Annotated in this window: 53 protein-coding genes (2 of these 53 cut by a window edge); 34 read left to right on the top strand and 19 right to left on the bottom strand. The window is 72.8% G+C overall.

Annotated features, from left to right (window positions below; genetic code table 11):
* The 3 genes from O7595_RS25450 to O7595_RS25460 form a co-directional block, all read left to right on the top strand.
* Positions 1-353, top strand: the 3' portion of a protein-coding gene (locus tag O7595_RS25450; protein ID WP_269730931.1) for a cell division protein SepF. It extends 295 nt beyond the left edge of the window; the window shows 353 of its 648 coding nt (coding positions 296-648); its start codon lies off the left edge, out of view; it ends in the stop codon at positions 351-353.
* Between the two features lie 77 nt (positions 354-430).
* Positions 431-727: a YggT family protein gene (locus O7595_RS25455; RefSeq protein ID WP_269730932.1), complete on the top strand. Its 297-nt coding sequence runs from the start codon at positions 431-433 to the stop codon at positions 725-727.
* 49 nt (positions 728-776) lie between these two features.
* Positions 777-1,859, top strand: a complete 1,083-nt coding sequence (locus O7595_RS25460; RefSeq protein WP_138055847.1) for a DivIVA domain-containing protein — start codon at positions 777-779, stop codon at positions 1,857-1,859.
* 341 nt (positions 1,860-2,200) lie between these two features.
* Here the strand turns inward: O7595_RS25460 and ileS are convergent, their stop codons facing one another.
* A complete protein-coding gene (gene ileS, locus O7595_RS25465) occupies positions 2,201-5,356 on the bottom strand; it encodes an isoleucine--tRNA ligase (RefSeq protein WP_269730933.1) in 3,156 nt (1,051 codons plus the stop codon).
* 574 nt (positions 5,357-5,930) lie between these two features.
* Here ileS and O7595_RS25470 point away from each other — a divergent pair.
* The 5 genes from O7595_RS25470 to O7595_RS25490 all read left to right on the top strand — a co-directional run bounded on the left by O7595_RS25470 (position 5,931) and on the right by O7595_RS25490 (position 10,679).
* Positions 5,931-7,151, top strand: coding sequence for a TraR/DksA family transcriptional regulator (locus O7595_RS25470; protein WP_269730934.1), 1,221 nt, complete (start codon positions 5,931-5,933; stop codon positions 7,149-7,151).
* 99 nt (positions 7,152-7,250) lie between these two features.
* Positions 7,251-7,811 (top strand): signal peptidase II, encoded by a 561-nt coding sequence (lspA, locus tag O7595_RS25475; RefSeq protein ID WP_269730935.1) that lies wholly within the window; start codon positions 7,251-7,253, stop codon positions 7,809-7,811.
* 167 nt (positions 7,812-7,978) lie between these two features.
* Positions 7,979-8,920: an RluA family pseudouridine synthase gene (locus tag O7595_RS25480; protein WP_269730936.1), complete on the top strand. Its 942-nt coding sequence runs from the start codon at positions 7,979-7,981 to the stop codon at positions 8,918-8,920.
* Positions 8,917-9,426 (top strand): GNAT family N-acetyltransferase, encoded by a 510-nt coding sequence (locus O7595_RS25485; protein WP_269730937.1) that lies wholly within the window; start codon positions 8,917-8,919, stop codon positions 9,424-9,426. Before O7595_RS25480 ends, O7595_RS25485 begins: the two co-directional genes overlap by 4 nt.
* 506 nt (positions 9,427-9,932) lie before the next feature.
* Complete coding sequence (locus O7595_RS25490) at positions 9,933-10,679, top strand: SDR family NAD(P)-dependent oxidoreductase (RefSeq protein ID WP_269730938.1); 747 nt, start codon at positions 9,933-9,935, stop codon at positions 10,677-10,679.
* A gap of 298 nt (positions 10,680-10,977) precedes the next feature.
* On the opposite strand, the gene O7595_RS25495 is transcribed toward O7595_RS25490, so the two are convergent.
* Positions 10,978-12,069, bottom strand: a complete 1,092-nt coding sequence (locus tag O7595_RS25495; RefSeq protein ID WP_269730939.1) for a mechanosensitive ion channel family protein — start codon at positions 12,067-12,069, stop codon at positions 10,978-10,980.
* Positions 12,070-12,092: 23 nt separating this feature from the next.
* Here O7595_RS25495 and O7595_RS25500 point away from each other — a divergent pair, with 23 nt between their 5' ends.
* A complete protein-coding gene (locus O7595_RS25500; RefSeq protein WP_269730940.1) occupies positions 12,093-12,689 on the top strand; it encodes a dienelactone hydrolase family protein in 597 nt (198 codons plus the stop codon).
* Between the two features lie 311 nt (positions 12,690-13,000).
* Here O7595_RS25500 and O7595_RS25505 read toward each other — a convergent pair whose 3' ends face one another.
* The 5 genes from O7595_RS25505 to O7595_RS25525 form a co-directional block, all read right to left on the bottom strand.
* Positions 13,001-14,587 (bottom strand): serine/threonine-protein kinase, encoded by a 1,587-nt coding sequence (locus O7595_RS25505; RefSeq protein ID WP_269730941.1) that lies wholly within the window; start codon positions 14,585-14,587, stop codon positions 13,001-13,003.
* Positions 14,588-14,625: 38 nt separating this feature from the next.
* Complete coding sequence (locus O7595_RS25510) at positions 14,626-16,281, bottom strand: alkaline phosphatase D family protein (protein ID WP_269730942.1); 1,656 nt, start codon at positions 16,279-16,281, stop codon at positions 14,626-14,628.
* A gap of 268 nt (positions 16,282-16,549) precedes the next feature.
* Entirely contained in the window at positions 16,550-17,362 is an 813-nt protein-coding gene (locus O7595_RS25515) for a DsbA family protein (protein WP_269730943.1), read from the bottom strand.
* A 57-nt stretch (positions 17,363-17,419) separates the two neighbouring features.
* On the bottom strand, positions 17,420-18,103 hold the full coding sequence (locus O7595_RS25520) for a hypothetical protein (RefSeq protein WP_269730944.1): 684 nt from the start codon (positions 18,101-18,103) through the stop codon (positions 17,420-17,422).
* A 310-nt stretch (positions 18,104-18,413) separates the two neighbouring features.
* Positions 18,414-19,739 (bottom strand): DUF2252 domain-containing protein, encoded by a 1,326-nt coding sequence (locus O7595_RS25525; protein WP_269730945.1) that lies wholly within the window; start codon positions 19,737-19,739, stop codon positions 18,414-18,416.
* A gap of 191 nt (positions 19,740-19,930) precedes the next feature.
* Here O7595_RS25525 and dnaE point away from each other — a divergent pair, with 191 nt between their 5' ends.
* On the top strand, positions 19,931-23,470 hold the full coding sequence (gene dnaE, locus O7595_RS25530) for a DNA polymerase III subunit alpha (RefSeq protein ID WP_269730946.1): 3,540 nt from the start codon (positions 19,931-19,933) through the stop codon (positions 23,468-23,470).
* A gap of 182 nt (positions 23,471-23,652) precedes the next feature.
* Here the strand turns inward: dnaE and O7595_RS25535 are convergent, their stop codons facing one another.
* Positions 23,653-23,808 carry a hypothetical protein gene (locus O7595_RS25535; RefSeq protein WP_269730947.1) on the bottom strand — a complete coding sequence of 52 codons (156 nt, stop codon included), beginning with the start codon at positions 23,806-23,808 and terminating at the stop codon, positions 23,653-23,655.
* A gap of 223 nt (positions 23,809-24,031) precedes the next feature.
* Here O7595_RS25535 and O7595_RS25540 point away from each other — a divergent pair, with 223 nt between their 5' ends.
* From O7595_RS25540 to O7595_RS25555, 4 genes are read left to right on the top strand one after another with little or no spacing between them, the layout of a single operon-like run.
* Positions 24,032-25,306: an NYN domain-containing protein gene (locus O7595_RS25540; RefSeq protein WP_269730948.1), complete on the top strand. Its 1,275-nt coding sequence runs from the start codon at positions 24,032-24,034 to the stop codon at positions 25,304-25,306.
* A gap of 37 nt (positions 25,307-25,343) precedes the next feature.
* Positions 25,344-26,318: an ABC transporter ATP-binding protein gene (locus tag O7595_RS25545; RefSeq protein ID WP_269732623.1), complete on the top strand. Its 975-nt coding sequence runs from the start codon at positions 25,344-25,346 to the stop codon at positions 26,316-26,318.
* A gap of 55 nt (positions 26,319-26,373) precedes the next feature.
* Positions 26,374-27,207, top strand: a complete 834-nt coding sequence (locus O7595_RS25550; protein ID WP_269730949.1) for an ABC transporter permease — start codon at positions 26,374-26,376, stop codon at positions 27,205-27,207.
* 48 nt (positions 27,208-27,255) lie between these two features.
* The gene (locus tag O7595_RS25555) at positions 27,256-27,879 is read left to right on the top strand and encodes an ABC transporter permease (RefSeq protein WP_269730950.1); all 624 of its coding nucleotides are present in this window, start codon (positions 27,256-27,258) and stop codon (positions 27,877-27,879) included.
* 757 nt (positions 27,880-28,636) lie between these two features.
* Here O7595_RS25555 and ybaK read toward each other — a convergent pair.
* The 4 genes from ybaK to O7595_RS25575 all read right to left on the bottom strand — a co-directional run bounded on the left by ybaK (position 28,637) and on the right by O7595_RS25575 (position 32,771).
* The gene (ybaK, locus tag O7595_RS25560; protein ID WP_269730951.1) at positions 28,637-29,134 is read right to left on the bottom strand and encodes a Cys-tRNA(Pro) deacylase; all 498 of its coding nucleotides are present in this window, start codon (positions 29,132-29,134) and stop codon (positions 28,637-28,639) included.
* Between the two features lie 34 nt (positions 29,135-29,168).
* Positions 29,169-29,909 (bottom strand): LON peptidase substrate-binding domain-containing protein, encoded by a 741-nt coding sequence (locus O7595_RS25565; RefSeq protein ID WP_269730952.1) that lies wholly within the window; start codon positions 29,907-29,909, stop codon positions 29,169-29,171.
* A gap of 5 nt (positions 29,910-29,914) precedes the next feature.
* Positions 29,915-30,991 (bottom strand): hypothetical protein, encoded by a 1,077-nt coding sequence (locus tag O7595_RS25570; protein WP_269730953.1) that lies wholly within the window; start codon positions 30,989-30,991, stop codon positions 29,915-29,917.
* 172 nt (positions 30,992-31,163) lie between these two features.
* Entirely contained in the window at positions 31,164-32,771 is a 1,608-nt protein-coding gene (locus O7595_RS25575; RefSeq protein ID WP_269730954.1) for an oxidoreductase, read from the bottom strand.
* 248 nt (positions 32,772-33,019) lie between these two features.
* Between O7595_RS25575 and hisD the strand changes: the two genes are divergently transcribed.
* From hisD to O7595_RS25620, 9 genes are all read left to right on the top strand, one after another.
* On the top strand, positions 33,020-34,354 hold the full coding sequence (hisD, locus tag O7595_RS25580; protein WP_269730955.1) for a histidinol dehydrogenase: 1,335 nt from the start codon (positions 33,020-33,022) through the stop codon (positions 34,352-34,354).
* On the top strand, positions 34,351-35,520 hold the full coding sequence (locus O7595_RS25585) for a histidinol-phosphate transaminase (protein WP_269730956.1): 1,170 nt from the start codon (positions 34,351-34,353) through the stop codon (positions 35,518-35,520). Before hisD ends, O7595_RS25585 begins: the two co-directional genes overlap by 4 nt.
* Positions 35,517-36,110 carry an imidazoleglycerol-phosphate dehydratase HisB gene (hisB, locus tag O7595_RS25590; RefSeq protein ID WP_269730957.1) on the top strand — a complete coding sequence of 198 codons (594 nt, stop codon included), beginning with the start codon at positions 35,517-35,519 and terminating at the stop codon, positions 36,108-36,110. The genes O7595_RS25585 and hisB overlap by 4 nt, the downstream gene beginning before the upstream one ends.
* A 2-nt stretch (positions 36,111-36,112) precedes the next feature.
* On the top strand, positions 36,113-36,277 hold the full coding sequence (locus O7595_RS25595; protein ID WP_269730958.1) for a hypothetical protein: 165 nt from the start codon (positions 36,113-36,115) through the stop codon (positions 36,275-36,277).
* Positions 36,274-36,915 carry an imidazole glycerol phosphate synthase subunit HisH gene (gene hisH / locus O7595_RS25600; RefSeq protein ID WP_269730959.1) on the top strand — a complete coding sequence of 214 codons (642 nt, stop codon included), beginning with the start codon at positions 36,274-36,276 and terminating at the stop codon, positions 36,913-36,915. The genes O7595_RS25595 and hisH overlap by 4 nt, the downstream gene beginning before the upstream one ends.
* 2 nt (positions 36,916-36,917) lie before the next feature.
* Positions 36,918-37,646, top strand: a complete 729-nt coding sequence (priA, locus tag O7595_RS25605) for a bifunctional 1-(5-phosphoribosyl)-5-((5-phosphoribosylamino)methylideneamino)imidazole-4-carboxamide isomerase/phosphoribosylanthranilate isomerase PriA (RefSeq protein ID WP_269730960.1) — start codon at positions 36,918-36,920, stop codon at positions 37,644-37,646.
* Entirely contained in the window at positions 37,643-38,041 is a 399-nt protein-coding gene (locus O7595_RS25610) for a Rid family hydrolase (RefSeq protein ID WP_269730961.1), read from the top strand. The genes priA and O7595_RS25610 overlap by 4 nt, the downstream gene beginning before the upstream one ends.
* Positions 38,038-38,808 (top strand): imidazole glycerol phosphate synthase subunit HisF, encoded by a 771-nt coding sequence (gene hisF / locus O7595_RS25615; protein WP_269730962.1) that lies wholly within the window; start codon positions 38,038-38,040, stop codon positions 38,806-38,808. The genes O7595_RS25610 and hisF overlap by 4 nt, the downstream gene beginning before the upstream one ends.
* A gap of 94 nt (positions 38,809-38,902) precedes the next feature.
* Complete coding sequence (locus tag O7595_RS25620; protein ID WP_269730963.1) at positions 38,903-40,111, top strand: serine hydrolase domain-containing protein; 1,209 nt, start codon at positions 38,903-38,905, stop codon at positions 40,109-40,111.
* A gap of 152 nt (positions 40,112-40,263) precedes the next feature.
* Here O7595_RS25620 and O7595_RS25625 read toward each other — a convergent pair whose 3' ends face one another.
* A complete protein-coding gene (locus O7595_RS25625; RefSeq protein WP_269730964.1) occupies positions 40,264-40,896 on the bottom strand; it encodes a TIGR03085 family metal-binding protein in 633 nt (210 codons plus the stop codon).
* An 84-nt stretch (positions 40,897-40,980) separates the two neighbouring features.
* Here O7595_RS25625 and hisI point away from each other — a divergent pair, with 84 nt between their 5' ends.
* The 11 genes from hisI to lgt all read left to right on the top strand — a co-directional run bounded on the left by hisI (position 40,981) and on the right by lgt (position 50,031).
* Positions 40,981-41,340, top strand: coding sequence for a phosphoribosyl-AMP cyclohydrolase (gene hisI / locus O7595_RS25630; protein WP_269730965.1), 360 nt, complete (start codon positions 40,981-40,983; stop codon positions 41,338-41,340).
* Positions 41,341-41,351: 11 nt separating this feature from the next.
* The gene (locus O7595_RS25635; protein ID WP_269730966.1) at positions 41,352-42,872 is read left to right on the top strand and encodes an anthranilate synthase component I; all 1,521 of its coding nucleotides are present in this window, start codon (positions 41,352-41,354) and stop codon (positions 42,870-42,872) included.
* Positions 42,872-43,537 (top strand): TIGR02234 family membrane protein, encoded by a 666-nt coding sequence (locus tag O7595_RS25640; protein ID WP_443071725.1) that lies wholly within the window; start codon positions 42,872-42,874, stop codon positions 43,535-43,537. Before O7595_RS25635 ends, O7595_RS25640 begins: the two co-directional genes overlap by 1 nt.
* 116 nt (positions 43,538-43,653) lie before the next feature.
* Positions 43,654-43,914, top strand: coding sequence for an HGxxPAAW family protein (locus O7595_RS25645; RefSeq protein ID WP_138055879.1), 261 nt, complete (start codon positions 43,654-43,656; stop codon positions 43,912-43,914).
* Positions 43,915-43,991: 77 nt separating this feature from the next.
* A complete protein-coding gene (locus tag O7595_RS25650) occupies positions 43,992-44,534 on the top strand; it encodes a DUF2752 domain-containing protein (protein ID WP_269730968.1) in 543 nt (180 codons plus the stop codon).
* A 126-nt stretch (positions 44,535-44,660) separates the two neighbouring features.
* On the top strand, positions 44,661-45,470 hold the full coding sequence (gene trpC, locus O7595_RS25655; RefSeq protein WP_269730969.1) for an indole-3-glycerol phosphate synthase TrpC: 810 nt from the start codon (positions 44,661-44,663) through the stop codon (positions 45,468-45,470).
* 8 nt (positions 45,471-45,478) lie between these two features.
* Positions 45,479-45,697, top strand: a complete 219-nt coding sequence (gene trpM, locus O7595_RS25660; RefSeq protein ID WP_269730970.1) for a tryptophan biosynthesis modulator TrpM — start codon at positions 45,479-45,481, stop codon at positions 45,695-45,697.
* Between the two features lie 69 nt (positions 45,698-45,766).
* Positions 45,767-47,071, top strand: coding sequence for a tryptophan synthase subunit beta (gene trpB, locus O7595_RS25665; RefSeq protein ID WP_269730971.1), 1,305 nt, complete (start codon positions 45,767-45,769; stop codon positions 47,069-47,071).
* Positions 47,068-47,880: a tryptophan synthase subunit alpha gene (trpA, locus tag O7595_RS25670; protein ID WP_269730972.1), complete on the top strand. Its 813-nt coding sequence runs from the start codon at positions 47,068-47,070 to the stop codon at positions 47,878-47,880. The genes trpB and trpA overlap by 4 nt, the downstream gene beginning before the upstream one ends.
* Positions 47,881-47,995: 115 nt before the next feature.
* Positions 47,996-48,823, top strand: coding sequence for a DsbA family protein (locus tag O7595_RS25675; RefSeq protein ID WP_269730974.1), 828 nt, complete (start codon positions 47,996-47,998; stop codon positions 48,821-48,823).
* Between the two features lie 269 nt (positions 48,824-49,092).
* Positions 49,093-50,031, top strand: coding sequence for a prolipoprotein diacylglyceryl transferase (gene lgt, locus O7595_RS25680; protein ID WP_269730975.1), 939 nt, complete (start codon positions 49,093-49,095; stop codon positions 50,029-50,031).
* Positions 50,032-50,397: 366 nt separating this feature from the next.
* Here lgt and O7595_RS25685 read toward each other — a convergent pair whose 3' ends face one another.
* The 6 genes from O7595_RS25685 to O7595_RS25710 all read right to left on the bottom strand — a co-directional run.
* Positions 50,398-51,195 carry an HpcH/HpaI aldolase/citrate lyase family protein gene (locus O7595_RS25685; RefSeq protein WP_269730976.1) on the bottom strand — a complete coding sequence of 266 codons (798 nt, stop codon included), beginning with the start codon at positions 51,193-51,195 and terminating at the stop codon, positions 50,398-50,400.
* The gene (locus tag O7595_RS25690) at positions 51,192-52,442 is read right to left on the bottom strand and encodes a CaiB/BaiF CoA transferase family protein (RefSeq protein WP_269730977.1); all 1,251 of its coding nucleotides are present in this window, start codon (positions 52,440-52,442) and stop codon (positions 51,192-51,194) included. The genes O7595_RS25685 and O7595_RS25690 overlap by 4 nt, the downstream gene beginning before the upstream one ends.
* A 116-nt stretch (positions 52,443-52,558) precedes the next feature.
* Positions 52,559-53,467: a ribokinase gene (rbsK, locus tag O7595_RS25695; RefSeq protein ID WP_269730978.1), complete on the bottom strand. Its 909-nt coding sequence runs from the start codon at positions 53,465-53,467 to the stop codon at positions 52,559-52,561.
* Entirely contained in the window at positions 53,464-54,888 is a 1,425-nt protein-coding gene (locus O7595_RS25700) for an ADP-ribosylglycohydrolase family protein (RefSeq protein WP_269730979.1), read from the bottom strand. The genes rbsK and O7595_RS25700 overlap by 4 nt, the downstream gene beginning before the upstream one ends.
* Positions 54,885-56,051, bottom strand: coding sequence for an ADP-ribosylglycohydrolase family protein (locus O7595_RS25705; protein WP_269730980.1), 1,167 nt, complete (start codon positions 56,049-56,051; stop codon positions 54,885-54,887). The genes O7595_RS25700 and O7595_RS25705 overlap by 4 nt, the downstream gene beginning before the upstream one ends.
* Before the next feature lie 73 nt (positions 56,052-56,124).
* Positions 56,125-57,359 carry the 3' portion of an ADP-ribosylglycohydrolase family protein gene (locus O7595_RS25710; protein WP_443071861.1) on the bottom strand. 82 nt of this gene lie beyond the right edge of the window, so the window shows 1,235 of its 1,317 coding nt (coding positions 83-1,317); the start codon falls outside the window, past its right edge — the gene reads right to left on this strand; the stop codon is at positions 56,125-56,127.

The following is a 57,359-nucleotide window of genomic DNA, read 5'->3' on the forward strand; positions in this document are numbered from 1 at the left end:
CCATCACACCTGAACGTCCCAGTCTGGAGAAGAACGCACCGGTGATCATGCCCAAGGTCGTGTCCGAGCGGGAGCCGTACCGCATCACGACGCTGCACCCGAGGACGTACAACGAGGCCCGTACCATCGGGGAACACTTCCGCGAGGGCACCCCGGTGATCATGAATCTGACCGAGATGGACGACACCGATGCGAAGCGACTTGTCGACTTTGCCGCGGGACTCGTCTTCGGCCTCCATGGCAGCATTGAGCGGGTGACTCAGAAGGTCTTCCTCCTCTCGCCTGCTAACGTCGATGTCACGGCGGAGGACAAGGCCCGCATCGCAGAGGGCGGGTTCTTCAACCAGAGCTAGAACGAGCCAGAACACGACCGAGGGAACAACCCGGCCGCAAGGCCGGCAACGAGAGCCAGGGGAGAGGGAAGCACGGGATGGGCGTCGCACTGCAGGTGATCTACATCGCTCTGATGTGCTTCCTCATCGTGCTGATTTTCCGGCTGGTCATGGACTACGTCTTCCAGTTCGCCCGCTCGTGGCAACCCGGGAGGGCGATGGTGGTCGTCCTGGAGGCCACCTACACTGTCACCGATCCACCGCTCAAGCTTCTGCGGCGGTTCATTCCGCCGCTGCGTCTCGGGGGCGTGGCACTCGATCTGTCCTTCTTCGTTCTGATGATCATCGTTTACATCCTGATCTCCGTCGTGAGCAGTGTGGGGAGAGGGATGTGAACGACACGGTCTTGCCGACTGCCGACGACTACGTAGAGGTGAAGTAGAGATGCCGCTGACCCCCGAGGACGTGCGGAACAAGCAGTTCACGACCGTCCGCCTCCGAGAAGGCTATGACGAGGACGAGGTCGATGCCTTTCTCGATGAGGTCGAAGCCGAGCTGACGCGCCTCCTCCGAGAGAACGAGGACCTGCGCGCAAAGCTGGCGGCGGCGACCCGTGCGGCCGCGCAGAACCAGCAGCAGCAGGGCATGCGCAAGCCGCCGGAGCCGCAGGACGGCCGCGGTCCCGGCGCTCCCGTGCCCGCCGCCATATCCGGACCCCCCGTCCAGCAGCAGCCCCCGCAGATGGGTCCCCCCCAGCTGCCCGGTGGAGCTCCTCAGCTGCCGGCCGGTCCCGGTGGTCACGGCCCCCAGGGGCACCCGCAGGGTGGTCCGATGGGTCCCGGCCCGATGCAGGGCGGTCCCATGGGTGGTCCGATGGGCGGCCCCATGGGTGGTCACGGCGGCCCCCAGCTCCCGGGTCAGGGCCCTGGAGGCGACAGTGCCGCGCGCGTGCTGTCGCTGGCCCAGCAGACCGCCGACCAGGCGATCGCGGAGGCCCGTTCCGAGGCCAACAAGATCGTCGGCGAGGCCCGGTCCCGTGCCGAGGGCCTGGAGCGGGACGCCCGCGCCAAGGCCGACGCGCTGGAGCGGGACGCGCAGGAGAAGCACCGCGTCGCGATGGGCTCGCTCGAGTCCGCCCGCGCCACGCTCGAGCGCAAGGTCGAGGACCTGCGCGGCTTCGAGCGCGAGTACCGCACGCGTCTGAAGTCGTACCTGGAGAGCCAGCTGCGCCAGCTGGAGACCCAGTCCGACGACTCGCTGGCCCCGCCGCGGACCCCGGCGGCCGCGTCGCTGCCCCCGTCCCCCTCGATGGCTCCGGCCGGCGCCGGCGCCCCCTCCTTCGGCGGGAACCAGGCGATGGGCGGCAACCAGGGCATGGGCGGCGCCCCGTCGTACGGCGGTCAGCAGCAGATGTCTCCGGCGATGACCCAGCCGATGGCGCCGGTGCGGCCGCAGGGCGGTCCGCAGCCGATGCAGCAGGCGCCGTCGCCGATGCGCGGATTCCTCATCGACGAGGACGACAACTGACGGCGGGCCACGGCGCGGAGCGCGCTCGGCCGTCGGCAGGCTGAAACGGGCCGGGCCCGGGACCAACGTCCCGGGCCCGGCCCGTTCTTGTGCTCGGGCCCGCGGTGGCGGATGCCGCGCTTCGGGGGCGCGGCCGGGCACGTGAGCGCGATGTCCCCCGTGCGGGGCGTGATCCCCGCGGCCACGCGGAGGCCCGCCCTCCCGGATGGCGGGGTCCGTGCCACGCGGTCGACGGTCCGTGTCGAAGGCCCTGCCCTGCCGACGTGTGCGGCGCGGACGACCCACGCGAAAGGGTCCGGCCCCCGAAGGGGCCGGACCCACGATGCGAGGCGCGGTACGGGTTACGCCTTGCGGAGGCGGAACGTCAGCGACAGACCCTCGTCCGTGAACGGGGAGCCGTACGCGTCGTCGCCCTCGCCCGTCGCGAAGTCCGTCGCGAGGACCTCGTCCGCGATCAGACCCGAGTGGTCCGTGAGCGCCGAGGCGACCTCGGCGTCCGAGGAGGACCAGCGGAGCGCGATGCGGTCGGCGACGTCCAGGCCGCTGTTCTTGCGCGCCTCCTGGATCAGCCGGATCGCGTCGCGGGCGAGGCCCGCCCGCCGCAGCTCCGGAGTGATCTCCAGATCGAGCGCGACCGTCGCGCCCTGGTCGGAGGCGACCGACCAGCCCTCGCGCGGGGTCTCCGTGATGATGACCTCCTCCGGGGAGAGGGTCACCTCCTCGCCGCCGACCTCGATCACGGCCGAGCCGGACCGCAGCGCCAGGGACAGCGCCGCCGCGTCCGCCGTGGCCACGGCCTTCGCGACGTCCTGCACGCCCTTGCCGAAACGCTTGCCCAGCGCCCGGAAGTTCGCCTTCGCCGTCGTGTCGACCAGCGATCCGCCGCCCGCTGGACCAGCGGAGGAATCAGTCAGCGACGCCAGGGAGGAGACGTTGAGCTCCTCGGTGATCTGCGCGTGCAGTTCGGGCGACAGGGAGTCGAAGCCCGGGGCCGCGACGAGTGCCCGCGACAGCGGCTGGCGGGTCTTCACGCCCGACTCCGCGCGCGTGGCACGGCCCAGCTCGACCAGCCGGCGCACCAGCGCCATCTGCTGGGACAGCTCCGGGTCGACGGTGGAGAGGTCCGCCTCCGGCCAGGCCGTGAGGTGCACGGACTCCGGGGCGTCCGGCGTCACCGGAACCACGAGGTCCTGCCACACCCGCTCCGTGATGAACGGGGTCAGCGGGGCCATCAGCCGCGTGACGGTCTCGATCACGTCGTGCAGCGTGCGCAGCGCGGCCGCGTCGCCCTGCCAGAACCGGCGGCGCGAGCGGCGTACGTACCAGTTCGACAGGTCGTCCACGAAGGACGAGATCAGCTTGCCGGCGCGCTGGGTGTCGTACGCCTCCAGCGCCTGCGTCACCTGGTCGACCAGCGCGTGCAGCTCGGAGAGCAGCCAGCGGTCGAGCACGGTGCGCTCCGCAGGCGCCGGGTCGGCCTCGCCGGGCGCCCAGTTCGAGGTGCGGGCGTACAGCGCCTGGAAGGCCACCGTGTTCCAGTACGTGAGGAGCGTCTTGCGGACGACCTCCTGGATGGTGCCGTGGCCGACCCGGCGGGCCGCCCACGGCGAGCCGCCGGCGGCCATGAACCAGCGCACGGCGTCGGCGCCGTGCTGGTCCATGAGCGGGATCGGCTGCAGGATGTTGCCCAGGTGCTTGGACATCTTGCGGCCGTCCTCGGCGAGGATGTGGCCAAGGCAGACCACGTTCTCGTACGACGACTTGTCGAAGACCAGGGTGCCGACCGCCATCAGCGTGTAGAACCAGCCGCGCGTCTGGTCGATGGCCTCGGAGATGAACTGCGCCGGATAGCGCTTCTCGAAGATCTCCTTGTTCCGGTACGGATAGCCCCACTGCGCGAACGGCATCGACCCGGAGTCGTACCACGCGTCGATGACCTCGGGCACCCGCGTCGCCGTCGAGGAGCACTGCGGACAGGCGAAGGTGACGGCGTCGATGAACGGGCGGTGCGGGTCCAGGCCCGACTGGTCCTCCCCGGTGAGCTCGCCCAGCTCGGCGAGCGAGCCGACGACGGTGAGGTGGTCCTCCGCGCAGCGCCAGATCGGCAGCGGGGTGCCCCAGTAGCGGTTCCGTGACAGCGCCCAGTCGATGTTGTTGTTGAGCCAGTCGCCGTACCGGCCGGTCTTGACCGACTCCGGGTACCAGTTGGTGTTCTCGTTCTCCTCGAGGAGCCGGTCCTTGACCGCCGTCGTGCGGATGTACCACGACGGCTGCGCGTAGTAGAGCAGCGCCGTGTGGCAGCGCCAGCAGTGCGGGTAGCTGTGCTCGTACGGGACGTGCCGGAAGAGCAGACCGCGGGCGTCCAGGTCCCGGGTGAGCGCCTCGTCGGCCTTCTTGAAGAACACGCCGCCGACCAGGGGCACGTCCTCCTCGAAGGTGCCGTCGGGGCGGACCGGGTTCACCACGGGGAGCCCGTAGGCGCGGCAGACCCTGAGGTCGTCCTCACCGAATGCGGGGGACTGGTGGACCAGACCGGTGCCGTCCTCGGTCGTGACGTACTCGGCGTTGACCACGTAGTGCGCCGGGGCCGGGAACTCGACGAGCTCGAACGGCCGGCGGTAGCCCCAGCGCTCCATCTCGGCGCCCGTGAACGTCTGACCGGTGGCCTCCCAGCCTTCGCCGAGGGCCTTCTCCAGCAGCGGTTCGGCGACGACGAGCTTCTCCTCGCCGTTCGTGGCCACCACATAGGTGACCCCGGGGTGGGCGGCCACCGCGGTGTTGGACACCAACGTCCACGGGGTGGTCGTCCAGACCAGCAGCGACGCCTCGCCCGCGAGCGGGCCGGAGGTCAGCGGGAAGCGGACGAAGACGGACGGGTCGACGACGGTCTCGTAGCCCTGCGCCAGCTCGTGGTCGGACAGGCCGGTGCCGCAGCGCGGGCACCAGGGGGCGACGCGGTGGTCCTGTACGAGCAGGCCCTTGCCGAAGATCTCCTTCAGGGACCACCACACGGACTCGATGTACTCGGGATCCATGGTCCGGTACGCCTCGTCGAGGTCGACCCAGTAGCCCATGCGGGTCGTCAGCTCGGCGAAGGCGTCCGTGTGGCGGGTCACGGACTCGCGGCACTTCGCGTTGAACTCCGCGATGCCGTACGCCTCGATGTCCTTCTTGCCGTTGAAGCCGAGTTCCTTCTCGACGGCGAGCTCGACCGGCAGACCGTGGCAGTCCCAGCCGGCCTTGCGGGCCACGTGGTAGCCCTGCATGGTCCGGAAGCGCGGGAAGACGTCCTTGAAGACGCGGGCCTCGATGTGGTGGGCGCCGGGCATGCCGTTGGCCGTGGGCGGGCCCTCGTAGAAGACCCACTCGGGGCGGCCCTCGGACTGCTCGAGGCTCTTCGCGAAGACCTTGTTGTCGCGCCAGAAGTCGAGCACGGCGTGCTCGAGCGCGGGCAGGTCGACCTGGGCGGGCACCTGGCGGTACTGCGGCGGCGTCATGTACGGCTCCTCCAACGGAGTGTGTCTCTTCCGTCGGAGGGACGAGAGCCGATGCGCTGCGCTCCCGCGGTACCACCCTCCTTGGCCCTCCGGCGCGCGGCCGGACGGCCCCCTCATTGGGGTCGCGATGCCGGTTCTACTGGCCCTGGGCTGCCCGTGGGCGTTCTTCCGGCGGCTCCGGGGTGATCCTTCGCACCGCGCTCGCCCCCGGGCTCTCACCGTCCCCGGGTCGCTCATGGCTGCGTACGACGCTACTCGTCCCCATCCACGCCTTTCGCTTCGCCCAGTGTACGGGCCCGGGCGGGTGGGGGCCGACCGGATTTCCCGGCCGGCGGCGGGCCGGAGGCCGGGCCGCGCATGACCCGAATGGCCACACGGGGCCCGGTGGGTCCCGGCGGTACCCGCCCGGCGGATTAGGGGGCGGGGAGCTGGGCACAACGGATGCAGGCTCGCGTTGGGGAAGGCGCGGGGCGGGCCGGACAGGCGGCGTGCCCCGTTGCCGCGGCGCTGGGGTCGATTTATCGTCCCAGCACGATTCGCGAGCAAGATCACAATATGTGAAGGGGCCGCGGCCATGGTGGCGAAGAAGACCGCCGTGAAGAAGACGGCGTCAGCCAGGTCCACCGCCGCTGCGGGGGCGGCGGCCAAGGAGACGAACGGCAAGAAGAGCGCCGTCGCGAAGAAGACCACCAGGAGGGTGACGAAGACGGTCCCTTCCGGCGCGAACGCGCACGAAGGGTCCGGGGCCAAGTCCGCGGAACCCGCCAGGAAGGCCGCGCGGAAGACCACGGCGGCGGCGGCCAAGCGTTCCGCCGCCGGCCCGTCCGCGGGCGCCGCGAAGTCCGCGGCGGCGAGGAGCCCGAAGGGCCACGCCCGGGAGCACCCGGCCGAGGAGGCGGGGGAGCGGCGGGCGGGAGCGGCCGCGGAGCAGGCGGAGGAGGCCGCGGAGGCACCGGCGAAGGAAGCGGGCCGGAAGGCGGCGAGGAAGGCGACCGCGCGGGCCGCCGCGCGGTCCGGCGCCGGTTCGGGGACCACGGGTACCGCGAGGGCCTCGGGCACGGGCTCGAAGGCGGCGGAAGCCGGTTCGAAGACCACCCGAGGCAGGAAGACCGCCGCGGGCACGAAGAAGGGCACGGCCGCGCGGAAGACCGCGACAGGCAGGGAGACGGCGGGGCGCTCGGCGGCGCCCTCGGCGGCCGCGGCCGCGAAGGCGCCGGGCAGGAAGGCGGCTGCGAGGGCAGGCGCCAGGAAGGCCGCCACGGCGGCCGGGGAAGCGGTCGAGGCCGCGGAGCAGACGGGAGCCAGGACGGTGGCAGCCAAGAAGAGCGCGGGCGGGTCCGGTACGGCCACGAAGGACACCGCGCCGCCGGTGCCGCAGGCCCGTGTCGCCGCGGCACCGGGAGACCTCGCGGTACGGCCGGGGGAGGACCCGTGGACGCCGGAGGAGGTCGCCGAGGCGCGCGCCGAGCTGGAGAGCGAGCTGGCCCGGCTGCAGGCCGAGATCAGCCACTCCGAGGAGGCGCTGACCGGGCTGATGCGGGACTCCGGGGACGGCGCCGGGGACGACCAGGCCGACACCGGCACCAAGAACATCACCCGGGAGCACGAGATGGCGCTGGCCGCCAACGCCCGCGAGATGGTCGAGCAGACCGATCGGGCCCTGCACCGGCTGGACGCGGGCACGTACGGCCTCTGCGAGATCTGCGGGAAGCCGATCGGCAAGGCGCGGATGCAGGCGTTCCCCCGGGCCACGCTGTGCGTGGAGGACAAGCAGAAGCAGGAGCGGCGGGGCTGAGCCCACCCCCGGCTCCGGGCTGCGCACGGTGTCCGGAGCCGGGCCCCACGTGTGTGCCGTACCCTCGTGACCAGTCAGCACCTAGGTTGAGGGACTCACGTGGCAGAGGCGGAGCGCATCATCGGTACGCCGGACGTAGACGACGAGGCCGCGGCGCCCGCCGAGCGGCCCAGGGGCGGGCGCCGGATCTTCGCCCTGTTCGCGGTGGCCGCCGTGGCCTACGCGCTGGACCTCGCCACCAAGATGGTGGTCGTCGCCGAGCTGGAGCACCACCAGCCGATCCAGGTGATCGGCGACTGGCTGCGGTTCGAGGCGGTCCGCAACCCCGGAGCGGCGTTCGGCTTCGGCGAGGCGTTCACGATCATCTTCACGATCATCGCGGCGGTGGTGATCGTGGTGATCGCTCGGCTGGCTCGCAAGCTCTACAGCCTGCCGTGGGCCATCGCGCTCGGCATGCTGCTGGGCGGGGCGCTCGGCAATCTCACGGACCGGATCTTCCGTTCGCCGGGGGTCTTCGAGGGCGCGGTCGTCGACTTCATCGCGCCGAAGCACTTCGCCGTGTTCAACCTGGCCGACTCCGCGATCGTGTGCGGCGGCATCCTGATCGTGATCCTGTCCTTCAAGGGCCTGGACCCGGACGGCACCGTCCACAAGGACTGAGGCCGGCCGGACTCCGGCCGCGGCGGGCACGGGGAGCGAGCCGGCGGCGGAGCCCGCTCGGGGCGGCCCCGAGTCCGGTTGTCCACAGAGGGCCCCGCCGGTCGGGCCGGGGCCCGGTCGTCCACAGGCGGGATCGGTCACAGGGACCGACAAGGCATACTCGACGGGTGAGCACGATTCCCGAAACCCGCACCCTGCCCGTTCCCGACGGCCTCGAGGGCGAGCGCGTCGACGCCGCCATATCGCGCATGTTCGGCTTCTCCCGGACGAAGGCGGCCGAGCTCGCCGCCGCGGGCAAGGTCCAGGTCGACGGCTCGGTCGTGGGCAAGTCCGAGCGGGTGCGCGGCGGGGCCTGGCTCGAGGTCGAGATGCCTCAGGCGCCCGTCCCGGTGCAGGTCGTCGCCGAGCCGGTCGAGGGCATGGAGATCGTGCACGACGACGAGGACATCGTCGTGATCGTGAAACCGGTCGGTGTGGCGGCCCACCCGAGTCCCGGCTGGACGGGACCGACGGTGATCGGCGGGCTGGCCGCGGCCGGGTACCGGATCTCGACCTCGGGCGCCGCGGAGCGGCAGGGGATCGTGCACCGGCTGGACGTCGGCACGTCCGGGCTGATGGTGGTCGCCAAGTCGGAGCGCGCTTACACCCTGCTGAAGCAGCAGTTCCGGGAGCGCACGGTCGACAAGCGGTACCACGCGCTGGTGCAGGGCCACCCCGACCCGCTGAGCGGCACGATCGACGCGCCCATCGGCCGCCACCCCCAGCACGACTACAAGTGGGCCGTGACCGCGGAGGGCAAGCCCTCCGTCACGCACTACGACCTGATCGAGGCGTTCCGCGCCGCGTCACTGCTGGACATCAAGCTGGAGACCGGCCGCACGCACCAGATCCGGGTGCACATGTCCGCCCACCGGCACCCGTGCGTCGGCGATCTCACCTACGGCGCGGACCCGACGATGGCGCGACGGCTGGGGCTGACCCGGCAGTGGCTGCACGCGGTGCGCCTGGGCTTCGAGCACCCCGCGGACGGCCAGTGGGTCGAGTTCGGCAGCGACTATCCCCAGGACCTGCAGGCGGCGCTGGACCGGATCGCGGCGGAGAGCGCATGAGCGGGGACGCGGAGCGCCTGCCGGAGGGCGTCGTCCCGGGCGGTTGTGCCGTGCGGGAGGCGACGGATCCTTCGGACCGCGAAGCCTGCTTCGCGGTGCGCAAGGAGGTCTTCGTCGTCGAGCAACGGGTCCCGCAGGAGATCGAGTACGACGCCTACGACGCCGACGGAGCGGACACCATCCATGTCCTCGCCGTCGGCCCGGAGGGCCCGCTGGGCACGGGCCGTCTGCTGTACGGCCCGGCGGCGGCCGGCAAGACCGGAGGCGACTCGTCGGTCGGATCGCTGGGGCGGCTCGCGGTGACCGGGGCCGCGCGCGGCCGGGGCGTGGGGGCGGCGCTCGTCCGCGCGATCGAGTCCGCGGCCCGAGAGCGCGGCCTCACCGCGATCGACCTGCACGCGCAGACCCACGCGCTCGCGTTCTACGAGCGCCTGGGCTACGAGGCCTACGGCCCCGAGTTCCCGGACGCGGGCATCCCCCACCGGGCCATGCGCCGAGCGCTCTGACGGCCGAGTCCCTCCCTGCCCGTACCGCCCGCCGCGCTCGTATGCCCCCGGACACCGAAGTGACCGTTGTCCGGGCGGTGAAGGGGGACCCGCACGGGGCCGGTGACGGGCGTTCGGCAGACGCACCGGGCGGGCGTATGGGGATGAATCGGGAGAAACGTGCGGCCGCTGGGTGCGGTGATCGTCGGAGAACCGGCCGTCGAGAGGTGCTCGTGGACCAACTGGCCCTGCTGTGCGTGCTGTTACCGGGGCCGACCGTGCCGCTCGGGGAGCGGTACGGACCGCCCGCGCCGGTCCTGAGGACCCGCTGTCGGCCCCCCGGCACGAGGTGCCGGCCGCACGCGGGGAGCCGGGGCCGACCCCGAGTTCGTCGACCGCGTCCTGCCGCACCTGTACGTCCGCGGTCTGCGCTGAGCGCCTCCGCTCGGGCGCGGCACGCCCCGAACCGACCGCGCGGGGCGGTTTCGGACCGGCGCCGGGCTGCCGGCCGGTCGTAGGATCGGCTCATGGCGCGCACCGTGGTGATCAGTGGCGGGGGTACGGGAATCGGGCTCGCGACGGCGGAGGTGTTCGCCGCGGACGGCGAGCAGGTACTGCTGCTGGGACGCCGCGAGGAGGTGCTCGTGCGGGCGGCCGAGCGGATTCCCGGCGCGCGCTACTGCGCCGCTGATCTCAGTGAGCCCGAAGGGGCCCGCCGCGCCGCGGTGTTCGCCGCCCGGGAGTACGGCACGGTGGACGTGCTCGTCCACAGCGCGGGCGGCAACGGCGGGCTGGAGGACCGGCCGGGGTACGAGGACCCGCTGGAGGCGGTCGCCCACGACTGGACCCTCAACTTCCGCCTCAACACCCTCACCGCCGCGCTCCTCACCGAGGCCATCGCGGACCATCTCGCAACGCCCGGCGGCCGCGTGCTCTTCCTCAGCTCCATCGCGGCCTACCGGGGGTCCGGTTCGGGTGCGTACGCGGCGTCCAAGGCAGCCCTGCACCCCTACGCGCACGACCTGGCACGCAGGCTCGGGCCGCGCGGCATCACGGTCAACCTGGTGGCGCCCGGCTACGTGGAGGAGACCGGCTTCTTCGGCGACGGGATCGGCGAGGACCGCCGCAGGCAGCTCATCGCAGAGACGTCCACGGGTCGCCCGGGCCACCCCGGTGACGTGGCCCGGACCCTCCACTGGCTCGCGTCCCACGCGGCGTCCCACATCACGTCCCAGGTCGTCCAGGTCAACGGCGGTGCGGAGCGGGGCCACTAGGGCGTGTTCGCCCCGTCGCGCCGCCCCGCACGGCGACTCGCGGCGCCGCCGAACAGGCCGAACAGGCCCCCCGCGAGGTCGATCCGCCGCCTTGCGATCCAACTCTCGGCCCGGGGGGCCGGGGGAGACCCCGTGCACCGGACGCCGCTCCTCGACGGGCATCCCCGTGCCCGACGCGGCACCAGCGACAGTCAGGGGCCGTCCGGCCATCGGCGTCCAGCGGCCACTGCCGGACGGCCGCCCGCATTCCCGTGCGCCGCCCACCCCGGAAGGCCCGACGCGGCACCGCCACGCCCCGCTACCCGCGGCCGGTCCGCTGAGCGGGGGTGTCGGGCTGGGTGTGCGTGGGGGGCGGGGAGACCGCCTGGGACGTGGCGATGCGCGGGAGGGCGTACGGGTGGTGGTCGCAGAGCCAGGCGATCAACTGCTCGCGCACCCTGCACCGCACCGTCCAGATGTCGTCCGCGTCCTTCGCGGTGACGACGGCGCGGACCACCATCGTGTTCGGCGTGGTGTCCGTGACCGCGAGCGACCAGTCGCGGCCGTCCCAGGCCGGGCACTCGTGCAGGATGTCGTGGAGCTTCTCGCGCATCTCGTGCACCGGTGCCGTGTGGTCGAGGTGGAAGAAGACCGTCCCGGTCATCTGCACACCGCCGCGCGACCAGTTCTCGAACGGCTTGCTGGTGAAGTACGACACCGGCATCGTGATCCGCCGCTCGTCCCAGGTCCGCACCGCGAGGAAGGTGAGGGTCACCTCCTCCACCGTGCCCCACTCGCCGTCCACCACGACGGTGTCCCCGATGCGCACCATGTCGCCGAATGCGATCTGGAAGCCGGCGAAGAGATTGCCCAGCGTGGACTGGGCCGCGACCCCGGCGACGATACCGAGGACACCGGCGGAGGCCAGCAGCGAGGCCCCCAGCTTGTCCATGCCGGGGAAGGTCAGCAGCATCGACGCGAAGGCCACGACGGCGACCAGGGCGGTGACGATCCGCTGGACCAGCGTGACCTGGGTGCGGACCCGGCGTACCCGCGCGAGGTCCCGGGAGGTGGCGGCGAAGCGGGAGTACGAGGCCTCCACCACCGCCGCGGCGATCCGCACCACCAGCCACGCCGAGGCGGCGATGAGGACGAGAGTCAGGACATGGCCGATGAGGGCCTCGTTCCGTTCGACGACCGCGATGGCGGTCTCCGTGTAGGTCCCTCGCAACAGCGCGGTCAGCACCACCACCTGCAACGGCACCCGGCAGCGGCGCAGCAGCCCCCACAGCGGGGTCTCGCTGTGGCGGGCGTCCGCGCGGCGGAGCAGCAGATCGGCTAGCCATCCCAGCAGCAGCGTGAGCAGGACCGAGCCGACGAGGACGATCAACGGACGCAGCACGTTCTCCATGCCCTCGAACGTAACCTGACCGGATGGACATCATGCTTTTCCATTCGACGTACGGCCTGCGCCCCGCCGTGCTCACCGCCGCCGAGCGACTGCGGGCGGCAGGCCACCAGGTGTGGACCCCGGATCTGTTCGAGGGCCGGGTGTACGGGTCCGTGGAGGAGGGCAGGGCGTACAAGGACGAGGTCGGGGTGGACGAGCTGCTGAAGCGGGCGATTGTGGCCGCCGCGCCGTACTCGGAGCGCGGGCTCGTGTACGCGGGGTTCTCCCTGGGGGCGGCCATCGCCCAGAACCTCGCCCTCGGCGACGAGAAGGCCCGCGGCCTCCTGCTGCTGCACGGCACGTCCGACATCGCCGAGAACGCGCGCGTGGAGGACCTGCCCGTACAACTGCACGTCGCCGACCCGGACCCGTTCGAGCCGTACGACTGGCTCACCGCCTGGTACCTGGGCATGGGCAGGACGGGGGCGGACGTCGAGGTGCACCGTTACGCCGGCGCCGGGCACCTGTACACGGACCCCGACCTTCCCGACTGGGACGAGGAGGCGGCCGACCGGACGTGGCGCGTGGCGCTCGGCTTCCTGGAGACGCTGGGGGAGGCCGAGGCCCGCGTGACCGTGTGACCGCGTGACCAGGGGGTGCGTGCCCGAGGGGTCCGGGCAGCGCCTCCGGGAGGTCCGGCGTCCGGAGGGGCCGGCGCTCCGGAGGTGTCAGGCGTCGCGAGCCGGGCGGCTGTTGCCCATCTCACACGGCAAGGCACCTGGCTGAGCCGGTGCCGTGACCGGAAAGGTTCACCGGCTCGCGACGCCCGGCACGGCGCCTCGCGGCGTTGTCGGAGTCGCCCGAGTACGTCCAGTACGAGGGCGATCCTCCGCCTTGCGATCCACCGCACCGGACGCCGCGAGCTTCCCGGCCAACCCTTCCGGTCACAGCACTAGCCGAGGTCGCAGCGCCCCGAGGGGTTGCCCGCCGGGGGACGGCACTGGAGCGCCGAGTCGGCCGCGCGGGAACTGAGATAGCGGCCGAGGCAGCTGTTGGCCGTGGTGCGGTCACGTTCGGCGCAGAACCTGAGCGCGGCCCGGCCGTCGTCGAACGGCCCCTCGGCGTAGATCACCCAGTACCCGGGCCGCAGCGACGCGTAGTCGTCGCTGCGCAGGTACCGGGCCTCGGGGACCGTCTCGCGGATCCGGGCGAGCCGGACATCGCGTGCGGCGGTGCCGGATCCGACGGGCTCGGAGAAGAGCTGTGCGATCCAGCGGCCCGAGGACGGCGGGGGCACGGCTGGGTCGGACGGAGTGCTCGCAGTCGCCGACGCGGTGACGGTGACCGTCGGCGCCGGCGGCGCGCTCGGACCCGGCGCCGGACTCGAGGCGGGTGCGGCGGAGGCGTGGACCGAGGGGCCCGATGCCGCACCCGGGCCCTTCGCGTCGTCCGTGGCCCGTCCGCCGGGATCCCGCAGTGCCAGGACGACGGCGCCGGCGGCCGTGATCGCGAGGGCCACGCCGATGACGGCGGCGACGAGGGGCGCACGGTTCGCCCGCCTGCCCTCCGCGGGCCGCGAGGGTGGCTGGGAGGTCGTCGGCCGTGGGCCGTCCACCCGGGTCGGCACCGGCGGAACCGGTCCCGGCACTGGCACCGGACCGGGCGGCGGTGTCGCCGTCGTCATCGTGGGCTGGGCCCAGTACGGCGCCGTCCCCGTCTCGACCTGTGCCAGCATCGCGTCCAGCCGTGCGGCGTCGGGCCGGGCCGCCGGGTCCCGTACCAGAAGGGCCTGGAGCACGGGTGCGAGCGGTCCGGAACGCACCGGCGGGGGCACCGGCTCGTCGAGCACGGCCGCCAGCGTGGCCAGCGTCGTCGGCCGGCGCAGCGGACTGACGCCCTCCACGCCCACGTACAGCACCAGGCCGAGCGACCAGAGGTCGGATGCCGGGTCGTCGTCCCGGCCGCGCACCCGTTCGGGCGCCATGTACTCGGGCGAGCCGATCAGTTCGCCCGTGGCGGTCAGCGCGGTCGAGCCCTGCAGCGCCGCGATCCCGAAGTCGGTGAGCACGGCGGTGTCGCCGCTGCCGGCGTGCCCGGTGGCACCGGCCGGGCGCATCAGGACGTTGGCGGGCTTGACGTCCCGGTGCTGGATGCCGGCCGCGTGTGCGGCGCGCAGTGCGGAGAGCACCTGCCGTCCGATGCGCGCCGCCTCCGGTGGGGTCAGCGGCCCCTGGGCGAGGCGAGCCTGGAGCGAGATCCCGGGAACCAGCTCCATCACGATCCACGGATGCGGTTCGGCGTCCACGATGTGATGGATCGTCACCACGTGGGGATGGCTGAGCCGGGCGAGAGCACGGGCCTCGCGCAGCACCCGCTCGCGCACGGCCTCGGAAGCGGAGGCGTCGGATCTGACCGCCTTGAGGGCGACTTCACGGTGGAGCACGGTGTCGCGAGCCCGCCACACCGTGCCCATGCCTCCGCTGCCGAGCCTCTCGATCAGCTCGAACCGCCCGTCGACCAGTTCCCCCGGCGCATTCATGGCGCCAGGTTAGAGGAACCGTCACGGGGCTCGGGGCCTCAGCGCACCGGCTGGTTGACGCGCTCGACCTTCTGCGTTCCGCTCAGCGTCCGGTAGGAGCGTGCCCAGGCCGCGGTCGCGTCGGGCCGGGCCTTGTCGGAGACGGTGTAGTAGTCCATCTGCGACCGTTCGGGGGTCAGGTCGAGGACGCCGTAGCCGTGGTGGTCCATGTCGAGCCACTTCACATGGCGGTTCGCGACCTTGACGGCGGTGGCCGCGACCAGGGATACCGTGCCGGGGGCGACGTGCAGGATGTCGTCCAGGTTGTCGGAGCTCACCGACGTCACCACGAACTCCGTCGCGGCCGAACGCGACAGCGGGTAGGTCGCGGCCTTCACGGGCACGTCGTTGGCCCATGCCATGTGGATGTCGCCGGTGAGGAAGACGGTGTTCTCGATGCCCCGGTCCGTCAGATGTTTCAGCAGTTCCCTCCGGTCGTCCGTGTAGCCGTCCCACTGGTCGACGTTGGCGGCGAGGCCCTCCTTGGGCAGGCCGAGCAGTTCGGCGATCGGCCCCAGCAGATGGGCGGGTACGGAGCCGAAGGCCACCGGGGAGATCATCACCGAGGTGCCCACGAGCTTCCACGTCGCGTCCGACGACGCGAGGCCGGACTTGAGCCAGTCCAGCTGGGCGCGGCCGGTGATGGTGCGCTCCGGGTCGTCGACCTTTCCGCTGCCCACGGACGCCTGCTCGGAGCGGAACGAGCGGAGGTCCAGCAGGTGCAGGTCGGCCAGCTTGCCGAAGCGCAGCCGGCGGTAGACGGTGCCCTCGGTGGAGGTGCGCACGGGCATCCACTCGAAGTAGGCCCGCTTGGCGGCCGCCGCGCGGGCCGCGTAGTCGCCCTCGGTGCCGGGCGTGTGGTTCTCCGCGCCGCCCGCCCAGGCGTCGTTGGCGATCTCGTGGTCGTCCCAGATCGCGACGAGCGGATGGGCGGCGTGCACCGCCTGGAGGTCGGCGTCCGTCTTGTACTTGCCGTGCCGGACGCGGTAGTCGGCGAGCGTCGTGATCTCGTGCCCGGGCTCGTGCCGGCGCACCACGTACTCGTCGGCCGGGTAGCCGCCGGTGCCGTACTCGTAGATGTAGTCGCCGAGGTGAAGGACCGCGTCCAGGTCGGCGCGGGCCGCGAGATGACGGTACGCCGCGAAGTATCCGGACTCCCAGTTGGCACAGGAGACCACGCCGAAGCGCACCCCGGGCGCGGCGGCGTCGGCGGCGGGCGCGGTCCTGGTGCGGCCGGTGGCGGAGACGGTGCCCGCGGAGGCGAAGCGGAAGAAGTAGGCGGTGGCCGGGGACAGCCCCCTGACGTCGACCTTGACGGTGTGGTCGGTGGCCGCGGTGGCGGTGGTCAGGCCCCGGGCGACGACCTTGGTGAAGCCCCTGTCCTCGGCCATCTCCCAACTCACCTCGGTGTCGGGGCCCTTGCCGGAACCGGGCAGCGCGTCGGGGGCCGGGGTGACCCGGGTCCACAGCAGCACGCCATCGGGGAGCGGGTCGCCCGAGGCGACCCCGTGGAGGAAGGCCGTGCCCTGTTCTGCGGCGGCGGCGGGTGATGCGGCCGCGAGCGCGGGAGCGGCGGCGGCAGTGGCGACAGCGGTGGCGGCAGCGGCTTTGACGACCGAGCGGCGGCTGGGGGTTGAGGTGAGTCTTCTGGTCACGGCCGGTCAGACTACTGACCGGTAAGGCGAACTGGCAGGCGAATTCAGGAAAGTTCGCCTGAGTGTTCTCGATCGTCCGCCCGCCGCTGCCTGACGGTGGGTCAGGCGACGGCGGGCGGCGGGCTCCTCGCGGGAAGCGGTGTGCCGGGCCGGAGCCCGCGGTGCAGCGGCGTGCTCGGGCCGCCGAGGATGCCCGAACGCCGAGCGGGCCGTGTGCCTGGGGAGTTCCCGGCACACGGCCCGCGTCGGGGGCCGGCTCTGTGAGGCGTCAGCCCTTGAGCGCCTTGTCGACGGCGGCGTTGAACTGCTCGACCGTCATCGGGGCGTTGTCGCTGCCCTCCGCGACGACCTTCTTGCCGTCCATCCTCAGCGTCGGTGTACCCGTCACGCCGCTGTCGTCGAAGGTCTTCGACATCTTCAGCGCCCAGGCGTCGAACGTGCCGTTCTCGACGTTCTTCTTGAACCCGGCGTTGTTCTTGAGCGCGTCCACCGAGTCGGCGACCTCCAGCAGATACGCGTCCTTGGCGAACTTGTCCTCGCTCTCCTCCGGGTGGAACTTCGCGGAGTAGAGGGCCGCCTTGTACTCCATGAAGGCCTCGGGGCTCACGTCGAGTGCCGCGCCGAGGGCGGAGAGGGCGTTCTTGGAACCCTCGCCGTTGTCGCTGTTGTCGATGAACGTCGCGCCGATGTACTTCAGCCTGTACTTGCCCGCGTCGACGTCCTTCTTCACGGTCTCGCCCACCGCCTGCTCGAACGTCGCGCAGACCGGGCAGCGCGAGTCCTCGTAGACCTCGAGGGTCTTCTTCGCGGCCGGCTTGCCGATGACGACGGTGGTGCCGTTCTCGCCCTCGGTGTTCTTGGGCTTGACGACCTTCGCGTCCTTCGCCGCCTCCCAGGCCGAGGGCTTGTTGGCCTGCATGACGGCGTAGCCGATGCCGCCCGCGGCCGCCAGGACCGCGACGGTCGAGACCGCGACGACGACCTGCCGCCTGATCCTGTCCTTCTTGGCCTGGCGCTCGCGCTCCAGACGCAGACGCTCGCGGGCGGCGGCCTTGTTGGCGCGGCTGTTGCGTGCACTCATGATCGTTTTCTCCGTGGGCATGGTGTGAAAAAGGGTCGGTCGGGGACGTGCCGGGGCTCAGGCGTGAGCGGGAGCGGGCAGCGGTGGTCCCCTCCGTCGCACGGAGTGCACGAAGTGGCGGGTACGGGCGAGGGCCGGGAGGGCCGCCGTCCGCACCGGGGGCCGGTCGGCGGCGGCGCGGCGGTGGACGGCGGCGACGGCGGTCAGCAGCGGCCGGAACGCGGCCAGGGCCGCCGTGCGCAGCAGACCCGCGAGTGCCGACTCGCCGTGGCGCAGCCAGGCCGCGGCGAGCAGCCCGACGGAGACGTGGGCCGCGAGCAGCAGCCAGGGCACATACGGATCGGGGGAGTCGACCAGCGCGGCGAGCCGGCCGTCGGCCGCTGCCACACCGGGCAGATGCGCCCCGGCGGTGCCACCGCAGAGCACGTCCACGCCGACCGCGCGGAGCGATCCGGCGACGGGCCCGCCCGCGGCGCCGTAACAGACGTGCTGGCCGGCGGTGAAGACCGTGTCCGCGGCCAGTTCCAGGGGGACCAGTGCGGCCGCGATCGGCCCGTACCCCCGCTCCCGGCCCGCCAGGGCGTACGTGACCAGGAACACTCCGCAGGCGACCGCCGCGACGGTCGTCAGCGGCAGCGGCGCCCGGGAGAGCAGCACATGGGAGGCCACGGACAGCGTCACGACGAGTGCCGTGAAAACCGCCGCCCGCAGCCCTCTGAGCCGGGTCTCGCCTGTGTGCACGGGGCTCCTGACTGGTGGACGTCCGCACTGCCGGTCCCGGGACCGCCCGCGGGGAGGAATCCGGCATCGTCTGGAGTGTGCCATGCCGTTCGGTAAGGGGCCGCTAAGAGTCCGGCCCCCTTGCCCCGCGGGGCCAGGGACGGCCCGTCCCGTGGTCGCTTCGTGCCTGCCGGGCCGCCGCCTTGTGGTGGCCCTCCGTGCGTGCCCGGCCGTCGTGCCGCCGTCCGCCCGCGCGGTCCGGGACGGGCCCCCGTGCCCGCCGCTCCGCCGGGCCCGGCCGTCCCGGCCCGGGGCACGCTCCGGCCCGGCGCTACAGCCCCGGGATCCGGCCGTTGCGGAACAGGTCCAGGAAGATCTGGTGGTCGGCGCGGGCCCGGGCGCCGTAGTCGTGGGCGAAGTCCACCAGCAGGTCCCCGAAGCCGTCCTCGTCCGCCGCGATCGCCGCGTCGATGGCCCGCTCCGTCGAGAACGGCACCAGCGAGTGGCCGCTCTCGTCGTCCGCGGCCGCGTGCATGGTCGCCGTGGCCCGGCCGAGGTCGGCGACCACCGCCGCGATCTCCTCCGGGTCGTCGATGTCGGACCAGTCCAGGTCGACCGCGTACGGGGAGACCTCGGCGACCAGCTGACCCGAGTTGTCGAGCTCCGTCCAGCCCAGCCAGGGGTCCGCGTGGGCCTGCAGGGCCCGCTGCGAGATCACCGTGCGGTGCCCCTCGTGCCGGAAGTAGCTCCGCACCCGCTCGTCCGTGACGTGCCGGGACACCGCCGGGGTCTGCGCCTGCTTCATGTAGATCACGACGTCGTTCTCGAGGGCGTCGCTGTTGCCCTCCAGCAGGATGTTGTACGAGGGCAGACCGGCGGAGCCGATACCGATGCCGCGCCGCCCGACCACGTCCTTCACCCGGTACGAGTCGGGCCGGGCGAGGCTGGACTCGGGCAGGGTCTCCAGATAGCCGTCGAAAGCCGCCAGCACCTTGTAGCGGGTGGCCGCGTCCAGCTCGATCGCGCCGCCGCCGCCGGTGAAACGGCGCTCGAAGTCGCGGATCTCGGTCATCGAGTCCAGCAGCCCGAAACGGGTCAGCGAGCGGGCGCTGCGCAGTGCCTCCAGCAGCGCGCCGTCCGCCGTGTCCAGGGTGAAGGGCGGCACCTCGTCGTTCTTCGCGCCGGTCGCCAGGGCGTGGACGCGCTCGCGGTAGGCGGCGGCGAAGATCCGCACCAGCTCGGTGATCTGCTCGTCGCCGAGGGCCTTCGTGTAGCCGATCAGTGCCAGCGAGGCGGAGAGCCGCTTGAGGTCCCAGGTGAAGGGGCCCACGTACGCCTCGTCGAAGTCGTTGACGTTGAAGACCAGCCGGCCGTTGGAGTCCATGTACGTGCCGAAGTTCTCGGCGTGCAGGTCGCCGTGGATCCACACCCGGCTGGTCCGCTCGTCCAGGTACGGACCGGCGTGCTGCTCGCGCTCCAGGTCGGCGTAGAACAGGCTCGCCGAGCCCCGGTAGAAGGCGAAGGCCGAGGCCGCCATCTTGCGGAACTTCACCCGGAACGCGGCCGGGTCGGCGGCCAGGAGCTCGCCGAAGGCGGTGCCGAACACGGAGAGGATCTCCTCACCGCGCTCGCCGGCCGGGGGCTGGTGGACCGACATCGCTGGGTGCCTCCTGGTGCATGTCGTGGGGGACGGGTGTTCCGCCCCGCTCAACGCACGACCGTAGTGCGGAGTGCCCGGCGCGCCCATCTGCGACTCCCCGCCGGGTCGTGGTGCCCGGCCCCCTTTTGTCGGTGCGGAGGCATAGACTTCCACGCTGTCCACCCAGACCGTCCTGGAGGCCTCCCGCCGTGACCAAGCCGCCCTTCACGCACCTTCACGTCCACACCCAGTACTCGCTGCTGGACGGTGCCGCGCGGCTCAAGGACATGTTCAATGCCTGCAACGAGATGGGCATGACGCACATCGCCATGAGCGATCACGGCAACCTCCACGGCGCGTACGACTTCTTCCACTCCGCGCAGAAGGCCGGAGTCACCCCGATCATCGGGATCGAGGCCTATGTCGCGCCGGAGTCGCGGCGGAACAAGCGGAAGATCCTGTGGGGTCAGCCGCACCAGAAGCGGGACGACGTCTCCGGTTCCGGCGGTTACACCCACAAGACGATCTGGGCGGCGAACGCGACGGGTCTGCACAACCTCTTCCGCCTCTCCTCGGACGCGTACGCCGAGGGCTGGCTCCAGAAGTGGCCCCGGATGGACAAGGAGACGATCTCCAAGTGGTCCGAGGGCCTGATCGCCTCCACCGGCTGCCCCTCGGGCGAGCTCCAGACCCGGCTGCGTCTCGGCCAGTTCGACGAGGCCCTGAAGTCGGCGTCCGAGTACCAGGACATCTTCGGCAAGGACCGGTACTTCCTGGAGCTGATGGACCACGGCATCGAGATCGAGCGCCGCGTCCGCGACGGGCTGCTGGAGATCGGCAGGAAGCTCGGCATCCCGCCGCTGGTCACGAACGACTCGCACTACACGTACTCCCACGAGGCCGGCGCCCATGACGCGCTGCTGTGCATCCAGACCGGCAAGAACCTCTCCGACCCCGACCGCTTCAAGTTCGACGGCACCGGCTACTACCTGAAGTCGACCGACGAGATGTACGCGATCGACTCCTCGGACGCCTGGCAGGAGGGCTGCCGCAACACGCTGCTGGTCGCCGAGCAGGTCGACACGACCGGGATGTTCGAGAAGCGCGACCTGATGCCGAAGTTCGACATCCCCGAGGGGCACACGGAGGTCTCCTGGTTCCGCGAGGAGACGATGCGCGGCATGCAGCGCAGGTTCCCCGACGGCATCCCGGACGACCGCATGAAGCAGGTCGAGTACGAGATGGACACGATCATCTCGATGGGCTTCCCGGGCTACTTCCTCGTGGTCGCCGACTTCATCATGTGGGCGAAGAAGCAGGGCATCGCGGTCGGCCCGGGCCGGGGCTCCGCGGCCGGCTCGATCGTCGCGTACGCCATGGGCATCACCGACCTGGACCCCATCCCGCACGGACTGATCTTCGAGCGCTTCCTCAATCCCGAGCGCGTCTCGATGCCCGATGTCGACATCGACTTCGACGAGCGCAGGCGCGTCGAGGTGATCAGGTACGTGACGGAGAAGTACGGCGCGGACAAGGTCGCCATGATCGGCACGTACGGCACCATCAAGGCCAAGAACGCCATCAAGGACTCCGCCCGTGTGCTGGGCTACCCGTACGCGATGGGCGACCGGCTCACCAAGGCCATGCCCGCCGACGTCCTCGGCAAGGGCATCCCGCTCTCCGGCATCCTCGACCCGCAGCACCCGCGCTACAGCGAGGCCGGCGAGATCCGCGGGATGTACGAGAACGAGCCGGACGTCAAGAAGGTCATCGACACCGCCCGCGGTGTGGAGGGCCTGGTCCGGCAGATGGGTGTGCACGCCGCCGGCGTGATCATGTCCAGCGAGACCATCACCGACCATGTCCCCGTGTGGGTGAGGCACACCGACGGGGTGACCATCACCCAGTGGGACTACCCGAGCTGTGAGTCGCTCGGCCTGCTGAAGATGGACTTCCTGGGCCTGCGCAACCTCACGATCATGGACGACGCCGTCAAGATGGTGAAGGCCAACAAGGGGATCGACATCGACCTCCTGAGCCTGCCGCTGGACGACCCCACGACGTTCGAGCTGCTGCAGCGCGGCGACACCCTCGGCGTCTTCCAGTTCGACGGCGGCCCCATGCGCTCGTTGCTGCGGCTGATGAAGCCCGACAACTTCGAGGACATCTCCGCCGTGTCGGCCCTCTACCGGCCGGGCCCGATGGGCATGAACTCGCACACCAACTACGCCCTCCGCAAGAACGGCCAGCAGGAGATCACCCCGATCCACCCGGAGCTGGAGGAGCCGCTCAAGGAGGTCCTGGACGTCACCTACGGCCTGATCGTCTACCAGGAGCAGGTGCAGAAGGCCGCCCAGATCATCGCCGGCTACTCCCTCGGCGAGGCCGACATCCTCCGCCGGGTGATGGGCAAGAAGAAGCCCGAGGAGCTGGCCAAGAACTTCACGATCTTCCAGGCGGGCGCGCGGAAGAACGACTACAGCGACGAGGCCATCCAGGCCCTGTGGGACGTGCTGGTCCCCTTCGCCGGATACGCCTTCAACAAGGCGCACTCCGCCGCCTACGGCCTCGTCTCCTACTGGACGGCCTACCTCAAGGCCAACCACCCGGCCGAGTACATGGCGGCGCTGCTCACCTCGGTCAAGGACGACAAGGACAAGTCCGCCGTCTATCTGAACGAGTGCCGCCGTATGGGCATCAAGGTCCTGCCGCCCAATGTGAACGAGTCGGAGCCGAACTTCGCGGCCCAGGGAGACGACGTGATCCTGTTCGGCCTCACGGCCGTCCGGAACGTCGGGCAGAACGTCGTGGACTCGATCATCAAATGCCGCAAGGCCAAGGGGAAGTACGCGACGTTCCCGGACTTCCTGGACAAGGTCGAGGCGGTCGTCTGCAACAAGCGGACCGTCGAGTCGCTCATCAAGGCCGGCGCCTTCGACGAGATGGGCCACACCCGCAAGGGCCTGGTCGCCCAGCACGAACCGATGATCGACAACGTGGTCGCGGTCAAGCGCAAGGAGGCCGAGGGGCAGTTCGACCTCTTCGGCGGTATGGGCGACGAGTCGAGCGGTGAGCCGGGCTTCGGTCTCGACGTCGAGTTCTCCGACGTGGAGTGGGAGAAGTCGTACCTGCTCGCCCAGGAGCGCGAGATGCTCGGCCTGTACGTCTCCGACCACCCGCTCTTCGGCATCGAGCACGTGCTGAGCGACAAGACCGACGCGGCCATCGCGCAGCTCACCGGTGGGGAGCACTCCGACGGCGCCGTCGTCACCATCGGCGGCATCATCTCGGGTCTGCAGCGGAAGATGACCAAGCAGGGCAACGCCTGGGCCATCGCCACCGTGGAGGACCTGGCCGGCTCGATCGAGTGCATGTTCTTCCCCGCGACGTACCAGCTGGTGTCCACCCAGCTCGTCGAGGACACGGTGGTCTTCGTGAAGGGCCGGCTCGACAAGCGCGAGGACGTCCCCCGGCTGGTCGCGATGGAGCTGATGGTCCCCGACCTGTCCTCGGCGGGCACCAACGCGCCCGTGGTGATCACCATTCCGACGGTGAAGGTCACCCCGCCCATGATCAGCCGGCTCGGCGAGATCCTTGGCCACCACAAGGGCAACACGGAGGTCCGGATCAAGCTCCAGGGCGCCCGCAAGACCACGGTGCTGCGCCTCGACCGGCACCGGGTCCAGCCCGATCCCGCGCTGTTCGGCGATCTCAAGGTGCTGCTCGGCCCGTCCTGCCTGGCGGGCTGAGGGCCGTGACGCGCGGCGCCGGGCCGTTGACGGCCGCGGCCCGGCACGGGCGGGACCGGCCCGACGGGCGTGAGTCCGCCGGCCACGCCGGCGTGCGGCGCAAGTGAGGGGCGCGCCCGGGCGGCCGGGCGCGCCCCTCATCCATACGTCACACAGGGAAACCGTATGCCGGGCGTGACGCGTCAGTTGTGGCCGAAGCGCTTCTGCCGCCCCTTGTGGGCCACGCTCGTCGCGATCGGCACGTCCGACTCGGCCTCAGGGGTACGGGCATCCTGGCCACCGCGCTCGCCGGGGGAGCCGCTCTGGGCCTTGCGTTCTCGGTTCTTGTTCTTGGCCATGGTGATGCCTCCCGAGGGATGTAGGGGCCAGGGCCGTCCTCAGCCTCACACAGCCGAATACTCTGCGCATTTCGGATCGTTGCAGTGAGTAACGGGCTGCTGTTACGGTGCGGTTTCGCTCCCCGCCACGCCGATGATCGAGTTCCGGCGGTCAACCCTGCGGCGTTCGGGCAGACTCGAAGGAAACCCGAAGCAACTCCGATCCCGAGGTTCCCGAAAGAGGGTGGAACGCGTGGACCGCTGCGTCGTCCTGGTGGACGCCGGCTATCTGCTGGGAGCCGCCGCGAGCCTCCTCGCCGGGGAACCGGCCCGTTCCCGCATCACCGTCGACCACGCCGCCCTCATCCAGGCCCTGCGCGAGCGCGCGGAGGCCGACACCGAACGTCCCCTGCTGCGCATCTACTGGTTCGACGGCGCCCCCGACCGGGTTCCCCAGCCCGAGCACCGCCGCCTCCGGGTCATGCCCCGGGTCACCGTCCGGCTGGGCGCGCTCACCCGCAGCGACGGCCGCTGGGCGCAGAAGGGCGTCGACGCCGCCATGCACGCGGAGCTCACGGAGCTCGCCAGGAACCGGGCCTGTTCGGACGTGGTGCTGGTGACCGGGGACGGCGATCTGCTCCCCGGACTGATGTCCGCGAAGGAGCACGGCGTCGCCGTCCACCTCTGGGCCGTCCAGGCCGCCGACGGCGACTACAACCAGTCGGAGGACCTGGTCGCCGAGGCCGACGAACGCCGCGTCCTCGACCGCGCCTGGATCACCCAGGCGGTGCGCGCCAAGGAACTCAGCGGTGTCTGCGCCCCGCCGCCCGCGCCCCGGCCCGAGATCGCGGCCATCCTCTCCGCCCCGTTGCCCGAGTCGGCGCCGGCCGCCGCGGAACGCCCGGAGGAGACCGCCGGCCCGGTGGCGGGCGGCAACGGCACGGCGCCCCCGGCCCCGTCGGCCGCGAGCGGCACGGAGAACGGCGCCGCCGCGCCCACCGCCCACCACCACACGAAGGGCGTTCCCACCCCCAAGGACCTGGCGGGCCTGCGCGGCCCGTCGGGCCAGGCCGAGCGCCATCCGGCCGCCGGGGCGACCCTGCGCTGGTCCTCCGACAAGGGCTGGATCGAGCGACCGGGCGCCGGTGCGCCCGCCGAGCCCCCGGAGGCGGCGTCCCTGCCCACCCTGGCCCAGCTCACCAGCGCCGAGCAGCGCTGGGCGGACCGCGAGGAGGACATCACCACCGTCGGCGGTGACCCTTTCGAGGTCGGGCAGGTCTTCGCCCGGCGCTGGATGGAGCGGCTGCCGGATCCGGCGCACGTGGAGAAGCTGTCCGGCATGTACCCGCGTGTTCCGCACCGCATCGACGGCGAACTGCTGCGGTACGCGGCCCGGTTCGGGCTGCTCGCGCACAAGGACGACCAGATCGACGAGCACGACCGCTATGCCATCAGGGCCGGATTCTGGCGGGAGATCGATGTCCGAGCGGCCGCGGAACGCGCCCCGGCCGGGGACTAGGCCGGGCGACCCCTTAGGCTCGTCCCTCGTGAGTACGGTGTGCGCGGTGCGGGATCTGGTCAAGACGTACCCCGCCGCGCGTGCCCGGCGGGGGGTTCCCGCGACCCCCGAGGTGCGTGCCAACGACGGGATCGGCCTCGACGTGGGGCGGGGAGAGATCTTCGGGCTGCTCGGCCCCAACGGCGCCGGCAAGTCGACCCTCGTCCGGCAGCTGACCGGCCTGATGCGCCCGGACTCCGGCACCGTCGAGGTGCTGGGCCACGATCTCGTACGCCACCCCGAGCGGGCGTCGCGGCTCATCGGCTACCTCGGCCAGGAGTCCACCGCCCTCGACGAGCTGACCGTCGCCCTCGCCGCCGAGACCACGGGCCGGCTGCGCGGGCTCGCGGCGCGGCAGGCGCGCGCCGAACGTGACACGGTCCTGGAGGAGCTGGGCCTGACCGGCCTCGCGGGGCGGCCCCTGAAGAAGCTCTCCGGCGGGCAGCGGCGGCTCGCCTGCTTCGCCGCCACTCTGGTGGGGGAGCGTCCGGTACTGGTGCTGGACGAGCCCACCACCGGGATGGACCCGGTCGCGCGGCGGGCGGTCTGGGCCGCGGTCGACCGCCGGCGAGCCGAGCACGAGGTGACCGTCCTCCTCGTCACCCACAACGTCATCGAGGCGGAGACCGTCCTCGACCGGGTCGCCGTGCTGGAGCGGGGAAGGGTGATCGCCTGCGACACGCCCGCCGGGCTCAAGGAGCGCGTCGCCGGCGAGGTCCGGGTGGAACTGGTCTGGCGCGAGCGGGCCCCGCTCGACGTGCCCGAGGTCGCCGCGCTCCGTCCGTCCGCCCAGGAGTCCGGGCGCCGCTGGGTCCTCCGGCTCGCCCCGGACGAGGCCCGCGCGGCCGTGGCCGCCGTGACCGGTGGCGAGGCGTTCTCGGCCCTCGACGACTTCACCCTGGCCACGCCGAGCCTGGAGGACGTGTATCTCGCGCTCGGCGGCCATGCGACGAAAGGGCTGGTGAAGGCGTGAGACGTGAGCCGTCGCCCGCACCGACGTCGTCCGTACCGAACAGGAGCAGCGCCAGGTGAGCATCGTGCCTGCGGAGGCCGTGTCCGCGCGTGCGCGGGGGGCGTACGGCGCCCGATCCGGCGACGAAGGGGGTGCCGCGCCCCTCGCCCCGCGCGCCCGACTGCTGCCGGCGCTCGCGGCGGTGTACCGGGCCCAGCTGTCCCGGGCCCGTGTCGCGCGGATACCGCTTCTGTTCGTCGCCACGTTCCAGTCCGTCGGGATCATGGTGCTGATGCGCGGGGTGGTCGACGGCGGGGCTGAGGCGCGGGCCGTGGTCGCCGGGTCGTCCGTCCTGGTCGTGGCCTTCGTCGCGCTCAATCTGCTGGCCCAGTACTTCGGCCAGCTTCGTGCCTCCGGTGGTCTGGACCACTACGCGACGCTGCCGGTGCCCCCGGCGGCGGTGGTGCTCGGGGCGGCGGGAGCCTACGCCTCGTTCACCGTGCCGGGAACGGTCGTGACGGCGGTCGCCGGCTCGGTGCTGTTCGGGTTGCCGCTCACCCATCTGTGGGTACTGGCGGCGGTGATCCCGCTCGCGGGCGCCGCGCTGGCCGGGCTGGGCGCGGCGCTCGGGCTGCTCGCGCCACGCCAGGAACTGGCGACGCTCCTCGGCCAGTTGGGCATGTCGGCGGCCCTGCTGCTGGGGGTGCTCCCGGCGGGGCGGCTGCCCGGGCCGATCGCCTTCGCGCGGGACCTGCTGCCGTCCACGTACGGAGTCGAGGCTCTCGCTCGTACGTTCGACTTCCGTCCGCACTGGCCGACGGTCGCGCTGGACCTCGCGGTCTGTGCGGCCGTGGGCGTGGTCTCGCTGGCCGTCGCGACCTGGGCGTACCGGCGGGCCGCGGTCCGCTGAGTCGCGGCCGGTGAGGCGGGCCACAGGGACGTTTGGCACGATGTCAGGGTGACAGCACCCCTGACGCCGCCCCACCGGCCCGCCCCGCACGACTCGTCCTGGAACCACCCGAACCCCGCGCGGCACCCGGACGGAGAAGGGCTGGAGATGAGGAGCGAACTGCGCCGGGCGGCGGTCGTCCTGGTGGGCGTGACGCTCGCCGGGATCGTGCTCGGTCTGCTGTGGCTGTGGCTGGCTCCGAAGGTCCCGCTGATCTCGACCGACAAGGCGGTCTTCTTCGCGGACACCGAGGGCGAGGAGGCGGCGGGCGCGGACGGTACGTTCGTCCTGCTGGCGCTCGGCTTCGGCGCGCTCAGCGCAGCGGTCACCTTCTGGTTCAACCGTCGCGGGGGCATCGCGGTCGTCGCCGCACTCGCCCTCGGCGGCGTCCTCGCGTCCGCTCTCGCCTGGGGCACGGGCTATCTGCTCGGACCCGAGCAGGACGTCGTCGCCCACGCCCGCGCGGTCGGTCAGGGCGTCGTCTTCGACGCGCCCCTCCGTCTCCGCGCGAAGGGCGCGCTGCTGGCCTGGCCCATCACGGCGATGGTCGTGCATCTCGCGCTCACGGCCCTCTTCGCCCCGCGCGACCCCGAGCCGGAGTGGCCCCCGCTGGGCCCGGAACACCAGCGCTGAGCCTCCCCGGAGCACCGGGGTGGGCCCACACCCGCTGCCTACCCCGCCGACGACCGTCGGCGGGGGATGCCCGCAGACCGCGCGCGGCGGCCGTACGCGTCACCTCGGCCCGCGGCGAGGACGTGGTGCGCCGCACTCCAGGCGCCGGGCGGACGGGAGAAGGCCGGAGTCCCCGCCGGGCGGGCCGGCGCCCGTACCGGAGGCCGTGGCGTTCGGGAGGAGCGGTCGCGGCATCCGCACGGTCAGTGCTGTGACCGGAAGGTTCAGCTGCTCGCGACGCCCTGCACGGGCACGGCACCTCGCAGCGTTGTCGGAGTCGCCCGATACGCCCGGTACGAGGGGACCCTCCGCCTCGCTCTCCCTCGGCCCGGAGGTCCGGGAGAGACCCCGCGCACCGGACGCCGCGAGCTTCCCGCCAGACGTTTGCGGTCACCGCACCTGCCGTCGCCGCCGCGCGCCCGGAGGGGCGGGACGGCGACGGTCCCTCGTCAGGCCGGCCGGCGGCCGTGATTCGCCCGGCGCTTCCTCAGCCGCCACTTCCGCTTGCGCGTGCGCTTGGACACAGGCACCCCCTCGGGTCGGCATGTCCTTCGGTCGTAGCCGAGGACGCGCAGGAAGTCGAGCGGGCGTGCGGTGCGTGGACGCCCTGCGCGGAGGCGCTGAGCGGGTCCGCGCACCGGGGGACCGAGGGCGGCGTGGGCGGGGCAGCCCGGCGTGCCCCGGGCGTCGGGAGGCCGCGGGCGGTGCGCCGGGGACGCTACACGCGCCCGATCGGTGCCAGGACGGCGTTCGTCAGCGAGGCCAGGTCCGCGGGGGACAGCTCCACCTCGAGCCCGCGCCGGCCCGCGGAGACGCAGATCGTCGGGTGCGCGGCGGCTGAGGCGTCCAGCACCGTGGGCAGACGCCTGCGCTGGCCCAGCGGGGAGATGCCGCCCCGGACGTAGCCCGTGGTGCGCTCCGCCGCCACCGGGTCGGCCATCGACGCGCGCTTGCCGCCGACCGCCGCGGCCAGCGCCTTGAGGTCCAGCTGCCCGGCGACCGGTACGACGGCGACCGTCAGCTCGCCGTCCACGTCGGCGACGAGCGTCTTGAAGACCCGCTCCGGCGCCACGCCCAGTGCCTGCGCCGCCTCCTCCCCGTACGACGGGGACGCCGGGTCGTGTGCGTACGCGTGCACGGTGAACGCCGTGCCCGCGGCCGTCAGGGCCACCGTCGCCGGCGTACCGCCCTGCTGCTTCCTGGCCTTCTTCGCCACGGTCCTGCTACTCCCTCGCCCCGGTCGGTCCGGCTCAGTTCGGGCTCGTCGGCGAGCGGGTCAGATCGACCGCGGGCAACGACGGCAGATGACGTATCACCGCGGTCTCGGACCGCAGCAGCTTCAGCTCCTCGCGCAGCCGGGTCGCCGTGTCCGGAGCCTGCAGCAGCTTCTGCTTCGACGGCGTGTCGAGCACGGCGGCGGCGGCGACCAGGTACGAGACCACCGACGGCTCGTCCGGAAGCTCCGAGGCCGTCGACAGCGAGCGCTCCCGGGCCCCGGCCAGCCGCTTCTGATAGTTGCGGAACGCCCGCAGCACGCCTTCGGCGAGCGTGCCCGCGCCCTCCCCCGACTCCTCCGGGATCTCCTCGAGTTCGGCCGTCAGAAACGGTCCGCTCGCGTCGACCGAGAGCAGCTTGACCCGGGTCGTGCCGGTGGCCAGCACCTCGAAGCTGCCGTCGGCGCGTTCCCGGATCGTCGCGGCGTCCGCGATGCAGCCGACGCGGTGGAACGCCTGGATCGGGTCCGGGCCGAAGCCCGCGGCGGGGCCCTTCTCGGGCTGGGCGGTCTGGTCGGGCATCCCGGGCGCGGTCGGAGCGACCTCGCGGCCGTCGCGGATGGCGACCACGGCGAACCGGCGCGGCTCGGACTCGTCGGTCTTCAACAGCTCGCGCATCATGGCGCGATAGCGCTCCTCGAAGACGTTCAGCGGCAGCACGAGGCCGGGGAAAAGCACCGCGTTGAGCGGGAAGAGAGGCAGGCGAGCGGTGGTCACAGCGGTCAAGCGTAGTGGTCGCCGGGCACGGCGCGTCCGGCCGCCCGTCCCTGGCCGGCAACGGCCGTGCCGGCGGAGCGGATCCGCCGCCCGCCGCGGATCGGAGTCGAGGACGCCACTTCGATCCGGACCCCGTCCCGCGCCTCCAGGAACTGGCCCAGCGGATCGTCCGTCACCTGGTTCCACGGGAACGACGTGGCGTAGGGGCCGATCGCGCGGAACTGCTCCAGCGCCTCGTTCCAGCGGCCCCGCGCGATCAGCACGTACACGAGGAGGTTGCGGACCTCGGCGGGCCAGTGATCGCCGGGCCGGTACCGGGCGGACAGTTCCGCCGCCCGGTCGGCGGCCGCGTCGATCCGGTCCGCCTGTACGGCCGTGACGGCTCCCGCGAGCAGTAGCGTCAGGGCGGCGCGCACCGGCAGGGCCTGCACCAGCGAGCCGGGCAGGGAGTCCTCGGCCGCGCGCTCGGCGAAGTCGAAGCACTCCCGGTGCGAGCCGTGCCAGACCGCCGAGAGGTAGCGGAGCGCGGCGACATGGCAGCCGTAGTGGTGCGAGGAACGGCGCACCGCCTGCTCCCACAGTGCCTCGAAGGCGGTGTGCGTGGCGTGCGTGCCGCGAGCGTGGTCCAGGGCCAACCGCCAGGGCACGGGGTCGCGCGGATCGGCCTCGGCCGCGGCGTGGACGAGTGGGCCCACCTCGCGCAGCCGCTCGACGCTCGCGGGCGACTCCCAGGCCCTGCGGACTTCGAGTTCGGCCTTCACGAGCAGGGCGTCGGGGTCGCGCGGCGAGGCGGCGAACCAGCCGGCGAGCCAGTCGGGCCTGCTGTACGCGAACGCCGCGAGCCGTTTGACGTAGCGGTCGCGGTTCTCCCACTCGGCCGCTCCCCGGGTGGTGGCGAGCAGCTTGGCGGCCGGTTCGTGATCGCCGAGCGCGGCGGCCACGAGCGCGGGCCCGAGCTCCCCGTCCGGGGCGTCGAGCAGTACCGCATCGTCCGGGGGCAGTCCGTCGGCGAGCCGCGGGGTGTGCCGGACCATGCGGGCGGTGCTGATCAGGGCGCGCAGCAGAGACATGGTGCGGACCATTGAAAGCTGCAGGTCGGGGTCGCGCCAGAGGGCATCTGTGAAGTTTTGGTAGGAGGTGGAATGGTTGTCCTGACTCGGGTCAAGAAAACGTAAAGGAGCGCGCATTCGTGCCGTATGAGGGGCGCTCGACGCCTCCACGGACGCCCCCGCATGCCCCGGTTGCCGGCCCCGCTCAGCTGCGTCTCAGCAACCGGGACGCACCCGCCGCCACCGTCGTCGCGAGTATCCAGCCCAGGAGCACCAGCGCCGCGGCGACCCACTGCCAGTGGCCCTCCAGCCGCCAGTGGCCGTCCTGACCGAGGTTGATCACCGGCAGGAGCAGGTCGAGGGCGTAGAGCGAGGGGTTCCACTCGGGATGCTCGCCCGGCTTCATCGCGTCGGGCGCGTAGCGGGAGAACGCCACGGCGCCGGCGGCCCAGAGCACCGCCATCCACAGTGCCGCGCGGCCCGGACGGTAGCCGTACGCCACCGTCCAGTCCTGGACGTAGCCCCAGAGCTTCGCGGCGAGCGGCAGTGTCTCGCGGCGGCGGCGCTGCTTGGCGAGGAGTACCTCGCGGGCGTCCGCGTCCTCCCCGCTGTTGCGCAGCACGGTCGCCAGCCGCTCGTACGGCTCCGGCTGGTACTCGGGAGTGGCCGCGGCGACCCACTCCAGCCGTCGCGAGAGCGGGAAGCGGCTGTAGGGCACGAGGTTCTCGTAGACGAACCCGCCCATCGCCAGCCCGCCCGGCCCCGGCCAGCTCGTCGAGTGGTCGATGAGCGTGACGACCTTCGCGCCGTTCAGCACCACGCGCCCCTGTTCCGGCCGCTCCCCGTTGAAGCGCAGCTCCGGAGTGACGATCCGGCGCAGCGACAGTTCCTCCCGGCGCGCGCCCGACAGCACGAACCGGGCGTGGTGGAGGTCGACGGCGTCACCGAAGCGGCCGTCGTCCAGCCGCACGCCGCCGTGGCACTCGAAACGCCGCTCCCGCGCGCCCGACCGGCGGCCCGGGGCGTCGAAGGAGAGGCCGAACGGGGGAGTGGCGCCCTGGTCGCCCGCGCAGTCCACCCACGCCCTCGTCAGGTACAGAGTGCGTTCCACCGTCAGCTGGGGCGCGTTCAGCGCGCGCCGGCCCTCGGCCGCCCGCAGCCGGCTTCCGCGCAGGCTCAGCGACACGCCGACCTTCGCGCCGCGCAGACTGACCTCCCCGTACGTCTCGATCAGCTCGGCCTGCAGATCCTGACCCACGGACAGGCCGTCCGCGGTGATGGCCCTGCCGTGCCGGTCCGGCCGCACCCGGATCTGGTTGATCAGCAGATCGGTGCCTATCTGCGCGTCCGTGAGCCGTATCCCCTGCTCGACGCGGCAGCGCGGAAGATGCAGATCGCCCTCGGTGTGCAGCCGGGCGGCCTCCAGCCGGGGCATCGCGCACCCCACCAGCCGAAGCGTGGTGAACCGCGACTCCGGCAGCGTCAGCTCGCTCTCGAAACGGCACCCCGTCAGCTCGACGTACGGGGCGATGGTGCCGCCCGCGAGCGTGAGCCTCCCCGTCACGTAGGCGCCCAGCAGCTTCAGCGCGCAGACCCGCCCCGGACGCGCCGGTGGGCCGCTGAGCAGCAGCAGCGCGATCACATCGGCGCGCACGCTTCGCCCGGGGCCCCACTCCAGTTCGGAGAAGGGGTCGTTCAGCAGCGCATCGCCCTCGCGAAGATCGCACGTCATTCCGTACTCGAACGAGGTCCACATCGTGCGTTCCGCCGTGGTGAGATCGTTGGGCATGTCGACGCCCTGCGGCTCGGTCAATGCCGCTCCCTCGCTTTCCCCCGGTCCGCCTACCCGGTCTCGTACTGCCGTTCTTCCCGCTGGGTAACGCACTGAACACGAGTGGTCATGACCGACATCAGTGCCGTGCGGGGCGGACCGGCCGCCCGGGGCCCCCGGGTCCCACGGGGAGGACGCCGTTCACGTCCCGTGACCCTCTTACGGGTGGGCGTGTATCAGCCAGTGATACGGAAGGCCGGTCCGCGGAGCCCGTCTGAGAGAATTGACCCGTGATCTCTCGTATCGACCTCCGCGGCGACGCCCTCCCCGAGGGCGCCGCGCTGCGCGACCTGCTGCCCCGTGCCGAGTTCGACGTGGAAGCCGCCCTGGAGAAGGTGCGGCCCATCTGCGAGGACGTGCATCATCGTGGGACGGCGGCGCTGATCGAGTACGCGGAGAGGTTCGACGGCGTGGTCCTGGACCGGGTGCGAGTGCCCGAGAAGGCCCTCGTGGAGGCGCTCGAACAGCTCGACCCCGAGGTCAGGGCCGCCCTGGAGGAGTCCGTCCGCCGGGCCAGGACCGTCCACCGCGCCCAGCGCCGCGAGACGCACACCACCCGGGTCGTGCCCGGTGGCACGGTGACCGAGAAATGGGTTCCGGTCGAGCGGGTCGGGCTGTACGCGCCGGGCGGCCGCTCGGTCTACCCCTCGTCCGTGATCATGAACGCCGTGCCCGCGCAGGAGGCCGGCGTCGAGTCCGTCGCGCTCGCTTCCCCGCCGCAGAAGGAGTTCGGCGGACTTCCGCACCCGACGATCCTCGCCGCCTGCGCGCTGCTCGGCACCGACGAGGTGTACGCCGTGGGCGGCGCCCAGGCCGTGGCGATGTTCGCGTACGGCACCTCGGGACCGGACGGGTGTGCGCCCGCGAACATGGTGACCGGTCCCGGAAACGTCTGGGTCGCCGCCGCCAAGCGCTACTTCACGGGCCGTATCGGCATCGACACCGAGGCCGGCCCCACCGAGATCGCGATCCTCGCCGACGCCACCGCCGACCCGGCTCACGTCGCGGCCGATCTGATCAGCCAGGCCGAGCACGACCCGCTGGCCGCCGCCGTGCTGGTCACCGACTCGCCCGGACTCGCGGACGCGGTCGAGCGCGAGCTGGAGCCGCAGATCGCGGCGACCAGGCACATCGAGGACCGGATCGTCCCGGCCCTGTCCGGGAAGCAGTCCGCGATCGTCCTCGTCGACGGCATCGAGGAGGGCCTGCGCGTCGTCGACGCCTACGGCGCCGAGCACCTGGAGATCCAGACCGCCGACGCGGCCGCCGTGGCCGACCGGGTGCGCAACGCGGGCGCGATCTTCGTCGGCCCCTGGTCGCCGGTCTCGCTCGGCGACTACTGCGCGGGGTCCAACCACGTGCTGCCGACCGGCGGCTGCGCCTGCCACTCCTCCGGCCTGTCCGTCCAGTCCTTCCTGCGCGGCGTCCACATCGTCGACTACACGCGCGAGGCGCTCGCCGACGTCGCCCACCACGTGGTGACCCTCGCCGAGGCCGAGGACCTCCCGGCGCACGGCGCCGCCGTGAAGGCAAGGTTCGACTGGAAGGTGCCCCCGAGCCAGTGAGCACGACCGACGTCGGCATCGACGATCTGCCCATCCGCGAGGAGCTGCGCGGCAAGTCGCCGTACGGCGCGCCACAACTCGACGTGCCCGTGCAGCTGAACACCAACGAGAACCCGTACCCACTGCCCGAACCGCTCGTCGAACGGATCGCCGAGCGGGTGCGGGAGGCCGCGCGCGGCCTCAACCGCTACCCGGACCGGGACGCGGTCGAACTGCGCACCGAACTGGCCCGGTACCTCACCCGCACCGGGAAGCACCCGGTCGCCCTGGAGAACGTCTGGGCGGCCAACGGCTCCAACGAGGTCATCCAGCAGCTGCTGCAGACCTTCGGCGGGCCGGGGCGCACCGCCATCGGCTTCGAGCCGTCGTACTCGATGCACGCGCTGATCGCGCGCGGCACCGGCACCGGCTGGATCTCCGGCCCGCGCAACGACGACTTCACCATCGACGAACAGGCGGCCGCCGGCGCGATCGCCGAGCACCGGCCCGACGTCGTCTTCATCACCTCACCCAACAACCCCACCGGCACCGCCGTCGCACCGGAGACGGTCCTCGCGCTCCACGAGGCCGCCCAGAAGGCCAGGGCGGACGGCGCGGGGGCGCTCGTCGTCGTGGACGAGGCGTACGTCGAGTTCAGCCACCGGCCCTCACTGCTCCCGCTGCTCGAGGGCCGGCCGAACCTCGTCGTCTCGCGCACCATGTCCAAGGCTTTCGGCGCCGCGGGACTGCGCCTCGGCTACCTCGCCGCGCACCGCGCCGTGGTCGACGCCCTGCAGCTGGTACGCCTCCCGTACCACCTCTCTGCCGTCACCCAGGCCACCGCCCTGGCCGCCCTGGAGCACACCGACACGCTGCTGAAGTACGTCGAGAAGCTCAAGGACGAGCGGGACCGGCTGGTCGACGGGCTGCGCGCCATCGGCTTCGAGGTGACCGACTCCGACGCCAACTTCGTGCAGTTCGGGCGGTTCGACGGCGAGGGCGGTGCCCATGCCGCGTGGCGAAAGATCCTCGACCGGGGCGTACTGGTCCGGGACAACGGCGTACCGGGCCGGCTGCGGGTGACCGCCGGCACCCCCGAAGAGAACGACGCGTTCCTCGATGCGGTGCGCGCACTGAAGAGTTCCGTGGGGGACACCCCCACACCCCCGAAGGAGCAGAAGCGATGAGCCGGGTAGGACGCGTCGAGCGCACCACCAAGGAGACGTCCGTCGTCGTGGAGATCGATCTCGACGGCACCGGGAAGGTCGATGTGGCGACCGGGGTCGGCTTCTACGACCACATGCTCGACCAGCTGGGCCGCCACGGTCTGTTCGACCTGACCGTCAAGACCGACGGCGATCTGCACATCGACAGTCACCACACCATCGAGGACACCGCCCTGGCGCTGGGTGCCGCCTTCAAGCAGGCCCTCGGCGACAAGGTCGGCATCTACCGCTTCGGCAACTGCACCGTGCCGCTGGACGAGTCGCTCGCCCAGGCGACCGTCGACCTCTCCGGCCGCCCGTACCTCGTGCACACCGAGCCGGAGAACATGGCGCCGATGATCGGCGCGTACGACACCACGATGACCCGGCACATCCTGGAGTCCTTCGTGGCCCAGGCGCAGATCGCGCTGCACGTCCACGTGCCGTACGGACGCAACGCCCACCACATCGTGGAGTGCCAGTTCAAGGCGCTGGCGCGGGCGCTGCGCTACGCCTCGGAGCGCGACCCGCGCGCAGCCGGAATCCTGCCGTCCACGAAGGGTGCCCTCTAGTCGTGAACGGTCTTTCCACGGTTCTGATCGTCGTCGGGCTCTTCCTGATCGGCGGCATCATCTCCTTCGCCAAGCAGCAGATGCCCAAGGGCCTGATCGCGCTGCTGTCCGTCGGCGCCGCCATGTGCCTCGCCGCCGGCGTCCTGCGACTGGACGTGTGGTCATGAGCGGACGGAAGAACGTCGTCGTCTTCGACTACGGCTTCGGCAACGTACGGTCCGCCGAGCGGGCCCTCGCACGCGTCGGCGCGGACGTTGAGATCACCCGCGACTTCGACCGGGCGATGAACGCCGACGGGCTGCTCGTGCCGGGCGTCGGTGCCTTCTCCGCGTGCATGACGGGGCTGCGGGAGGCCCGTGGCCACTGGGTCGTCGACCGCAGGCTCTCCGGAGGCCGCCCCGTCATGGGCATCTGCGTCGGCATGCAGATCCTCTTCGAGCGCGGCATCGAGCACGGCGTCGAGACCGAAGGCCTCGACGAGTGGCCCGGGGTCGTAGGGCCGCTGAACGCCCCGGTCGTGCCGCACATGGGCTGGAACACCGTCAAGGCGCCCGAGGACTCGGAGATGTTCGCCGGCCTCGACGCCGACGCCCGCTTCTACTTCGTGCACTCCTACGCCGTGCGCGAATGGGACTTCGAGGTGACCAGCGCGGCCATGGCCGTCCCGAAGGTCACTTGGGCGACGCACGGCGAGCCCTTCGTCGCGGCCGTCGAGAACGGCGCCCTGTGGGCCACCCAGTTCCACCCCGAGAAGTCCGGCGACGCCGGCGCCCAGCTGCTCACCAACTGGATCGAGACCCTCTGATCATGGCTCAGAAGCTTGAACTCCTCCCCGCCGTCGACGTCCGCAACGGCCAGGCCGTCCGCCTCGTCCACGGCGAGTCCGGCACGGAGACCTCCTACGGATCCCCGCTGGAGGCCGCCCTCACCTGGCAGCGGGCGGGCGCCGAGTGGCTGCATCTGGTCGATCTGGACGCCGCCTTCGGCACCGGCGACAACCGGGAGCTGGTCGCCGAGGTGGCCGGTGCCATGGACCTCAAGGTCGAGCTGTCCGGCGGGATCCGCGACGACGCCTCGCTCGCCGCCGCCCTCGCCACCGGCTGCACCCGCGTCAACCTCGGCACCGCCGCACTGGAGACCCCCGAGTGGGTCGCCAAGGTCATCGCCGAGTACGGCGACAGGATCGCGGTCGGCCTGGACGTACGGGGCACGACCCTGCGCGGCCGCGGCTGGACCCGTGACGGCGGCGACCTCTACGAGACCCTGGCCCGGCTCGACTCCGAGGGCTGCGCCCGGTACGTCGTGACCGACATCGCCAAGGACGGCACGCTCCAGGGCCCCAACCTGGAGCTGCTGCGCAACGTCTGCGCCGCCACCGACAAGCCGGTCGTCGCCTCCGGCGGCGTCTCCTCCCTCGACGACCTGCGCGCGCTCGCCGGGCTCGTCCCGATCGGCGTCGAGGGCGCGATCGTCGGCAAGGCGCTGTACGCCGAGGCGTTCACCCTGGAAGAGGCCCTGGAGGCGGTGTCCCGGTGAGCGACGACATCCGACGCGTCGGTTCCGCCGGCCCCTGGGAGGACGCCTTCGGCTACTCCCGCGCGGTCGAGCTGCCGAACGGCCTGGTGCTGGTGTCCGGCTGCACGTCGGTCGTCGACGGCGTGGTCGTCGACGGCGGCCCGTACGACCAGGCCGTCAACGCCTTCAACGCGGCCCTGGCCGCGCTGAAGGAACTGGGTCTGGGCAGTGAGCACGTCGTGCGCACCCGGATGTACATCACGCACGCCCGGGACGTCGACGAGGTGGGCCGGGCCCACAAGGAGATGTTCGGCGGCGTGCGCCCGGCGGCCTCGATGCTCATCGTCTCCGGATTCGTCGACCCGCGGCTGGTCGTCGAGGTCGAGGTCGAGGCGTACCGGAGGGAGAGCGCATGACCCTCGCCGTCCGGGTCATCCCCTGCCTCGACGTGGACAACGGCCGCGTCGTCAAAGGCGTGAACTTCCAGAACCTGCGCGACGCCGGCGACCCCGTCGAGATGGCCAAGCTGTACGACGCGGAGGGCGCCGACGAGCTCACCTTCCTCGACATCACGGCTTCCTCCGGGGACAGGGAGACCACGTACGACGTCGTGCGCCGCACCGCCGAGCAGGTCTTCATCCCGCTCACGGTCGGCGGCGGGGTCCGCTCCGCGGACGACGTCGACAAGCTGCTGCGGGCCGGGGCCGACAAGGTCGGCGTCAACACCGCCGCCATCGCCCGGCCCGAGCTGATCCGTGAGATCGCCGAGCGCTTCGGGCGCCAGGTGCTGGTGCTGTCCGTCGACGCCCGCCGCACCCCGGAGGGCACCGTCACACCGTCCGGCTACGAGGTCACCACCCACGGCGGACGGCGCGGCACCGGCATCGACGCCGTCGAGTGGGCCCACCGCGCCGCCGAGCTGGGCGCGGGGGAGATCCTGCTCAACTCGATGGACGCGGACGGCACCAAGGACGGCTACGACACCCGGATGATCGAGGCCGTCCGCAAGCACGTCACGGTCCCGGTGATCGCCTCCGGCGGTGCGGGCAAGCTCGGCGACTTCGCCCCCGCCATCGCGGCCGGTGCGGACGCGGTGCTCGCGGCGTCCGTGTTCCACTTCGGTGATCTGCGGATCTCCCAGGTCAAGGAGTCGCTGCGCGAGGCGGGGCACCCCGTCCGCTGAGCGTTCCGGTCCACCCTTCGGGCAGCCCGTCCGAAGGGTGGACGGCTCCTGGGCCCACCGGGCGGCGTGACGGATTCGCGCGCATAGTGCCGTTATGAGGCCGTCCCGTCCGGTGCTGCTGCTTCTCGCGGCGACGCTCGTCGCCGCGAGCCCCGCGACGGCCGCCGCCCCCGAACGGGCCGCCGGCACCGCGCGACCCTGCGTCGCCTCGCCGCCGCCCAGGGGCGGGGAAGGGCGGGAGGCGCTGAACATCGCCCAGCGGGTCAAGACCGAGCAGCACCTCAACTCCGTGCTGGTGCGCGTCACCAGGGACGGCGAGGAGATCCTCACGGCGGGCCTCGGCGAGTCGATGACCGGTGTTCCCGCCCGGCCCGGTATGCACTTCCGCGCGGGCTCCGTCGCCATCGTCCACATGGGCATCGTCCTGCTGCAGTTGGTGGACGAGAAGAAGGCCGGCCTCGACGACCCGCTGTCCCGCTGGCTGCCCGACGCCCCGCACGCCGACGAGATCACCCTGCGCATGCTCGGCAGCTCCACCTCGGGCCTCCACGACTACGTCACCGACCCGAAGTTCCTCGCCGAGCTGGAGGCGGCACCGTTCCGGCACTGGACGCCGGAGCAACTGGTCGCCTACCCGGCCGCCCACCCCCTCTGGTACGAGCCGGGCACCGACTGGAACTACTCGCACGCCAACTTCGTGCTGCTCGGCGCCGCCCTGGAGAAGATCAGCGGGACACCGCTCGACGAACTGCTGCGGCAGCGCGTCATGAACCCGCTCGGCCTCGCCGACACACGCAACGAGTCCACCCCCGAGATCCAGCCGCCGGTGCTGCACGCCTTCACCAAGGAGCGGGGCCCCTACGAGGAGTCCACCTTCTGGAATCCCTCCTGGACCACCGCGCCGGGGGCCGTCCTGACCACCCACGTCTGCGACCTGGCGCGCTCGGCGGAGGCGGTCGGGACGGGCGAACTGCTGTCGCCCGCCGCGTTCCGGACCCAGCTCGACCCGGGCACGGTCGGGCTCGGCGGCGGGACGAAGACCTGCCCCGCCACGGTGTGCCTGAGGAACACCGCCGCCGAGCACTTCGGGCTCGGGGTGCTCGTCATGAACGGCTGGATCCTGACGAACCCGTCGTTCTCCGGGTACGCGGCCGTCCAGGCGTACCTCCCCGCCGAACGGCTCGCGATCGCCGTCGCGACGACCAAGGGCAAGGACACCCCGGAGGGCAACACGGCGCAGACGATCGCGAACGGGATCGCCGAGGCGCTGGCCCCCGGACACCCCGCCCCCGGAGGCCGCTGAGGGCGCGGGCGGCGACCCGGTGCGACGGGCACCGCGTCCCGCCCGACCCGCCCCGACCATCCGACGGCTGCACGGCCTGGCGTCTGGACCACCTGCCGGCTGCACGGCCTGGCGTCTGGACGGCCCGACGGCCGCCTCGGATCGGGCGGGAGTCAGCCCATTCCCAGCTGCGTCCTGCCGACCCGGTCGACCGCCTCCTTGTCGCCCTCGACCTCCACGTGCGCCGCGTCCTGCCGGCCGAAGGCGTACATGGTCAGCTCGCCGGGCTCACCGGTCACCGTCACCACCGGAGCACCGCGGTGCGCCACCGCCGTCTGCCCGTTCGGACGCCGCAGCACCAGCCCCACCGGCGCCTTGCGGCCCAGCAGCCGGGCCGACTTCTCCAGCCGGGACCAGAGCGCGTCCGCGAACACCGGGTCCAGCTCCCGCGGCGTCCAGTCGGCCTGCGCCCGCCGCACGTCCTCGGCGTGCACATAGAACTCGACCGTGTTCGACGCCTCGTCCACCGGCTTGATCGCGAACGGCGACATCCTCGGCGGACCCGTGCGGATCAGCCGGATCAGCTCCTCGTACGGCCTCGCCGCGTACTCGGCCTGCACCCGGTCCAGCCTGCTCCTCAGGGGGCCCAGCACGATCCCCGCGGCCTCCGGCCGCCGCTCGCGCACCACGACGTGGGCCGCGAGGTCCCGGGTGTTCCACCCCTCGCACAGCGTCGGGGCGTCCGGGCCGGCCGCCTCCAGCAGATCGGCGAGCAGAAGTCGTTCGCGCTTCGCATGGGTCGACATGGCGGCCAGCCTACGACCGGGGCGCCGCGTCCGCCCAGTGGACGCACGCCCGTCACGCCCCCGAGGGCGCGGCACAATGGCGGCATGACCAGCACCCCCAGCGCACTCGACCCCGCCATCGCCGCCCGCCTCAAGCGCAGCGCGGACGGCCTGGTCCCGGCCATCGCCCAGCAGTACGACACAGGTGAGGTGCTGATGCTCGGCTGGATGGACGACGAGGCGTTGCACCGCACCCTCACCACGGGGCGAGCCACCTACTGGTCCCGCAGCCGTCGGGAGTACTGGGTCAAGGGGGACACCTCCGGCCACGTCCAGCACGTCAAGGCGGTCGCTCTCGACTGCGACGCCGACACCGTCCTCGTGAAGGTCGACCAGATCGGGGCCGCCTGTCACACCGGAGACCGCACCTGCTTCGACGCCGACGTGCTCGCCCTGGGCCAGTAGGGTCGTACGTCATGGATCTCGAGACGTTCCGCAAGCTGGCGGCCGACCGCCGCGTCATCCCCGTGAGCCGGCGCCTCCTCGCGGACGGCGACACCCCGGTCGGCCTCTACCGCAAGCTCGCCGGCGAGCGTCCCGGCACCTTCCTCCTCGAGTCCGCCGAAGGGGGTCGCTCCTGGTCCCGGTACTCCTTCGTCGGCGTGCGGTCCGCCGCGACCCTCACCGTCCGCGACGGCCGGGCGCACTGGCTCGGCACCCCGCCCGTGGGCGTCCCCACGGGCGGCGACCCGCTCCAGGCCCTCCGGGCGACCGTCGAGACCCTCCACACCCCCCGGCAGGACCTCGACGAGGGCATGCCGCCCTTCACCGGCGGCATGGTCGGCTACCTCGGCTACGACATCGTCCGCCGGCTGGAGCGGATCGGCGAGCACGGCAGGGACGACCTGCGGCTCCCCGAGCTGACCATGCTGCTCACCTCCGACCTCGCCGTGCTCGACCACTGGGACGGCTCCGTGCTGCTGATCGCCAACGCGATCAACCACAACGACCTCGACACCGGCGTCGACGAGGCGTACGCGGACGCCGTCGCCCGGCTCGACGCCATGGAGGCCGACCTGGCCCGGCCCGTCGAGAGCCGGCCGCGCGCGCTCCCCGCCTCCGAATTGCCGCCGTACACCGGACCCATGTGGAGCGGTGAGCAGTTCCGGGCCGCCGTCGAGGACGTCAAGGAGCGCATCCGCGCGGGCGAGGCCTTCCAGGTCGTGCCGTCGCAGCGGTTCGAGACCCCTTGCGAGGCGAGCGCCCTGGACGTCTACCGGGTGCTCCGGGCGACCAACCCCAGCCCGTACATGTACCTGCTGCGCTTCCCCCACGAGGAGGGCGGGTTCGACGTCGTCGGCTCCAGCCCGGAGGCGCTGGTCAAGGTCGAGGACGGACGCGCCATGGTGCACCCCATCGCCGGCACCCGCCCGCGCGGCTCGACCCCGCAGGAGGACCAGGCGCTCGCCGACGAACTGCTCGCCGACCCCAAGGAGCGCGCCGAGCACCTCATGCTCGTCGACCTCGGCCGCAACGACCTGGGCCGGGTCTGCGAGCCGGGCTCCGTCGAGGTCGTCGACTTCATGTCGATCGAGAAGTACTCGCACGTCATGCACATCGTCTCGACGGTGACGGGCCGGGTCGCCGAGGGCCGCACCGCCTTCGACGTGCTCACCGCCTGCTTCCCCGCGGGCACGCTCTCCGGCGCCCCCAAACCCCGCGCGATGCAGATCATCGAGGAACTGGAGCCGTCGCGGCGCGGGCTGTACGGCGGCGCGGTCGGCTACCTCGACTTCGCCGGCGACTCCGACACGGCGATCGCCATCCGTACCGCGCTGCTCCGCGACGGCACCGCCCATGTGCAGGCCGGGGCGGGGATCGTCGCGGACTCGGACCCGGCCGCCGAGGACGCCGAGTGCCGCAACAAGGCGGCCGCGGTGCTGCGGGCCGTCCACACCGCGAACCGGCTGAACGGCGGCGGGACGCGTAAGGGATAGTGGGGGACGTGACTGCTGTACCCGTACCCCACTCCAGCGGAGGGACCGAGCGGACGGCCGGGGCCGCCCCGGCCGCTTCGAGCGGCCGGCGCAGCCTCGCCGCGGCCCTCTTCCTCGGCGCCCTCGGCGCCGCCGTGGTGCTGCTCGCCTCCGGGCAGACCTGGGCCGAGGGCACGGCCGCCGTCGGAGCCGGCAGCGTGCCGCTCGAGGCCGACGGCCGTGACGTCACCGGGCTCCCCGCGGCGCTCGCCGTCGTCGGCCTCGCCGCCCTGGTCGCGGTCTTCGCGGTCCGCCGGGCGGGCCGTGCGATCGTCTCAGCCCTGCTCGCGCTGAGCGGGGCCGGGGCCGCGGCCGCCGCCTTCCTCGGTGCCTCCGACAGCGCTGCGCTCGAGGAGAAGGCCCGGCAGACCACCGGCGACACGGCCGCGGCCGTCGACGGCCTCACCCACACGCCCTGGCCGTACGTCACCGCCGTCGCCGGGCTGCTGATCCTGGCCGCCGGGCTGCTCGCCCTGCGGTACGGCTCCTCGTGGCCCGCCATGTCGGGGCGCTACGAGCGCGAGGGCGGCGTCCCGCGCGGGGCCCGCCCGGCCGCCGACCCGGACCGGCCCGAAGAGCTGTGGAAGGCCCTCGACCGCGGTGAGGACCCCACCGGCGACCGGTGAGACGTTCCCTCCGCGATCAGTGACGACCCCCACGTCCCGGCAGCCCCACCGGTACGGGACAATGGGGCACGGAGCATCCGACCCACCCCCAGCGCAACACCAACGAGGAGCACTTCATGGCGGGCAGCAGCCACGGACACACCCCGGCCGCCTGGACCGGTGTCACCATCTCCTTCATCGGCTTCAGCATCGCGGGAGTCTTCATGGTGGCCGCAAACCCGCTCGGGTTCTGGGCCGGCATGGGCGTCGTCGTCCTCGGCGGTGTCGTCGGCGTCGCGATGAAGGCCGCCGGCCTCGGGCAGAAGGAGGCGGCCGTGCCCGTCCCGGCCCGTACCCCGGCCGCGCAGCCGGTGGCGGCCGAGGCGACCGCCTCCTGACCGCGGAGATCCCCCTCGAAGGCGCGGCCCGGCGAGCCCGGGCTGCGCCTCCGCGCACGACCGGGGACAATCACGGGGTGGAAGCCACGCCTGCCGCCACCCCCGCACCGGGACCGTCCGCCGAAGCGGGACCGTCCCCCGCCGCCGCGCCGGGACACGAACCCGCGCCGGCACCCGTGTCCCGGCACGACCAGGGTCCGCCGCCGGCACCCCCCGCGCCGCCGCCCCTGCGTCGCCGCCTCGCGGCGCCGCTGGCCACCATGGCCGTCGTCGCCGGGGCCTTCGCCTACGTGGGCGCCGTCGACCCGAACGAGCCGGGCCACTACCCGGTCTGCCCGCTGCTGCGGTTCACCGGGATCTACTGCCCGGGCTGCGGCGGGCTGCGCAGTGCCCATGCCTTCGTCCACGGCGACCTGGGCACGGCCTTCGGCGCCAACGCCCTCGCCGTCGCCGGATACCTGGTATTCGCCGTGTTCTGGGCCGTGTGGCTCGTCCGCGCGGCCAGTGCGAAACCGGTACGAATCACTCTGGAACCCGTGTGGTGGTGGGGTCTCGGCGCGCTCCTGGCCGTCTTCACGGTTGTCCGGAACCTGCCGTTCGGCTCGGGGCTCACCCCCTGATCCAGGAAGAAATCCCAGGTAGTGGGACGGGGCGTCAACCGGATGCGGAGCCATCGCCCGCATCCGGATACCATCGGGATTGCCGACAGTGATCCATCATCAACTTCCCGGAAGGGGGCCGCTCGCGTGAGTGTGCTCGACGAGATCATCGAAGGCGTGCGCGCCGACCTCGCAGAGCGGCAGGCGCGGGTCAGCCTCGACGAGCTCAAGGAGCGTGCCGCCAAGGCGCCCCAGGCCAAGGACGGCGTCGCCGCGCTGCGCGGGGACGCCGTGAAGGTCATCTGCGAGGTGAAGCGCTCCAGCCCCTCCAAGGGCGCGCTCGCCGCGATCGCCGACCCCGCCGGCCTGGCCGCCGACTACGAGGCGGGCGGCGCGGCCGTCATCTCCGTCCTCACCGAGCAGCGCCGCTTCGGCGGCTCGCTCGAGGACCTGGAAGCCGTGCGCGCCCGGGTGGACGTCCCCGTCCTCCGCAAGGACTTCATCGTCACGTCCTACCAGCTGTGGGAGGCCCGTGCGTACGGCGCCGACCTGGCCCTGCTGATCGTCGCCGCCCTCGACCAGGAGGCCCTCGTCTCCCTGATCGAGCGCGCCGAGTCGATCGGGCTCACACCGCTCGTCGAGGTCCACGACGAGGACGAGGTCGAGCGGGCCGTGGACGCCGGAGCCAAGATCATCGGTGTCAACGCGCGCGACCTCAGGACCCTCAAGGTCGACCGTTCCACGTTCGAGCGGGTCGTCCCCGAGGTGCCCGCGGGGATCGTCAAGGTCGCCGAGTCAGGCATCCGCGGCCCCCACGACCTGATCGCGTACGCCAATGCCGGCGCCGACGCGGTGCTGGTCGGGGAGTCGCTGGTCACCGGTCGGGACCCGAAGGCCGCCGTGGCCGACCTGGTCGCCGCGGGTGCCCACCCGGCCCTGCGGCAGGGGAGGGACTGACCCGCCCCGTGACCGCCGTCGTCCGCCGCGCAAACACCGCCACCGGGCCGGGCCTTCCCCGGCCGGGCCGGGCGGCCGCGGGCGCCTGCGTACCGCACGCCCCGCTGGCGCGCGGCTGCCGTCCGCGCGGCTGCCGCGCGCCGGCCCGGCGGGTGCACGGACGACGGGTCAGGTACGTCATCGGGGACGAGCCCGGCCAGGTCAACGGCATGCGATGGCGCCGCTGAGCGACACGCTCGGCACCACACGTCATCACTCATTTCTCTTCGGCTCACACGCACACGAGGAGTTCTGGCATGCCCAGTCAATACTTCGTTCCCGACCCCGAGGGCCGGGTGCCGAACGCCGCCGGCTACTTCGGCGACTTCGGCGGCAAGTTCATTCCCGAGGCCCTCGTCGCCGCGGTCGACGAGGTGGCAGTCGAATACGACAAGGCCAAGTCCGACCCGGCCTTCGCCGCCGAACTCGACGACCTGCTCGTCCACTACACGGGCCGGCCCAGCGCCCTGACCGAGGTGCCCCGCTTCGCCGAGCACGCGGGCGGCGCGCGGGTCTTCCTCAAGCGCGAGGACCTCAACCACACCGGTTCGCACAAGATCAACAATGTGCTGGGGCAGGCGCTCCTCACCCGGCGCATGGGCAAGACCCGTGTCATCGCCGAGACCGGCGCCGGCCAGCACGGGGTGGCCACCGCCACCGCGTGCGCGCTCTTCGGCCTCGACTGCACGATCTACATGGGCGAGATCGACACCGAGCGCCAAGCGCTGAACGTCGCCCGCATGCGCATGCTCGGCGCCGAGGTCGTGCCGGTGAGGTCCGGCAGCCGCACCCTGAAGGACGCCATCAACGAGGCGTTCCGCGACTGGGTCGCCAACGTCGACCACACGCACTACCTGTTCGGCACTGTCGCGGGCCCGCACCCGTTCCCGGCGATGGTCCGCGACTTCCACCGGGTGATCGGCGTCGAGGCCCGGCGCCAGATCCTGGAGCGCGCCGGCCGGCTCCCGGACGCCGCCGTGGCCTGTGTCGGCGGCGGCTCCAACGCCATCGGCCTGTTCCACGCCTTCATCCCGGACGAGGGGGTGCGCCTGGTGGGCTGCGAGCCCGCGGGCCACGGGGTCGAGACCGGCGAGCACGCGGCCACCCTGACCGCGGGCGAGCCCGGCATCCTGCACGGTTCCCGCAGCTACGTCCTCCAGGACGACGAGGGCCAGATCACCGAGCCGTACTCGATCTCGGCCGGTCTGGACTACCCGGGCATCGGCCCGGAGCACTCGTACCTCAAGGACACCGGACGCGGCGAGTACCGGGCCGTGACCGACGACGCCGCCATGCGGGCGCTGCGGCTGCTCTCCCGGACGGAGGGCGTCATCCCGGCCATCGAGTCCGCGCACGCCCTGGCCGGCGCCCTCGAACTCGGCAGGGAACTCGGCGAGGACGGACTGATCCTGGTCAATCTGTCCGGCCGGGGCGACAAGGACATGGACACCGCCGCCCGCTACTTCGGGCTGTACGACGCGGACGGCGGCGCCGGCACGGACGCCGTGGTCGAGGCCGATGCCACCGGCGAGGTCGCGGAGATCGAGGGGGACGCCAAGTGACCGGGAACATCCGACTGCTGAGCGACACCCTGGCGCGTGCGAGGTCCGAGGACCGGGCCGCCCTCGTCGCCTACCTCCCGGCCGGCTTCCCCACGGTGGACGGCGGCATCGAGGCGATCAAGGCCGCCTTCGACGGCGGCGCCGACGTCGTGGAGGTGGGCCTGCCGCACAGCGACCCGGTGCTCGACGGACCGGTCATCCAGACCGCCGACGACATCGCCCTGCGCGGCGGAGTCAGGATCGCGGACGTGATGCGCACGGTCCGCGAGGCCCACACGGCCACGGGCAAGCCGGTGCTCGTGATGACGTACTGGAACCCCATCGACCGGTACGGCGTCGAGCGCTTCACCGCCGAGCTCGCCGAGGCGGGCGGGGCGGGCTGCATCCTGCCGGACCTGCCGGTCCAGGAGTCCGCGGTGTGGCGCGAGCACGCCGAGAAGCACGGGCTCGCCACGGTGTTCGTCGTCGCGCCCAGCAGCAGGGACGAACGGCTCGCCGAGATCACGGCCGCGGGCTCGGGCTTCGTCTACGCGGCCTCGCTGATGGGCGTCACCGGCACCCGCGAGTCCGTCGGCGCCCAGGCCCAGGACCTGGTGGGTCGCACCCGCGCCACCACCGACATGCCCGTGTGCGTCGGGCTGGGCGTCTCCAACGCCGAGCAGGCCGCCGAGGTCGCGGGCTTCGCCGACGGGGTGATCGTCGGTTCGGCTTTCGTCAAGCGACTGCTCGACGCCGAGGACCAGGCGGCCGGGATCGCCGCTGTGCGGGCGCTGGCGGCCGAGCTCGCGGAGGGCGTCCGCAAGCGATGACGGCAGGGGGTCGGCCGGTCACGCGACGAGTGATCTGATCGGACCGGCTCACCCGTACGGGTGGACATGGGACCGGGGAGGCGCATGGGCGCCTCCCCGGTTCGTTGCTGTGGGCGTGAGCGAGAACAACCAAGACGGAAGGCGGGCCGCGCGCGAGCGGCTCATGCGCGATCGCGAGCTGCAGAAGGCCCGCGAGAAGCGACGGCGCCTGTTGATCGTGTCCGCCGCCGTGGTCGGCGTCCTGGGCCTGGCCGCGGTCGTCGGCGTGATCGCGGCGGGTGGCGGGGGCAAGGACGAGGGCTCGGCCGCCGACGGCCCGGTGGTCGCCCCGAGCGGCGCCCAGGGCGAGGACGCCCTCGCCCTCCCGGCGGGCGCCGACGACGCGCCGTCCACGCTCACGGTCTGGGAGGACTTCCGCTGCCCGGCCTGCGCCCAGTTCGAGAACGTGATGAGGGACACCATCCACGACCTGACCGCCTCGGGGCAGCTCAGGGTCGAGTACCACCTCGCGACGATCATCGACGGAAGCATGGGAGGCGACGGATCGCACCGCTCGGCGAACGCCGCCGCCTGCGCCCAGGACGCCGGGAAGTTCGTGGAGTACCACGACGTGCTGTACCGGAACCAGCCGCCGGAGACCGAGGACGCCTTCGGGGACAACGAGCGGCTGATCGAGCTGGCGGGCAAGGTGCCGGGTCTCGTCACCCCCTCGTTCATCGAGTGCGTGAAGTCCGGCAGGCACGACGGCTGGGTGGACAAGTCCGGTCAGGCGTTCCAGGAGAAGAACTTCCGGGGCACTCCGACGGTGCTGCTCAACGGCGAGTCCGTGTTCCCGCAGAAGGGAAACGAGCAGATCAGCCCCGAGAACCTGCGCAAGTGGGTCACCGAGGCCAACAAGGGCAAGAAACCGGGCTCCGCGCAGCCGAGCCCCGCGGCCTCCTGACGGGCGGCGCTCCCGGTGGGCGTTCCGCGGCACGGCCGGGGGACGCCCACCGACACGTCCGCCGGGTCGTGTGTCCGCGTGCTCGGTCTCGCCGGGCCGCGTGTCCGCGTGCTCGTGCGTCCGCTCCTCCGCGCGTCCCCGTGGGCGTACCGCACGGGCACGGGGCGGAGGCCGGAGGGCGGTGGCGTGCCGGCCACGGAGCTCGTTACGCAGACGTTGCGCGGTCGCTTGCCGTGCCCGGGGCCCGGCAAGGTAGCGTCGGACCTGCCATGGACCTTGCCTACATTCCCAGCCCGTCCACGGGTGTCGTCCACCTCGGACCGCTTCCGCTGCGCGGCTATGCCTTCTGCATCATCATCGGTGTCTTCGTGGCCGTCTGGTACGGCAACAAGCGCTGGATCGCCCGCGGCGGCAAAGCCGGCACGGTGGCCGACATCGCCGTGTGGGCCGTCCCCTTCGGCCTCGTCGGCGGCCGTCTGTACCACGTGATCACCGACTACCAGCTGTACTTCGGCGAAGGTGAGAACTGGGTCGACGCGTTCAAGATCTGGGAGGGCGGCCTCGGCATCTGGGGCGCCATCGCGTTCGGCGCGGTCGGCGCGTGGATCGGCTGCCGCCGCCGGGGCATCCCGCTGCCCGCGTACGCCGACGCCATCGCACCGGGCATCGCGTTCGCCCAGGCGATCGGCCGCTGGGGCAACTGGTTCAACCAGGAGCTGTACGGGAAGCCGACCGATCTCCCGTGGGCGCTCGAGATCAGCGAGGGCGTGAACCGGGAGGCCGGCCTCTACCACCCCACGTTCCTCTACGAGTCGCTGTGGTGCGTCGGCGTGGCACTGCTGGTCATCTGGGCCGACCGCCGCTTCAGGCTCGGCCACGGGCGGGCCTTCGCGCTGTACGTCGCCGCGTACTGCGCCGGCCGGGCGTGGATCGAGTACATGCGCGTCGACGAGGCGCACCACATCCTCGGCCTCCGGCTGAACGTCTGGACCGCGCTCCTGGTCTTCGTCCTGGCCGTGGTGTACATCGTGCTCTCCGCCCGGCTCCGCCCGGGCCGCGAGGAGGTCGTCGAGCCCGAGGCGGTGCGGCAGGGCAGGGCGGCGGACGCGGACCCCGCCCCCGGCGAGTCGTCGCCCTCCAGCGCCCCTTCCCTGGACAAGGGCGCCGAGGGCGACCCGGCGGACTCCGGGTCCGCGAACAGAGGCTGACCGGGAGCCGAGGCTCCGCGCAAGGCGTTCCCCGGGGCCGCCCGGCCGTCACGGCCGGGCGGCCCTGATGCGTCTGCGGGGCCGTCGCCCGGCCGCCTGGACGAGCGTGCGCCGCCCGGGCCCTGCGGGCCGGGCCGCCCGCGTACGGGACGCGGGACGCATCCGCCGCCCTGCGTGGTCGTCGGCGGGACCTGCGCCCGTCCACGTGCCTGGTCCGTTTCTCCGCGCTGCCCGAGTGCGGGTCGGTGGGTTCGCGCCGTCAGCGGCCGGGCAACGGGTGCGGACTGCCCGACTGCCCGACTGCCGGACTGCCGGACTGCCCGACTGCCGGACTGCCGTCCGCCCACCGCCCTGCCGCGGTCCGCGTCATGCGCCGTCGCGGCCGGCGAGCGAGAGGGTGCGGTGGGCGGCGGCGACGACCGCCGCGTCCACGAAGCGGCCGTCGGGGAGGGCCAGGGCGCCCGCGTCCGTTGTCGCCGCCTTGACGATCTCCTCCGCCGCCTCGACCTCCTCGGGGCCGGGCAGATAGGCGCGCTCGATCACCGGGAGCTGCCGGGGGTGGATCGCGGCACGGCCGAGGAAGCCCAGGGAACGGCCGTGGGCGCAGGAGGCCGCCAGCCCGTCCAGGTCGCGGATGTCGGGGAACACCGACTGCGTCGGCGGCGGCAGCCCCGCCGCGCGGGAGGCGACGACGACGCGGCTGCGCGGCCAGTCCAGTCCGGTGTCGTTCCGCACGCCCAGGTCCGCCCGGAGATCCGCCTCGCCGAGCGCGATACCGCGCACCGCGGGGTCCGCGGTGGCGATGGCGTAGGCGTGCTCCACGCCGCCGGCCGACTCCAGCAGCGCGTAGAGCGCTTTCCCCGGGGCCAGCTTCGCCGGGACCCGGATGTCGGTGGCGTGCGTCACCTTGGGGATGCGCAGAGCCGCCAGTCCCGGCAGGGGGGCCAGCGGCGCGATGTCGCGTTCCGCGTGGATGCGGACGTGGACCGGCACGGGCTGGGGGGAGGAGAGCAGCTCGACGGTGGCCGCGAGCGCGTAGGCCTTGCGGTGCGGCGCGACCGCGTCCTCGAGGTCGACGATCACGATGTCGGCGCCTGTGGAGAGCGCCTTCTGCACCACCTCGGGGCGGTCCCCGGGCACGTACAGCCAGGTCAGCGGGGTCATAGCGCGCCTTCGTTGCGCAGGGCTGCGATCCGGCCGGGGGTGAGCCCGAGCTCGCCCAGGACGGTGTCGGTGTCCGCGCCGTGCGGCCGGCCGGCCCAGCGGATGCCGCCGGGGGTCTCGGAGAGGCGGAAGAGGATGTTCTGCATACGGATCGGGCCGAGTTCCGGATCGGGCACCTCGGTGACGCTGTCCAGCGCCCGGTACTGGGGGTCGTCCATGACCTCCCGTACGTCGTAGACGGGGGCGACCGCGGCCTCGGCCTTGTCGAAGGCGGCGATGACCTCGTCCCGGGTGTGCCGGGCGATCCAGGCGCCCACGGCCTCGTCGAGCACATCGGCGTGCTCGGCCCGTCCGCTGCCCGAGGAGAACCACGGCTCGGAGACCAGCTCCGGGCGGCCGACGAGCCGCATCACGCGTTCGGCCACGGACTGCGCGGAGGTGGAGACCGCGAGCCAGGAGCCGTCGGCAGCCCGGTAGGTGTTGCGCGGGGCGTTGTTGCGTGACCGGTTGCCGGTGCGTGGCTGGACGTAGCCGAGCTGGTCGTACCAGATGGGCTGCGGCCCGAGCACGGTGAGGATGGGTTCGATGATGGCCATGTCGACGACCTGGCCGCGGGCGGTGGAGGCTCGCGCGGTGAGCGCGGTCATGACGGCGTAGGAGGTGGCGAGGGCCGCGATGGAGTCGGCGAGACCGAACGGCGGCAGCGTGGGCGGCCCGTCCGGCTCGCCGGTGATCGCGGCGAACCCGCTCATGGCCTCGGCGAGGGTGCCGAAACCGGGCCGGTGGCAGTACGGGCCGAACTGGCCGAAGCCCGTGACCCTGGCCAGCACCAGCCGCGGATTGGCGGCGCTCAGCTCCTCCCAGCCCAGCCGCCACCGTTCCAGCGTGCCGGGGCGGAAGTTCTCGATGACGACGTCCGCCGTGGAGGCGAGCCTCAGGAAGGTCTCGCGCCCGCCGGGCGTGGACAGGTCGAGCGTGATGGTCCGCTTGTTGCGGCCGAGTAGCTTCCACCAGAGCCCGATGCCGTCCTTGCCGGGACCGTGGCCCCGTGACGGGTCGGGTCTGCGGGGGTGCTCGACCTTGATCACGTCGGCGCCGAAGTCGCCGAGCATCGTCGCGGCGAGCGGCCCGGCGAAGAGGGTGGCGAGATCGAGGACGCGCAGCCCGGCGAGCGGCCCGCCCGTGGCGGGCGCCCCGGCCTGGGGGGACTGGCGGGCGGCGACACCGTCGGCGTCGGGGTCGTGCATGGGGGCTCCCTGAGAGTCTCTCCTGCGGGTGTGCGTGAGGCGGCGACGGGCGTGGGGTACGGCCCGTCGGGACGCGTGCGCGTGTGGTGCGTGCGGGCCGGGCGGAGCGCGCCGGCTCAGCCGCCCGTGGCGCCCTCCAGCCGCCCGGCGTCGATCTCGGAGCGGTACGGCATGGACGTCGAGGCGCCGGGGCGCCGGACGGACAGCGCGGCCGCGGTGGACGCCCAGGCCATCGCCTCGGCCATCGGCCGGCCCTCGACCAGGGCCACGGTGAGGGCGCCGACGAAGGTGTCCCCGGCGGCCGTCGTGTCGACGGCACGCACCCGGGGCGCCGGGACGGTGACGATCCCGGCGTCCCGGGCGGCATGGAGGCTGCCTGCCGAGCCGAGGGTGATCACCACCTCCGGCACCTCCCGGAGCAGCGCCTCCGCCGCCGCTCGGGGATCGGCGGTTCCGGTGAGCAGGGCGGCCTCGTGCTCGTTGGGCACCAGCAGGTCGGTGACGCCGAGCAGCTCGGGCGGCAGGGGCCGGGCCGGGGCGGGGGTGAGGACGGTCCTCACCCCGTGCCGGTGGGCGGCCTCGGCGCCCGCGATCACTCCGGCCAGAGGCAGTTCGAGCTGGAGCAGCAGCGCGTCCGCGGCGCCGATGAGGGTCTCGTCGCCGGGTGTGAGGTGGTCCACGGTCCCGTTGGCGCCGGGGATGACGACGATCGCGTTGCCGCCCTCGTCGTCCACCACGATGTGCGCGGTTCCGGACGGCCCTTCCGCGGTGCGCAGCAGATCGGTGTCGACCGCGGAGTGTTCGAGCGTCTCCCGCAGCACGGCGCCGAAGTCGTCCGTGCCGACGGCGCCGATCATCGCCACGTCGCCGCCGGCCCGGGCGGCGGCGACGGCCTGGTTGGCGCCCTTGCCGCCGGGAACGGTGCGGAACTCCCGGCCCGTCACGGTCTCCCCGCGCAGCGGAGCCTTCGGGACGTAGACGACGAGGTCCATGTTGGTACTGCCGAGCACGACGATGCCGGTCATGGGTGCCGGTCCTCCCGGAGAGTGATGCGGTCGCACGTGAGGCGGGCGAGCGAGTCGAAGCCGATGCCGTCGAACCCTCCGACGGTGGTGGCGAGGCGGTTCTTGAGCGGGGTGGTCCAGCGCTCGGGCAGCCGCTCGGGGCGCCCGGCGAGCAGCCCGGCCAGCGAACCCGCCGTGGCGCCGTTGGAGTCCGTGTCCCAGCCCCCCGACACCGCACGGCAGACGGAACCGGTGAAGTCGCCGTCCGCATGGGTGAGCGCGGCGGCGAGCAGAGCGGCGTTGGGCACGACGTGCACCCAGTGGTAGGCGCCGTGTGCGGCGTGCAGCCGGTCCACGACGGTGTCGAAGTCGCCGTGCGCGGCGGCGGTGGCGATCGCGTGCCGCACGGCCCGCGCGAGCCGCGAACCGGGCGGGACGACACGGAGCCCCTCGCGCAGGCACGCGTGCACGTCGGTGCCCCCGCCGGCCGCGACGGCGAGCGCGGCCGCGACGAACATGGCTCCGTACACGCCGTTCGCGGTGTGGGTGAGCACCGCGTCCCGGTGGGCCTGTTCGGCCGCGGCGGCCGGGTCGCCCGGGTGGGTCCAGCCGTGGACGTCGGCGCGGATCGCGGCGCCGATCCACTCCCGGAAGGGGTTGTGCCGGGTCGCGGTCTCCGGCGGTTCCACGCCGTGGAGGAGATTGCGGTACGCGACCCGCTCGGCGGTGAAGGTACGGCCTGCGGGGAGTTCGTCCAGCCAGAGCCGGGCCACGTCGGAGGTGTCGAAGTCCTGTCCGTACCGCTGGAGGAGGAGCAGGTTCAGCAGCGGGTAGTCGAGGTCGTCGTCCTCGGGCATGCCGTCGATGTTCTCGGCGAGCGAGGTGGGGGCGGAGCGGCGGTTCCAGGGGTGGGCGGCCAGCAGCCGGGGAGGCACGCCCTCGGCGGTGAACCAGGTCGACAGCGGCCAGTTGCCGGTCGCTCGGGCGAGTGCGCGGATGGCGTGCAGGGGGAGCTTCTCCACGGGCTTGCCGAGCAGGCAGCCGGCCGCCCGGCCGAGCCAGGCGGCGTGCAGCCGGTGTTCCAACGGCCCGCCCGGCCCGTTCCCGGGCGCGCCGCGTGGTCGGCCGACCCCCGTCTCCTCCCGCGAACGGGAGGTGGGCCAGTCGGGGCACGCGGCCCGGATGGCCGGCAGGCTCGTCGGCTCGCGGTCGGCGAACGGAGCGGGGAGCGCGTCCAGTTCGTCCAGCAGCCGCATCGCCAGCGTCCGGAGCCGGGGGTCGGCGGGCCGGGGCGAGGCGCCCGCGGCCGGGGGGGCCGGGGCGCCGCCGGCGGTACGCCAGCGCAGCGCGGCCGCAGAGGCGTCGCGGCCGTCCTCGGCGGCCTGGCGGAGCTCGTGGCCTACCAGGTCCTCGGGCTGGACCCAGGTGAGCCGGAGGTTCACCGGGCGTCCGTCAGTTCGGCGAAGGCGGCCTCGTGCGCCCGGCGGCGCCGGGTGTCGCGGGCGAAGATCTCATGGGCGACCTCCGTGAGCGTGCGGGCGGGGGCGTGCAGATCGAGACGGCTGGCCTCGGAGACGGTCTTGACCCATTCGGCCGGGACCGGTTCCCCGCCGTACAGCGCGCCCGCGATCGCGCCGGACATCGTGGCGATCGAGTCGCAGTCCCGGCCGTAGTTGACGCAGCCCAGCACGGTCCTGCGGTAGTCGCCGTCGCCGATGAGCAGCATGCCCAGCGCGATGGGGAGTTCCTCGACGGAGTGCAGCCGGGAGGGGCGGCGGGCGGCGAGGGACGGGGCGCGGTAGTCGGGCCCGACGGTGTCGAAGGGGGCGACCGCCTCGCGGAGCGGACGGAGCGCGGGCTCGAAGTCGCTGTACCGGCAGGCGACTTCGGCCACCGCCTCGATCGCGGAGTGGGTGCCGTCCTTGGCGAGGGACAGGGAGGCCTCGACGACGGTCTCCGGGCCGGCGCCGGGTGTGCAGGCCGCGGCGACCGCGGCGGCGAGGACGCCCGCGGCCTCGCGCCCGTAGGAGGACTGGTGGGCGCCCGCCACGTCCAGGGCCTCCGCGTACGCGGCGGCCGGGTCGGCGGCGTTGACCAGGCCGACGGGGGCCATGTACATGGCCGCACCGCAGTTGACGATGTTCCCGGTCCCGGCCTCGCGGGGGTCGACATGGCCGTAGTGCAGCCGCGCCGCGAGCCACTTCTCGGCGAGGAACACCCGCTGCAGGGGCAGGGCCTCGGCCTCCAGCTCGGGGATCCAGCGGGGGGTGGAGACGAGGTCCGGTACGAGGTGGTCGGCGACGGCGTACGCGTCCAGGTGGTCCCGGACGGTGGCGTAGACGCGGACCAGGGCGTGCGTCATCAGGGTGTCGTCGGTGACGTGCCCGTCGCCCTTGTGGTACGGCGCGATGGGGCGGGCGGTGCGCCAGTCGTCGCCGTGCCAGGGGCCGACGACGCCCTGGACGCGGCCGCCGTGGCGTTCCACGATCTGCTCCGGCGTGTAGCCCTCGACCGGCCCGCCGAGCGCGTCGCCCACCGCCGCGCCGACGAGGGAGCCCGTGATGCGGTCGTCGAGCGCGGCGACCGGGTGCGCTGAGAGTGTCATGCCGGAATTGTCCACCCGGGGTGGGTGCGGGTGGGGCAGGCCGCGTCGGGGATTCGCGCACGGGACAGGCGAGTTACGGGCCCGTGGTCCGGCCGGCGCCGTGCCGGGGGGCGGCCGAGGACGGGAGGCGCGTCGCGCCCGGCGGCTCGGTGGACGGCGGGGTGCGCGGCGCGGCCGGGGGACCGTTCGGCGGGCGGACCCCGCGGGCGAGCCGTCCCGCGAGTTCGACGAGATCCGTACCGGCGAGACGGGGGAGGGCGCAGCCGGCCAGGGTGCGGCAGGCGTCCCGCCACGCCGCGGGCACGGCCGTGCCACCGCAGAGGGCCCCGGACAGCGCACCGGCGAGGGCGGGCGCCGAGTCGGCCACGCGCGACAGGCACGCGGCGGCCGGCAGGGCCCCGCCCAGCCCGCCGCGCGCCGCCGTCACCATGGCGAGGGCGACGGGCACGGTCTCGGCGGCGGCGATGCCGTAGCTGTAGACGTGGTCGACGATCTGGTGTTCCAGCAGGGGCACGAGGGAGAAGGCGTCCTCGGCGTCGCGGGCGAGCGCGAGGGCGTGCCGGGCGTTGCGGCCGATCTCTGTGGCCGCGGGGAGTTCGGCGAGGGCGGCGCCGACGGCCGCGTCCACCCGTGCGCCACCGAGCGCCGCGGCGACGGCGGCCGCCATGGCGCGGGCGCCGTGCACCCCGTCGCCGTCCTGGGTGTAGCGGGCGTCGAACTCGGCGAGGTCGGCGGCGTTCCGCGGATCACCGGGGTGGACGACGGCGAGCACGGCGGCCCGGACGCAGGCGGCGTCGTCGAAGTAGTGCGGGTTGTCGTGGCCCGTGGCGGGCGGGCGCAGCCCGGTCGCGAGATTGCCGAGTCCCGCGCGCACGGAGATCCGGGCACGGAGGGGCGGTACGGCCGCCTCGACCTCGGGGGCGCGGGCCTCGGCCGCGGCGATCTTCCCGGCCAGGGAGTTCCAGGCGACGTCGACGGCCGCGCGCACACGGCGGCGGGGGTCGAGTCCGTCGAACCGCTCACCGGCGGAGGCGAGGACGGTCTCAGCGGTGAAGGCGGCCCACTCGGCGTCGTCGGACGGGCCGAGGCGCAGTGGTTCCGGTGGCTGGTTCAGAGCGATGGGGACCGGGAGCGTGGTCGTGGCGTTCTGCTCGGCGAACGTGTCCAGCTCACGGGTGAGCCGCCGGGTCCACTCCGGCATCCGCGCGGCCCGGTGCCGAGCGGCGGGCCACCCGGCGGCGTCACCGGCGGCGAGGCCCAGCAGCAGCCCCTCGATCCGTGCGCGGTACGCGTCGTCGGCCGGGGGAG

This window comes from Streptomyces sp. WMMC940, assembly GCF_027460265.1.
GTDB lineage: Bacteria > Actinomycetota > Actinomycetes > Streptomycetales > Streptomycetaceae > Streptomyces.

Excerpts from the sequence above, each read along its gene's own strand:
- trpB (WP_269730971.1), top strand. The coding sequence starts at position 45,767 with ATGCCCAGTCAATACTTCGTTCCCGACCCCGAGGGCCGGGTGCCGAAC.
- O7595_RS25455 (WP_269730932.1), top strand. The coding sequence starts at position 431 with ATGGGCGTCGCACTGCAGGTGATCTACATCGCTCTGATGTGCTTCCTC.
- rbsK (WP_269730978.1), bottom strand. The coding sequence starts at position 53,467 with ATGACCGGCATCGTCGTGCTCGGCAGTACCAACATGGACCTCGTCGTC.
- O7595_RS25470 (WP_269730934.1), top strand. The coding sequence starts at position 5,931 with ATGGTGGCGAAGAAGACCGCCGTGAAGAAGACGGCGTCAGCCAGGTCC.
- O7595_RS25625 (WP_269730964.1), bottom strand. The coding sequence starts at position 40,896 with ATGTCGACCCATGCGAAGCGCGAACGACTTCTGCTCGCCGATCTGCTG.
- O7595_RS25690 (WP_269730977.1), bottom strand. The coding sequence starts at position 52,442 with ATGCACGACCCCGACGCCGACGGTGTCGCCGCCCGCCAGTCCCCCCAG.
- hisI (WP_269730965.1), top strand. The coding sequence starts at position 40,981 with ATGACCAGCACCCCCAGCGCACTCGACCCCGCCATCGCCGCCCGCCTC.
- lgt (WP_269730975.1), top strand. The coding sequence starts at position 49,093 with ATGGACCTTGCCTACATTCCCAGCCCGTCCACGGGTGTCGTCCACCTC.
- hisH (WP_269730959.1), top strand. The coding sequence starts at position 36,274 with ATGAGCGGACGGAAGAACGTCGTCGTCTTCGACTACGGCTTCGGCAAC.
- ileS (WP_269730933.1), bottom strand. The coding sequence starts at position 5,356 with ATGACGCCGCCGCAGTACCGCCAGGTGCCCGCCCAGGTCGACCTGCCC.
- hisB (WP_269730957.1), top strand. The coding sequence starts at position 35,517 with ATGAGCCGGGTAGGACGCGTCGAGCGCACCACCAAGGAGACGTCCGTC.
- O7595_RS25645 (WP_138055879.1), top strand. The coding sequence starts at position 43,654 with ATGGCGGGCAGCAGCCACGGACACACCCCGGCCGCCTGGACCGGTGTC.
- O7595_RS25460 (WP_138055847.1), top strand. The coding sequence starts at position 777 with ATGCCGCTGACCCCCGAGGACGTGCGGAACAAGCAGTTCACGACCGTC.
- priA (WP_269730960.1), top strand. The coding sequence starts at position 36,918 with ATGGCTCAGAAGCTTGAACTCCTCCCCGCCGTCGACGTCCGCAACGGC.
- O7595_RS25535 (WP_269730947.1), bottom strand. The coding sequence starts at position 23,808 with ATGGCCAAGAACAAGAACCGAGAACGCAAGGCCCAGAGCGGCTCCCCC.
- O7595_RS25570 (WP_269730953.1), bottom strand. The coding sequence starts at position 30,991 with ATGGTCCGCACCATGTCTCTGCTGCGCGCCCTGATCAGCACCGCCCGC.
- O7595_RS25490 (WP_269730938.1), top strand. The coding sequence starts at position 9,933 with ATGGCGCGCACCGTGGTGATCAGTGGCGGGGGTACGGGAATCGGGCTC.
- O7595_RS25500 (WP_269730940.1), top strand. The coding sequence starts at position 12,093 with ATGGACATCATGCTTTTCCATTCGACGTACGGCCTGCGCCCCGCCGTG.
- O7595_RS25635 (WP_269730966.1), top strand. The coding sequence starts at position 41,352 with ATGGATCTCGAGACGTTCCGCAAGCTGGCGGCCGACCGCCGCGTCATC.
- O7595_RS25495 (WP_269730939.1), bottom strand. The coding sequence starts at position 12,069 with ATGGAGAACGTGCTGCGTCCGTTGATCGTCCTCGTCGGCTCGGTCCTG.
- hisF (WP_269730962.1), top strand. The coding sequence starts at position 38,038 with ATGACCCTCGCCGTCCGGGTCATCCCCTGCCTCGACGTGGACAACGGC.
- O7595_RS25505 (WP_269730941.1), bottom strand. The coding sequence starts at position 14,587 with ATGAATGCGCCGGGGGAACTGGTCGACGGGCGGTTCGAGCTGATCGAG.
- O7595_RS25525 (WP_269730945.1), bottom strand. The coding sequence starts at position 19,739 with ATGTCGGTCCACCAGCCCCCGGCCGGCGAGCGCGGTGAGGAGATCCTC.
- O7595_RS25620 (WP_269730963.1), top strand. The coding sequence starts at position 38,903 with ATGAGGCCGTCCCGTCCGGTGCTGCTGCTTCTCGCGGCGACGCTCGTC.
- O7595_RS25705 (WP_269730980.1), bottom strand. The coding sequence starts at position 56,051 with ATGACACTCTCAGCGCACCCGGTCGCCGCGCTCGACGACCGCATCACG.
- O7595_RS25515 (WP_269730943.1), bottom strand. The coding sequence starts at position 17,362 with ATGAGTGCACGCAACAGCCGCGCCAACAAGGCCGCCGCCCGCGAGCGT.
- O7595_RS25485 (WP_269730937.1), top strand. The coding sequence starts at position 8,917 with ATGAGCGGGGACGCGGAGCGCCTGCCGGAGGGCGTCGTCCCGGGCGGT.
- O7595_RS25685 (WP_269730976.1), bottom strand. The coding sequence starts at position 51,195 with ATGACCCCGCTGACCTGGCTGTACGTGCCCGGGGACCGCCCCGAGGTG.